The 57,671-nt window shown below is 58.5% G+C and carries 43 protein-coding genes and 5 pseudogenes (1 of these 48 only partly in view); 22 read left to right on the plus strand and 26 right to left on the minus strand.

The genetic code is table 11. The features are described 5' to 3' along the window. From PQR54_RS24320 to PQR54_RS24345, 6 genes are all read right to left on the minus strand, one after another. Positions 1-1,842, minus strand: partial view of an efflux RND transporter permease subunit gene (locus PQR54_RS24320; protein ID WP_408250140.1) — the 5' portion only. Its footprint begins 633 nt before the window's first position; the window shows 1,842 of its 2,475 coding nt (coding positions 1-1,842); its start codon is at positions 1,840-1,842; its stop codon lies beyond the left edge, outside the window. A gap of 72 nt (positions 1,843-1,914) precedes the next feature. Further along, positions 1,915-2,973 (minus strand): WD40/YVTN/BNR-like repeat-containing protein, encoded by a 1,059-nt coding sequence (locus PQR54_RS24325; protein WP_408250142.1) that lies wholly within the window; start codon positions 2,971-2,973, stop codon positions 1,915-1,917. Between the two features lie 66 nt (positions 2,974-3,039). Beyond that, positions 3,040-4,395: a DUF1329 domain-containing protein gene (locus PQR54_RS24330; RefSeq protein ID WP_408250144.1), complete on the minus strand. Its 1,356-nt coding sequence runs from the start codon at positions 4,393-4,395 to the stop codon at positions 3,040-3,042. A gap of 15 nt (positions 4,396-4,410) precedes the next feature. Then, complete coding sequence (locus PQR54_RS24335) at positions 4,411-6,069, minus strand: DUF1302 domain-containing protein (protein ID WP_408250146.1); 1,659 nt, start codon at positions 6,067-6,069, stop codon at positions 4,411-4,413. 468 nt (positions 6,070-6,537) lie between these two features. Beyond that, the gene (locus PQR54_RS24340; RefSeq protein ID WP_408250148.1) at positions 6,538-8,148 is read right to left on the minus strand and encodes a GMC family oxidoreductase; all 1,611 of its coding nucleotides are present in this window, start codon (positions 8,146-8,148) and stop codon (positions 6,538-6,540) included. After that, on the minus strand, positions 8,148-9,662 hold the full coding sequence (locus PQR54_RS24345) for an aldehyde dehydrogenase (RefSeq protein WP_408250150.1): 1,515 nt from the start codon (positions 9,660-9,662) through the stop codon (positions 8,148-8,150). The genes PQR54_RS24340 and PQR54_RS24345 overlap by 1 nt, the downstream gene beginning before the upstream one ends. A 268-nt stretch (positions 9,663-9,930) precedes the next feature. Here PQR54_RS24345 and PQR54_RS24350 point away from each other — a divergent pair, with 268 nt between their 5' ends. Then, positions 9,931-10,086: a hypothetical protein gene (locus tag PQR54_RS24350; RefSeq protein WP_408250152.1), complete on the plus strand. Its 156-nt coding sequence runs from the start codon at positions 9,931-9,933 to the stop codon at positions 10,084-10,086. Positions 10,087-10,246: 160 nt separating this feature from the next. Here the strand turns inward: PQR54_RS24350 and PQR54_RS24355 are convergent. Next, a pseudogene (locus tag PQR54_RS24355) lies at positions 10,247-10,502 on the minus strand (DDE-type integrase/transposase/recombinase); the annotation flags it as partial. Between PQR54_RS24355 and PQR54_RS24360 the strand changes: the two are divergent. Then, on the plus strand, positions 10,486-10,794 hold the full coding sequence (locus PQR54_RS24360; RefSeq protein WP_408250154.1) for an FAD-binding protein: 309 nt from the start codon (positions 10,486-10,488) through the stop codon (positions 10,792-10,794). The pseudogene PQR54_RS24355 and the gene PQR54_RS24360 sit on opposite strands and share 17 nt — an antisense overlap. A gap of 187 nt (positions 10,795-10,981) precedes the next feature. Here the strand turns inward: PQR54_RS24360 and PQR54_RS24365 are convergent, their stop codons facing one another. The 5 genes from PQR54_RS24365 to PQR54_RS24385 all read right to left on the minus strand — a co-directional run bounded on the left by PQR54_RS24365 (position 10,982) and on the right by PQR54_RS24385 (position 17,483). Beyond that, complete coding sequence (locus tag PQR54_RS24365; RefSeq protein ID WP_408250156.1) at positions 10,982-12,106, minus strand: NAD(P)H-dependent flavin oxidoreductase; 1,125 nt, start codon at positions 12,104-12,106, stop codon at positions 10,982-10,984. Between the two features lie 118 nt (positions 12,107-12,224). Beyond that, positions 12,225-14,477, minus strand: a complete 2,253-nt coding sequence (locus tag PQR54_RS24370; protein ID WP_408250158.1) for an acyl-CoA dehydrogenase family protein — start codon at positions 14,475-14,477, stop codon at positions 12,225-12,227. Between the two features lie 727 nt (positions 14,478-15,204). Then, on the minus strand, positions 15,205-15,822 hold the full coding sequence (locus PQR54_RS24375) for a TetR/AcrR family transcriptional regulator (RefSeq protein WP_408250159.1): 618 nt from the start codon (positions 15,820-15,822) through the stop codon (positions 15,205-15,207). A gap of 484 nt (positions 15,823-16,306) precedes the next feature. Next, positions 16,307-16,660: an AMP-binding enzyme gene (locus PQR54_RS24380; RefSeq protein WP_408250161.1), complete on the minus strand. Its 354-nt coding sequence runs from the start codon at positions 16,658-16,660 to the stop codon at positions 16,307-16,309. Positions 16,661-16,670: 10 nt separating this feature from the next. Then, the gene (locus PQR54_RS24385) at positions 16,671-17,483 is read right to left on the minus strand and encodes an IS5 family transposase (RefSeq protein WP_408250072.1); all 813 of its coding nucleotides are present in this window, start codon (positions 17,481-17,483) and stop codon (positions 16,671-16,673) included. A gap of 495 nt (positions 17,484-17,978) precedes the next feature. On the opposite strand from PQR54_RS24385, the gene PQR54_RS24390 reads away from it, so the two are divergent. Continuing rightward, positions 17,979-18,851: an SDR family oxidoreductase gene (locus tag PQR54_RS24390; RefSeq protein WP_408250163.1), complete on the plus strand. Its 873-nt coding sequence runs from the start codon at positions 17,979-17,981 to the stop codon at positions 18,849-18,851. Positions 18,852-19,017: 166 nt separating this feature from the next. Here PQR54_RS24390 and PQR54_RS24395 read toward each other — a convergent pair whose 3' ends face one another. The 3 genes and pseudogenes from PQR54_RS24395 to PQR54_RS24405 form a co-directional block, all read right to left on the minus strand. Next, a complete protein-coding gene (locus PQR54_RS24395) occupies positions 19,018-20,370 on the minus strand; it encodes a spinster family MFS transporter (RefSeq protein WP_408250165.1) in 1,353 nt (450 codons plus the stop codon). Between the two features lie 243 nt (positions 20,371-20,613). Continuing rightward, entirely contained in the window at positions 20,614-21,615 is a 1,002-nt protein-coding gene (locus PQR54_RS24400; RefSeq protein WP_408250530.1) for an aldo/keto reductase, read from the minus strand. Between the two features lie 232 nt (positions 21,616-21,847). Next, positions 21,848-22,360, minus strand: a pseudogene (locus PQR54_RS24405) (2-phospho-L-lactate transferase CofD family protein); the annotation flags it as partial. A gap of 696 nt (positions 22,361-23,056) precedes the next feature. Between PQR54_RS24405 and PQR54_RS24410 the strand changes: the two are divergent. From PQR54_RS24410 to PQR54_RS24420, 3 genes are all read left to right on the plus strand, one after another. Continuing rightward, positions 23,057-24,514 (plus strand): FadR/GntR family transcriptional regulator, encoded by a 1,458-nt coding sequence (locus tag PQR54_RS24410; RefSeq protein WP_408250167.1) that lies wholly within the window; start codon positions 23,057-23,059, stop codon positions 24,512-24,514. A 50-nt stretch (positions 24,515-24,564) separates the two neighbouring features. Beyond that, entirely contained in the window at positions 24,565-24,981 is a 417-nt protein-coding gene (locus PQR54_RS24415) for an ester cyclase (RefSeq protein ID WP_408250169.1), read from the plus strand. Between the two features lie 372 nt (positions 24,982-25,353). Continuing rightward, on the plus strand, positions 25,354-26,523 hold the full coding sequence (locus tag PQR54_RS24420; RefSeq protein ID WP_408250171.1) for a hypothetical protein: 1,170 nt from the start codon (positions 25,354-25,356) through the stop codon (positions 26,521-26,523). A gap of 62 nt (positions 26,524-26,585) precedes the next feature. Here PQR54_RS24420 and PQR54_RS24425 read toward each other — a convergent pair. The 4 genes from PQR54_RS24425 to PQR54_RS24440 all read right to left on the minus strand — a co-directional run bounded on the left by PQR54_RS24425 (position 26,586) and on the right by PQR54_RS24440 (position 30,326). Then, positions 26,586-27,286 (minus strand): IS6 family transposase gene (locus PQR54_RS24425; RefSeq protein ID WP_408250173.1). Its coding sequence is split into 2 segments (ribosomal slippage): positions 26,586-26,740 and positions 26,740-27,286, totalling 702 coding nucleotides; the frame shifts between segments, so codons are not numbered across the junction. Positions 27,287-27,355: 69 nt separating this feature from the next. Further along, positions 27,356-28,291, minus strand: a complete 936-nt coding sequence (locus tag PQR54_RS24430) for an electron transfer flavoprotein subunit alpha/FixB family protein (protein WP_408250532.1) — start codon at positions 28,289-28,291, stop codon at positions 27,356-27,358. A gap of 31 nt (positions 28,292-28,322) precedes the next feature. Further along, positions 28,323-29,072, minus strand: a complete 750-nt coding sequence (locus tag PQR54_RS24435) for an electron transfer flavoprotein subunit beta/FixA family protein (RefSeq protein ID WP_408250175.1) — start codon at positions 29,070-29,072, stop codon at positions 28,323-28,325. A gap of 51 nt (positions 29,073-29,123) precedes the next feature. Beyond that, a complete protein-coding gene (locus PQR54_RS24440; RefSeq protein ID WP_408250177.1) occupies positions 29,124-30,326 on the minus strand; it encodes a CaiB/BaiF CoA transferase family protein in 1,203 nt (400 codons plus the stop codon). A gap of 242 nt (positions 30,327-30,568) precedes the next feature. On the opposite strand from PQR54_RS24440, the gene PQR54_RS24445 reads away from it, so the two are divergent. Further along, the gene (locus PQR54_RS24445; protein ID WP_408250179.1) at positions 30,569-31,744 is read left to right on the plus strand and encodes an IS110 family RNA-guided transposase; all 1,176 of its coding nucleotides are present in this window, start codon (positions 30,569-30,571) and stop codon (positions 31,742-31,744) included. 8 nt (positions 31,745-31,752) lie between these two features. Here PQR54_RS24445 and PQR54_RS24450 read toward each other — a convergent pair whose 3' ends face one another. From PQR54_RS24450 to PQR54_RS24475, 6 genes are all read right to left on the minus strand, one after another. Then, a complete protein-coding gene (locus tag PQR54_RS24450) occupies positions 31,753-33,636 on the minus strand; it encodes an alkyl/aryl-sulfatase (protein ID WP_408250181.1) in 1,884 nt (627 codons plus the stop codon). A gap of 98 nt (positions 33,637-33,734) precedes the next feature. Continuing rightward, a complete protein-coding gene (locus PQR54_RS24455) occupies positions 33,735-34,844 on the minus strand; it encodes an alcohol dehydrogenase (protein WP_408250183.1) in 1,110 nt (369 codons plus the stop codon). Next, positions 34,825-35,013 carry a hypothetical protein gene (locus PQR54_RS24460; RefSeq protein WP_171928465.1) on the minus strand — a complete coding sequence of 63 codons (189 nt, stop codon included), beginning with the start codon at positions 35,011-35,013 and terminating at the stop codon, positions 34,825-34,827. Before PQR54_RS24460 ends, PQR54_RS24455 begins: the two co-directional genes overlap by 20 nt. A gap of 12 nt (positions 35,014-35,025) precedes the next feature. Then, positions 35,026-35,814 (minus strand): flavin reductase family protein, encoded by a 789-nt coding sequence (locus PQR54_RS24465; RefSeq protein WP_171928466.1) that lies wholly within the window; start codon positions 35,812-35,814, stop codon positions 35,026-35,028. Between the two features lie 657 nt (positions 35,815-36,471). Beyond that, positions 36,472-37,662 carry a porin gene (locus PQR54_RS24470; protein WP_171928467.1) on the minus strand — a complete coding sequence of 397 codons (1,191 nt, stop codon included), beginning with the start codon at positions 37,660-37,662 and terminating at the stop codon, positions 36,472-36,474. Between the two features lie 387 nt (positions 37,663-38,049). Next, the gene (locus PQR54_RS24475) at positions 38,050-39,111 is read right to left on the minus strand and encodes an LLM class flavin-dependent oxidoreductase (RefSeq protein WP_408250186.1); all 1,062 of its coding nucleotides are present in this window, start codon (positions 39,109-39,111) and stop codon (positions 38,050-38,052) included. Between the two features lie 525 nt (positions 39,112-39,636). On the opposite strand from PQR54_RS24475, the gene PQR54_RS24480 reads away from it, so the two are divergent. The 14 genes and pseudogenes from PQR54_RS24480 (at position 39,637) to PQR54_RS24540 (ending at position 55,359) form a co-directional block, all read left to right on the plus strand. Then, positions 39,637-41,286 (plus strand): long-chain fatty acid--CoA ligase, encoded by a 1,650-nt coding sequence (locus tag PQR54_RS24480; RefSeq protein ID WP_408250188.1) that lies wholly within the window; start codon positions 39,637-39,639, stop codon positions 41,284-41,286. A 10-nt stretch (positions 41,287-41,296) separates the two neighbouring features. After that, on the plus strand, positions 41,297-42,535 hold the full coding sequence (locus tag PQR54_RS24485) for an SDR family oxidoreductase (RefSeq protein ID WP_408250190.1): 1,239 nt from the start codon (positions 41,297-41,299) through the stop codon (positions 42,533-42,535). After that, positions 42,522-43,334: an SDR family NAD(P)-dependent oxidoreductase gene (locus PQR54_RS24490; RefSeq protein WP_408250192.1), complete on the plus strand. Its 813-nt coding sequence runs from the start codon at positions 42,522-42,524 to the stop codon at positions 43,332-43,334. Before PQR54_RS24485 ends, PQR54_RS24490 begins: the two co-directional genes overlap by 14 nt. Positions 43,335-43,378: 44 nt before the next feature. Further along, entirely contained in the window at positions 43,379-44,152 is a 774-nt protein-coding gene (locus tag PQR54_RS24495; protein ID WP_171928470.1) for an enoyl-CoA hydratase/isomerase family protein, read from the plus strand. A 78-nt stretch (positions 44,153-44,230) separates the two neighbouring features. Then, positions 44,231-45,424 (plus strand): annotated as a pseudogene (locus tag PQR54_RS38935) (acyl-CoA dehydrogenase family protein); the annotation flags it as partial. Between the two features lie 669 nt (positions 45,425-46,093). Then, positions 46,094-46,519 (plus strand): annotated as a pseudogene (locus PQR54_RS38940) (acyl-CoA dehydrogenase family protein); the annotation flags it as partial. A 61-nt stretch (positions 46,520-46,580) separates the two neighbouring features. Further along, a complete protein-coding gene (locus PQR54_RS24505; protein ID WP_408250196.1) occupies positions 46,581-48,665 on the plus strand; it encodes an acetate--CoA ligase family protein in 2,085 nt (694 codons plus the stop codon). A 60-nt stretch (positions 48,666-48,725) separates the two neighbouring features. Next, positions 48,726-49,298: a nuclear transport factor 2 family protein gene (locus PQR54_RS24510; RefSeq protein ID WP_408250198.1), complete on the plus strand. Its 573-nt coding sequence runs from the start codon at positions 48,726-48,728 to the stop codon at positions 49,296-49,298. Between the two features lie 11 nt (positions 49,299-49,309). After that, on the plus strand, positions 49,310-50,191 hold the full coding sequence (locus PQR54_RS24515) for an SMP-30/gluconolactonase/LRE family protein (RefSeq protein WP_408250200.1): 882 nt from the start codon (positions 49,310-49,312) through the stop codon (positions 50,189-50,191). Positions 50,192-50,219: 28 nt separating this feature from the next. Next, positions 50,220-50,972, plus strand: coding sequence for an SDR family NAD(P)-dependent oxidoreductase (locus tag PQR54_RS24520; RefSeq protein WP_408250202.1), 753 nt, complete (start codon positions 50,220-50,222; stop codon positions 50,970-50,972). A gap of 131 nt (positions 50,973-51,103) precedes the next feature. Continuing rightward, positions 51,104-52,465, plus strand: coding sequence for an MFS transporter (locus PQR54_RS24525; protein ID WP_171928475.1), 1,362 nt, complete (start codon positions 51,104-51,106; stop codon positions 52,463-52,465). A gap of 143 nt (positions 52,466-52,608) precedes the next feature. Then, positions 52,609-53,520: a LysR family transcriptional regulator gene (locus tag PQR54_RS24530; RefSeq protein ID WP_408250204.1), complete on the plus strand. Its 912-nt coding sequence runs from the start codon at positions 52,609-52,611 to the stop codon at positions 53,518-53,520. 156 nt (positions 53,521-53,676) lie between these two features. Further along, positions 53,677-54,474: an enoyl-CoA hydratase/isomerase family protein gene (locus PQR54_RS24535; RefSeq protein WP_408250205.1), complete on the plus strand. Its 798-nt coding sequence runs from the start codon at positions 53,677-53,679 to the stop codon at positions 54,472-54,474. A gap of 132 nt (positions 54,475-54,606) precedes the next feature. Continuing rightward, a complete protein-coding gene (locus PQR54_RS24540) occupies positions 54,607-55,359 on the plus strand; it encodes an SDR family NAD(P)-dependent oxidoreductase (RefSeq protein ID WP_408250207.1) in 753 nt (250 codons plus the stop codon). A 153-nt stretch (positions 55,360-55,512) separates the two neighbouring features. Here PQR54_RS24540 and PQR54_RS24545 read toward each other — a convergent pair whose 3' ends face one another. Next, entirely contained in the window at positions 55,513-56,214 is a 702-nt protein-coding gene (locus PQR54_RS24545) for an IS6 family transposase (RefSeq protein ID WP_408250209.1), read from the minus strand. 916 nt (positions 56,215-57,130) lie between these two features. Here PQR54_RS24545 and PQR54_RS24550 point away from each other — a divergent pair. Continuing rightward, a pseudogene (locus PQR54_RS24550) lies at positions 57,131-57,400 on the plus strand (transposase); the annotation flags it as partial. Positions 57,401-57,671 lie beyond the last annotated feature (271 nt).

Consider the following 57,671-nt stretch of genomic DNA (forward strand, 5'->3'; position numbering starts at 1 on the left):
CTTCCTGTCCGCAGTGTCGTGCTGTTGTGCAAACGCCTCAACCTTCTCGACGACACGACTCAGTGTCTCCGCACGATGATCGTCAAGTGACGCGATGACAGGCACCACCGAACAGTCATTGCTGACGAGTTCCGGATAGTTAGCAATCACGTTTTGCATCGCCGGAGCAACGACAAGAGGATTGCGACTGATCGTCATCCACTTCGGATTGCCTTCATTGTTCGAAGCGGAGATGAGTCGCACGAGAGACGACGGCGAGCTAACACTCTGAACACCGGGCGTGTCAGCGAGTTGCACGCCCAAGCGGTCCTCTTCGAGGAGAGACTGAAACGAACGACAGCCTCCGGGCGGCGTCTTCACGATAACGGCAAACTGGTCGCTCGACAGCCTGTAGTGCGAAGTTACATAGGCGTTGTCGATGTTGTAGCGAGAGTTAGGCCTGAGCTCAGGCGCACCCGCATCCAGGTCTCCAATCTTCAAGTGGCGGCTAACCGAGTAACCGCCGACGCCCATGAGCGTTGCAATGAGCACCGCCGCGGTCGCACCGTTGCGCGTAGTAAACACCGCAAGAACGCGCCACAAACCTCGCCCTTGCCGCCCTGCACTTCCACGAACCGACCTAGCCGCCGCCACCTGGCTCACGCCGATGTAGGACAGCGCGACCGGAACCAGTATTAGTTTTGTAAAAATCAGCACGCTTACGCCAATGCTTGTCGTCAGCGCAAGCTCTCGAATAACCGGAATGTCGATCGTCATCAGGACCGCAAAACCCACCACATTGGTCAGCAGTGCAGTGAGACCAGCAAGAAACAGCCGGCGAAACGTGTATCGCGCCGCGACGTATTTATGCACGCCTCGCGCCACGTCCTGCATGATCCCGTTCATCTTCTGCGCGCCGTGGCTCAAACCAATCGCAAAAACCAGAAACGGCACGAGAATTGAATACGGGTCTAATGTGTAACCCAACAAGTGCATAAGGCCCAGCATCCAGACCACGCTCATGAGCGAACACCCAACGAGAATCAGGGTGCTACGCCAGCAGCGTGTGTACGCCAGCATGATCACAGTCGCAATGGCAATGGAGATACCGAAGAACAAAACGACCTGACGGAGCCCGGCGATCAAGTCGCTCGCCAGTTCTGCGAACCCTACGACACGAATTACCGTATTTCTGTCCGCCTGGCTCAGCACCTTCTGCTTCAACTGGTTCGAGAATGCCACGTAGTCCAATGGTTTTCCCGTTTCTGGATCTTTATCCAGCAACGGCACGACAAGCGTACTCGATTTGAAGTCATTGCCCACGAGATTGCCGACCAACCCCGCCAGACCAATATTCTGACGCAGAGCCTCGCGCGAATTCGCCGATCCATCGTAGTGGTCCGGCATAACCGGCCCTGCCTGAAAACCCTGCTCAGTGACCTCAGTCCACCGCACCGACGGTGCCCACAACGACTTCATCCACGAGCGGTCAACGCCGGGAATCAGGAATAGTGCGTCATTGATCTGTTTGAGCTTCTCGATATAGGTCGGGTCAAATATTGTTCCGTTTTTTGTTTCCACCACGACGCGAACAGAATTCCCCAATCCACGCAGCGAGTCCTTGTTGTCAAGATAATTCCTGATATAGGGATGCGACTGAGGAATCATGCTCTCAAAACTTGCATTGGCCGTCAGCTTGGTGGCGCTAATAGAGAGCAAAAAAGACAGCAATACAAATATTGCGACGACCCAAGTTCGGTGATTAAAAATCAGCCTTTCAAAACGGCCGCCACTCTTGAGATCAAAATCTCTCAGGCTCCGTACAACCGGGAATGCGTCACTGTTATCAATCTTGGATTCCATAGTCTTCCCTATCGGAAGTTTCAACATTGCGCGACCGACCGGCGCACTACAAGAACGCGATCTACACGGCTATCACCGCACACCGAATGTGTGTGCCCCGCCCATTCCAACCACTGTCAGACCACCGTCCGGGCCGCCAGCGATTCCTGATAGCACGACGCCTGGCGTCCCTGTGACTGACGCAAACTTCGTCAGGCCCACATCGCTCTCCATCACAGCGCCACCAAGATTAACAAGCGCCACACGCCCGTCAGCAAGCGATGTCGCGCCAGTAACAGTCGCCCCGTCTGTGCCATCCATAGCGGACCAATTGGCACCGCCGTCGCTTGACCTAAACACGTGGCCACGCAAGCCGTAAGCGACGACGCCACTACCGCCGCCAACCACGCCGAAAAGACTTCCGCTGTAGCCCGTCGACCGACGAATGAAGCGATCGGTACCATGCTCCATTACGAACACCGTTCCCTTTTCGGAAGCGATATACAGGTTGCCCTTGTACTCGCCGATTCCAAAAAGGTTCAACGCCTCTGGATTGTCGATTCTGTCACCGAATGGCGCCCAACTCTTGCCAGCATCCGTTGTGTGCATTGACAAACCAAAGGAGCCGACTGCATAGCCGTCAGTCGGACTCACAAAGCGAACCGACAAGAACGGATTGCTCGCGTTATCGGTTTGATGGGCCTTTGCATCATCAAGCAAACTACGAACTCCTGCGTCGCCCGCATCCACTTTCTGCTGAAAATAGGCAACGGCAATTGCGGCCGCCTGAACGCCGTTCAGTTGCTCCGTCCAAGTCAAACCGCCATCGTCGGTGTGAAGGATGATGCCGTCATGACCCACTGCCCAGCCGTCCTTCAGCGTGGGAAAATCGACACCGGTCAAATCGACCGATACGGGAGCATGTGCTTGTCGCCATGACTTGCCGCCGTCGTCTGAGTATGTGATCAAGCCACGCCAGCCTACGGCAATCAGGCGATTGCCTACCGAAGTTATCGCCGTCAACGGTGAGTGTCCCGGATGCGCAGCAGCTTGTGCTGACAACGAAAGCGGATCGACAAATCCCTGCCCAGCATTCGCAGCGACCGTCGATAGCAAAAACCAGAACCCGATAAAAGCAATCAAGACACGCACGGAATCGCCCTCTTTTTGTCAACACCAAGTACGCAGGGCGGACAAAACCGCCCGCCCTGACTTTACTCATCGAACTCCAGAACCTGCCATGGCATCGGGTGTCAATTGGGTCGCGAATGACGTATCGGGAAGATTCTTAAAATAGCCGCTCGGCGTCTCCACCCCACCAATCATGTAATTACCCTTGGAGAAGTCGTAAAAACTAAACGTCAGAGCGGACTGGTCCGGATTCTTCCCATAACGAACGTAGGGAGCCGCGAAGCCTGATCGATAGAGGCTTCCCGATGCGTCGTACGAATCCAGTGCAACGATCGACCACAGATCCTCATCAACATAGTAGAGCCGCTTCTTTATCACGTGGCGCGCACCGGGCTTCAAGGTAGCCTCCACGACCCACACGCGATGCACTTCCCAGCGAACCGCATCCGGCGACAGGAAGTGCGGCTTCAGCATCTGATCGGGCGGTGTGTCGAAGTGCAGTTTGTACGTGTTGTACGGCACGATCATTTCCTTCTTGCCAACGATCTTGTAGTCGAACCTGTCCAACTTTCCGAAGAACATGTTAACTTCGTCGCCGAGAACCGCGCCGCCGTAGGCAGCAGAAGGTGTGTCGTAAGTCAGATCCGGAGCAAGACGCACCCGGCGAAGACCCGGCGTATAGAAATAGATCGGTTGATCTTTGTTCTTGTAGTCGAGCGGCACGTACTCCATCACCTTTTGCCCGACCGAAGACGGCGGTCCAGTAAATGTCGCCACAAATTTGATCGCCCATTCACCGGGTTTCGCAGCCGGATCGTAATACGGGTTGTAGTAGAGAATCCGATTCGTACCGACGTTCGTAGTATTCCCCGCTGAATCAACGAGGTATCCCGAACCGAGCGCTTCGTGGGTCACATTGGTGAACGCCAGTGCGTGGTTCCAGATGATCTCAGCGCCGCGTTTAGGAATGGGGAACGGGATTCCACCCCACGCGTTCTCAACTCGAAGGTTGTCCTCGCTCAGACTCGCAGTACGAGCGAGTTCCTTCGTTTTCCGAAGTACAGCCTCCGGGTACACCATCGTTCGATGCGATGGGTAGACGTCGATACGAAAATCCGGGTAGCGCTTGAGCAGCGTTTGTGCACCATCGGTAAGCTTGTCCGCGTACTCTGCCATATTTTTCTGCGTCACAGAAAAGATTGGCTTTTCGCTAGCAAACGGATCCGGGTAGCGACCGCTGCCCTCGTTATAATTGGCCGGAGCTTTTACCAACTCCCCAGTGTAAGCCGGAACGAGACCATCTTTACTCGCATTCGGATCTGCCCCGAACGCCGTCAAAGTCGTGCCGAGCGCCTTGGCTTCCTCTTCTGAGACACCGGCAAATGCCTGCCCCAGCCCAATCAGCGCTACCGAAACGGCAAGCGCAGTCTTGATCAAACGCATTGTGCATCCCTCCTCTCAAAACGTTGCCTGAAGCGTGAGCAGCACGTAGCCACGATCGTTGTACATATACGGGCCGTTGCCGGCCGTAGTCGCGATCGGATAAGCCGTCGCACTCGTCTGCTTGTAGTGGCTATAGAAGCCACCGTAGTAGAGACCGACCGTGTACTTCTGCCAAATACTGGCCGTTGCGCCAATCTGCCATGTCCAGCTATGCGCCGAGCTGGAACCACTTGTCGCCCCGTTACCGGCAAGACCTGCAGTCACCGTCATGGGAATAGTCAAATCGACGCCTGGAAGTACCTGGAGGTATTGAGGCGCGAAGTTAACCGTCAGTCCGAGCGCGTTTCGCGTGGCACAGCCCGTGCTGAGGCCGCCCCCTGTACACGCAAGCGAACCTACGCCGTTATACAGATCGGGATTCGCCGAAATATGCTGCAAGTGCTGGTAGACAAGTTCAGCCGCCAGCGTGCCGGTACTCCATAACGGGCTTCGTGGCAGAATATACGTCGCGTTGACGAGGCCGTTAATGACATCGCCGATCGGGCCCTGATTCGTCTCGGGATTAATGCCAACGTTTACGAGCGCCGTGTGCGTGCGATAGTTGAGTTCACTACCGACGCTGACGTCACCGATCGACTTACTCAAGCTAACACCGTACAACTTCACGTCGTCGTTGTAGACCAGACGATATCCTGAGCTGGTAATCAACGGGGCTTGATAGGGTGTCGTCTCGGCAAGGCGGCGGAAATAGAGCCCCAACGTGCCGTCTCCCAGCCATTCCGGCTTCCAACGAGCATTCACACCGAAGTTGCCTTGATACGACGGCTTCAACGCCGGCTGGTTTTGCAGGAACGGCTCCAGCGGGTTGCCGGTGAACAGCCGGTTCGGGCCGTTAAACAAAAAGCCGGCCGTTCCAAAATACGTCCCGCCTTCCGGGAAGCGATTGGGCATCCAGTCTAGAAAGTACTGCCCGGCCAAGGAAAGGCTCGGCGTAACCTGCGCGGTCGCCGACAACTGACTAACCGGCAAAAACAATTGATTGATCTTTGCGCCCGGACTCGTGATTGCCTTGTTAAGGTCAATCGGGCCTTGAGAGTACGCGACGCTGTTCGAGGTATTGAAGAGTGCTTCGCCCCAGTACACCGACGTCTGACCCAAGCGCACGCTGATCGGGACCGTACCAGCGTTGAACGTCCCGAATACGAAAGCGTCGAGGAGCTGACCTCCGGGACCACGATAGTATTTTTTGATGTAGCTGGAATACTGGCCGTTATTGTAAGCGGACGGGATACCAACGGAGGTAGGACCAGGTGCGAGTCCAGTTGAAGTGTCGTGGTAGGCATTATCATACCAACCCTCACCACTTAAACGGAACCCATATTTGTCTTTATAGATCAGGTCAAACTCAGAGAGGATGTCGGCACGATTCTGAAACATGTCCCCCTTCCCGAACTTGTTGTCGGACTCGCTAAATTGAGGGTTGTTCAAGATTGCCGGATTCTGTCCCTGCACCCGCCATCCACCATTGTAGGACACCGTATTGTCCCAATGCATTTCGAGATCCGGGTTAGGCGTCTGGATCTCAAAGGCATGTGCCGAGAACGCAGTTAGGGCCAACGAAACCATAACAGCCAACTTTTGCGGTGGAATCGCGGGGTGATGCCTGGTCTGCATGTGATGTCTCCTGTCCTGCTAGCTATTTGTTCTGTTCGAGAAATGTGCCGTCAGCTGCACGCAAATCAAGCTGGCATTGCCGTGACGCTTAAGTCGTAGGGTCAAGAAGGATCGACCTGGTTTAGCTTCTGAATCAGGTGCCAACCAGGTGTTCTCGTCAGAATTGATCCTGCCAACCGGAACATCTACCACTTAGTTAACTACGCTAACGTCGATGCCATTGTACCCGCATGTGTGTGCATTACAAGATTGGGATCCACTGAATCGCTCGAATTTCAGGGAGAACCCATGCCAGGTATTTCCCTGGCGTGCAGGCATTACTTCGCTACTTCGCGGGGGCAAACCTGCGACTTTCGAAATTCAGCTGAGGGACTCAGTAAAGAGTCGCGAAGACGAACAAAAAAGCCAGTGCTGTGTCTAGACTCAAGAGACAGCCAGACACTTCACTGGCAGCAGCGGAAGCTTGCGTTAGTGACCTTCGCGGATGAGGTCTGCCGCTCGCTCAGCAATAGCGACAACGGGTGCATGGGTGTTCGACGAAGTGATGGTCGGCATGATCGAAGCGTCAACGATCCGAAGACGACCAACCCCAAACAACTTCAGCTTGCTGTTGACGACACCGTCTTCCTGTCGCGCAGCCATACGACATGTTCCAACTGGATGGTAGGCAGATGCGCCACTGGAACGCACGTATTCCTCGAGATCGCTGTCGTCGACCATACCGGCGTGCGGTGCGATTTCGCCTCCCCCAAGGTCGCCTAGCATTGAGTGATTCAAGATCGCACGGCAGGACTTCAAACCCTCGATCGTGGCCGCGAGATCGCCCGGGTGTGAAAGGAAATTCGCATGAATCAGTGGAGCGTCGGCGACTCGGGGAGTCGTGATGTGGGTGCTTCCGCGACTCTTCGGCTGACAAACACACGCGCCAAGCATCGCCGCCGCCTGCTTGAGCAATATCACCGTCTTCGTTTCCGGGTCACGGCTGAACCCGAGCGGAGAACCAATGAGCTGAAGCGTAATCGCCTGACCATGGACTTTTGCCGTCATGTGCCCAGTTAGCTGCGTCGGCGTACCGTTGAAATATCCGTTCCGAAACAAAAGGTACCGCGCGAGGTTAAGCCCGGCACGCCAGCCCTGCATTTCTCGATCGAGACTATGCATTTCCGTTATGCTGCGCATGGCATAGACCAGATAGTGATCCTGCAGGTTCTCACCTACCCACGGGCTGTCGCGTACCACCGGAATTCCCAGCTTGCTTAGCCGCACACCATCGCCGATACCGGACCGCTCCAACAAATGCGGCGTCCCAATCGCACCGGCACTAAGAATCACCTCGCGGCTAGCGTTGGCAACTTTTTCAACTCCGTTCCAGAAGTACGTCACACCGCTAGCTTCGCGGTCTTCAGTGAACGCAATTGAGGAAACCAGCGCCTTCGTTTCAACAACAAGGTTCTTGCGCGCCTTGACTGGTTCAAGATACGCCGCAGACGACCCGCAGCGCATGCCATCCTTCATGAAGACTTGCGCGCGTCCAAGGCCCGTTGGGGTCGCTGAGTTGTAGTCATCAGTCCGTCCGACATCTGTTTGCGCAGCAGCGTCCAGAAGACGCTGCGAAAGCGCATGCCAATTGCGGACCGGCTCAACAGAAACAGGGCCACTTCTACCGCGCGAGACCGGACTCGGCGCCGAAAACGATTCGAGCCTTTGAAAGCGCTGCTCCATCGCTGACCATGACCATTCGGGCAGCCCCTCCGCTGCCCAACCGTCGTAGTCGCTTGCCAAGCCGCGCACGTAGAGCATCGCGTTAATCGAACTCGATCCACCGATCACTTTCCCACGCGGATAGTCCAAGGACCTATTGAGCAACCCGGGTTCGGGACCAACGGCGAAGCGCCAGTCGAAACGAGGGTTGTTTAGCAAAAACGGAAAGCCGAATGGCATCCGGACCAACGGCGACGTGGCATCTTCTCCTGCCTCGAGAAGCAGAACTCTCGTGCGTCCGTCCTCGGTCAGACGGTTGGCCAGCACACACCCAGCCGAACCGCCTCCAACAATGACGAAGTCAAAGACCTCCGACATCAGGCGATCTCCGCACTGGATGCCCAATTGCTGAGGTTCGCAGGCACACTGCTCATGTATACAGTCTTCAGCTCCTGGTAGTTGGAAAGCCCCTCCGGGCCGCCATCACGACCGATACCTGACTGCTTGAACCCACCGAACGGCAATGTGCTATCAATGATCCAACCATTGTGCGTAACACTGCCGGTCCTCATCTCGCGAATTATTCGATATGCTCGTTCAGCGTCAGGCGTAAATACCGCACCATGCAAGCCGTAGTTACTATCGTTCGCGAGGCGAATCGCGTCGGCCTCGCCGTCATGTGCGATGAGACATCCCACCGGCCCGAAAATCTCCTCCTGCGCAATCACCATACGATTGTCAACATCGCTGAAGAGAGTCGGCGCTACGTAGTACCCAACATTCAGACCCTCGGGCCGGCGCCCCCCGGTGACGATTCTCGCGCCGTCGTGCTGCCCACGCTCGATGTAAGACATCACCTTTTCGTGTTGACGCCGCATCGCGAGCGGGCCAACGAAAGTCGTCGGGTCGAACGGGTCGCCCACCTTCAATGCCTCGAGCGCGGCCCGGATTGCCTCCTCATACTCTGCCTTACGGCTGCGCGGCACAATAATGCGGGTGAGCGCTGCACACATTTGCCCGGACAGTGCGGTGAAATGCGGCACCAGATTCGGCACGACCGCAGCGGGATCTGCGTCCTCGAGAACGATCGCAGCTGACTTACCGCCGAGTTCCAGGCTGACGCGCGCGAGCCGATCAGAACAAACACCCATCATGTACTTGCCGGCAGCGCTCGATCCAATGAGGCTGACTTTGTCCACCATGGGATTACGGACGAGCCAGTCCCCAACTTCCCTCCCAGCCGGAACGAAATTGAAAACACCCGCCGGAATCCCAGCCTCCTCCATACACTCGGCAAGAATCCAGCTGAACAGCGGGGTCTCAGGCGCCGGCTTGAGTACGACCGAGCACCCTGCCGCGAGTGCAGGCGCGACGATTTTGCACGATAGAGAAACCGGCGCATTCCACGGCGTGATCGCCGCGACCACTCCAACGGGCTCTCTCGTAACGATGCCGACCGCCCCGCCGGCACGCGGGCGAACGTCTTCAAATGCAGCGTTTTCTACGAGCTGCCCGTAGTACTCAAAGATCGCGAAGGGGGACATACCGCCAGGCCCCGTGAGCATCTTCGGCCCACCCATCTCCAACGTCCACGAGTCGCTGAAGACGGAGGCGCGATCCTTCAACAGCTGTGCGAGTTGCCTCAGCTTGGCCCCACGCTCCTGCGGATGCAGCCTCCGCCATACCCCGCCGTCGAATGCGGCACGTGCAGCCGCGACCGCCGCGTCAATCTCTTCCCGCGTAGCCTCCGGAACGCTCGCGACAACTCGTTCAGTCGCCGGGAATACGACATCCAGGCGCGTACTTCCAGATGCGGGAACCCACCTACCGTTGATGTAAAAGGATTCGGGATGGCGGATATCAAACAGCTCTCGATACGACGCGATCGTCATGTACGTGCTCTCCAAGTGTCGATAGCCGGTTATCGAAGGCTATCTTTAGCGTTCCGTTAACGTAGATTACTATGATAGCGATGTATAGACGGCGCGGAATTTTGGTTAACCCTTGGCTGCACGTCGCCGCCGGCGAGATTTTCGAATCTGCGACTTCTTTGCACCTCTCGTCGAGGGTTTTTCCGTATCCTCACAATTGGAAAACGGTATCAACATAGCAAACTAATTACACTATGATTGCTTGAGATTCAAACACCCGGAGGACGACATGCAGCAATTGCCGATTCCAAACAGCATTACAATCGACGAGTCAGGGGCGGACTGCCGAAAGAAAACATGGCTGGACTGGGTCGCGGAGTGGCTGTGGCCCGAGGACGAAACCTGTCGCATGGGTATCTCCTGCGTCTATCTCGCGATGTTTTAAAGCGCTAGCGCTTGAGACTTGATGCAAGCGTTTAGGTAGGCGGGGCACGCCGCAGTGGTACAACCTGGCAGGAAGCTCCGTGACTCGGGGGTTTTTGTGCGACGCGCCAAAAGCTAGTCCGTGGCTTTCGCCATTCAGAGCTGGAATCAGCTGTCCAGCTAAATTGCAGAACGATGCCACGTCGGATGGCCCAGTCCCTGAGTACATCGCTGACATATTCCGGCCCATTGCCGCAACGGATCTTCAACGGCTTGCTGCGCCATTCAATCACATGATCCAGTGACCGGATAACACGCAGAGCTGGACGCGAAGTCCACCTCGATGCACAGGCCTTACCGGTTGAAGTTGTCGGTTACATTGAACAGCCTGATGCTGCGACCATCCGCAAGCTGACCGTGCATGAAATCCGTCGACCAGCACCCCCGTTCAGTGCTCGAGAAGGCGCCATTCTGGGTGGTGAAGATCTATCCTGGCGATATCGGAACGAAAGGCGGTCTGGTGATCAACGAGTTCGGCCAGGTTATGCGCGTAAACGATACACCGCTTGAAGGACTGTACGCTTGCGGCAACTCTACGGCATCTGTCATGGGCAGCACCTACCCTAGCGCAGGTGGTACCGTAGGGCCGGCGATGGTATTTGCCTACATTGCAATGACCCATCTTGCAACAACCAGGAGTCGTGCCGGATCGACATCGATCACAGCGTAGGCATTCGCAAGTAGCGGCGCCCCACGCGGCATGCGACGGGGCGCGGTATGGGAATCAGTTTACGTAACGACGCGCGACCCGCTGCTTCGGTGTCGCTTTCCGTTGTACGTTTCGTCAATCTTCCGGTTAGTCCTTGTGCCAGGCCGCAACCCCTGCTTAACGCGATCGGGCGGCCCTCACCGCAGATCTACTCAACGAACTCCTGAAGGTCGATCATCGCGTCGACAAACTCTTGACGAAAATCTGCTACGACCGCAGCTGCTGATGTCACGTTGTCGATGAGACCAACTCCCTGCCCGACAAAATAGCTAACGAGCGGGCGGGCCGCAGTATTGCCACCCGCCACCGACCTTTCAATTCGCTCGAACGCTGGCTGCGAAACCAAGCCCATTTGCGGCATCGGCAACGCGCCTGGACTATCCTTGCCTTCCCATGCGTCGTGCCACGCCGAACGCAGCTGGCGCGAGGGCTTTCCGGTACGCGCAACTGAGCGAATTGTGTCGCGTGATGTCGCGGCCACCATCTTCTCGCGAAACGCCTCGCTGGTTTCAGCTTCCATTGTGGCGAGCCAAACCGTTCCAGTCCAAGCGCCCGCCGCACCAAGCGCCATACATGCCGCCATCTGCCGCCCGGTCACAATGCCGCCAGCCGCCAAAACGGGGACATCGCTAACACCTTTCAAGGCGCGAACTACCTCTGGAACAAGAACCAGAGTCGAGACCTCGCCGCAATGACCACCTGCCTCTGTCCCCTGCGCCACGATAATGTCCACCCCTGCCTTTACCTGGCGTAAAGCGTGCTCCTTCGCGCCGACGAGTGCTGCTACCGGTACACCGTACTTGCGACCACGTTCAATCATAGACGGCGGAGCGATCCCCAATGCGTTCGCGATGAGGCGAATGGGATGCCGAAACGCGACATCCATTAGCGCCTCGCCATTCGAATGTGCCAGGGTCAGCGCTTTTCCACTGAGAAGATCATCTGGATCAACCTGGATACCGTACTTCGCAAGCAGTTCCGCGGTGAACTTCCGATGTGCAGGCGAGATTTGCTCTTTAAGCTTTTCGGAGTTCACCATATCTGGGTCAATGGCGAGGTGCTCTGGAACCAGAATATCCACGCCGTACGGCTTGCCGTCCACATGCGCATCGATCCAGGCCAACTCGGTCTCGAGCTGTTCAGGTGTAAAGCCGCTTCCGCCAAGTACACCAAAGCCGCCTGCACGACTCACCGCCGCAACAACGTCGCGACAATGACTGAACGCAAACAGAGGGAATTCACAACCAACCATCTCACATACACGATTGTTCATTTCTAACGTCTCCAGTAATAGTTGTGTTTCTGAAATTGAATCCGTGCCGAATCTCGCTCTCGTCGGCGGCCGGCAAACTCAACCTCTGATGAAAGTCTCCCCCTCATATCGAGGCGGACTATCGAGGCAGCTCAAGGCCGCGCTGTGCAATCAAGCTTCGCTGAATCTCAGCCGTGCCACCACCCACAACCATCATGATCGAACGCCGCAGCATTTGCTCCATCCTCCCGTCTGTAATTGCGCCTGGGACACCTTCCCCGAGCGTGACTCCCATGCCGGCGATGTCTAAGGCATTCTCACTGACGCGTTGAAGCAACTCGCCCGTGTAAACTTTGCTCATGGCAGCTTCATACGTCGGCACTTTGCCCTGCTCCACCATCCCGACGCTGTGAGCAAGCAGTTGGCGGGCAACTTCAATTTCCGCCGCGAGAAACGCGAGCTTGTCGCGCACCGCACCGTCTTCTGCGAGCGGTGCGCCGGAGTTCGTTGTCGCGCTCCTTACGTAGTCCAGCAGGCTGTTAAACGTCGCGAGTGCCTGCGCGACCGCACCCCCCATCAAGATTCGCTCGGTTGCCAGCGCCGAAGTGAGAATCTTCCAACCGCCGTTCACCTCCCCCACCAACGCCGAGGCCGGTACACGCACGTTGTCTAGAAATTCCGTACAGAACGTGTGTCCATAGAGCGCCATCGACGGACGCACGGAAATTCCGGGCGTGTCCATCGGAACGATGAACACGCTTATTCCTGCGTGCACCGGACGAGCGTCCGGATCCGTGCGCGCCGCTAACCACATATAGTCCGACTTCTCCGCACCAGTGGTCCAAAGCTTTTGTCCGTTGATTACCCAATCGTCGCCGTCTTTCACTGCGGTGGTCTTCATTGCAGCAAGATCCGACCCGGCGCCCGGTTCGCTATAGCCCAAGCAGAATCGAATCTGGCCCTGCCTCAGCTTCGGCAAATATTCGTTTCGCTGTTCCTCGGTCCCGTATTTCATGAGCGCGAAGGCCTGAATTTCCCCGACTTGGATGACGGGAACACCCAGTCGCTGAAATTCCTCGGTCATCGCCAACTGCTCGAGAGGGGTTCTCTCCTGTCCACCGAATTCGCGAGGCCAACTCGCGGCAATCCATCCCGTATCGGCCAATGCACTGGCGAACTCCGGATAGGATTTGATATAGCCTCGCTCGTGAAACGGGACTACCCGATCGGTGGGACCGCCGTCGCGAATCCAATGCGTCTCAAGCCATTCGCGGACTTCCCTTCGGAACGCGTTGCCAGCTTCCCCTAAGTCGTAAGCCGGCAGTGTCCGGGCGCTGTCCAACAGATACCCAGCAATTTCGTTCCGCGAGAGCCGGGCGCCCCCGAGTCGCGTTTGGTCACAATGAATCCGGCGGAAGTGCCGTGGGAGTTCATGTTCCTCTGCGTAACCAATTGCCGCAAACGTATGGTGAGCCTCAAGTACGACTTGTCTCAAGTTCGGACTAGCGAACGCGTGGCATAGCGCGGTGAAGATACACCAATCCGGATCAGCGTGGTCGAAGCACGACGATGCCTGCGCTAGTGCGTGAGAAACGCCTTCGAGAGAGATCAGACAATTCGCGAGCTTGTGCTGAATGGCCTGGAAGCGTCCGATGGGTTGCCCGAACTGGTGGCGCTCTTTCGCGTACTCCACGGCCAGTTCAAAAGCTCGCCTCGCCGCGCCAAACGAGCGCGCGACGAGCAGCAGCCTGGCCACCCGATGCAAATCTTCGACCTGCCGCAACTCCAGCGGCAAGTGTCGTGCACACACACTTTCAAGCACAACTTCGGCAAGAGCCGGTCTGCCTAGCCCTAGCTGCGGAACAACCTGAACCCCAGGCTGACCAATCCGAACGATACAAAGGATCGGCCCATCAGCGACAACAGCGACATGACTGCAAAATTCAGCACCTTCAACGAAGCGAGCTCGCCCGGTCAGTTTGCCGTCTCGGAGTTCTACTTTCCCGGCGTTTGCATCCCCATCGTAGTTTCCCAATGAGAACGCAACCGCCGCGTCGCCACTGGCGAGGTCTGTGAGCAAATCTTGAAGCGCCAAGGCCGCTGGGCGTTGACTCCCCGCCAGGAGGTTCAGCATAGCCGCGCCGCTCATTGGCGCCGGACAAGCCGTACGACCTAACAGTTCGAAGACGATCAAGACTTCACGCAGACCACCTTCCTCAGGATTCGACCCGAGCCCCGCCAAACCTAGTTCAGCCAACCCTCGCCAGATTCTATGTATTGCCTCTGCGCTTTCGGCATTCTCGACTGCAGCTTCGACCGGCCAGTACTGCTCAAGATATCCTTGAACGCTATTGCGCAGCATGCGCCGTTCTTCTTCCCCCGGTAGCGCCATCACTCCTCCACTCAACTACTCGACGTCTTCAAAAAATGGCTCTTCAACCAGCCCCGAAGCAACAACTTCATCAGCAAAATTGCATTTCACCTTTCTTGTGGCTCGTTGAACCTCGCCGCGCGGCGACTCGTGAATTTCGGCACGCCGAATGAAAGACATTTGTCCATTAATAATTCACTCGTCCAGTCTAAAAAAATACGCGCTGAGATTCAATCAACTTTTCTTAAGTGCAAACCCTGGCACTGCGAAGCTCGCACGCCCGAAACCGACTTGAAGAGCAGTCGGGAAACTTCGTATCGGTGCACGGATGTCACGAGCGTCTACGCACAACCGGTGCCCAGACTTGTAGCAAGACGAACGAATGGCGGGAATAACGGTTTGAGTTCACAGACCGCCCGGAGCCGACGTTCGAGGGAATATGCAATTCGCGGGGATTTCGAAGATTTCCGTAGCGGCCTCGCGCGTGAAGCACGGCGTCGCAGGAAGATCGGAAGCGGCTCGGCGCGCATTCGAACGGCCGCTCTGATGGGTGTGGCCGACAGGTGAGCGGCGGTTTTTGAAGAATCGCAGCCAGCGGCGCTCGACTAGATCGATTGATAGAAAGGCGGGCCACGCGCGTGGCCAGTGCCTATGCTCACGGCGCGGATACCGCCAAGCAGATCCAACATCGCGACAGACGGCCTGGATAACGCAAGTACTGGCCGCCGCAGACTTGCCCGTCGCAGCTCTAGCTAGCCTGTTCGTCGAACAGTTCTCGCTTAAGTATCTCAGCAATGGCCTTCTCGGCGTTCCCCCCCAGGAAACCCTCCTCGGAACGCACGGTAACACTGAGATACCGGTCGAGCATCAAACAGATCATGATGAACTTCGACCTCACGAGCGGACGCCGCTTTGTTGGCACCCTCGCCATTGCTTCGGCCATTACTGTGTCAGCGAGGTGCTCGAGGTAGCCGTGGTATTCGCTAACGAACGCCGGATCCCATGCGAGCGCTTCGGAGACCATCTGCGCCTCAAGCGATCCGGACGGCGAATTCATCCGGTACGACGCGACCCATTTCTCCAGGCTTTGCACAGTCGGATCACGCAATGCCGCCAAAGCTTCGTACGAGGTACGCACCCTCGGCGTGAGCCGCCGACCGATCGCCGCAGCGACCGCGGTTTTGTCCTTGAAGTAAAGGTAGAACGTCGCGCGAGCCGCGCCGGCCGCATTCACGATCTGATCGATCGTGGCGTTGCGAAACCCAACTTCGCTGAAAACCTCGACCGCGGCATCGACCAGGCGCTCACGTGACGCTGCTTTTTGCTGCTCCCGCAGAGACGGTCGCTTGACTTTGACGGCTTCCATGAACCTTGCTCCAACGATTTCTAGGGACGTTGGCGAAATGCTATCAGAAACAGTCTAAATATCTCGCGAATGCCTAATCAATAGTCAAGTGTCCGTTCTCTATTCGACCGTCTACGCACCCACACTAGTCAACGCAGCGTGCCTTCCAGCTTCAATGCCCGTCGAAATCCGTCGCGAGCGACTAGACGATCGAGATAGGCATTGATGCGGCCTGGCATTCGCTCGCTCAGCCCGAGCATCCGCGCCAGATATTCTGGCAATACCGGCGGACTCCGTCATACGAACGTTGCCGTCAATCAGCATTGGTAAATTCCCCAGAGGATGACTTCGAGATGCTCCGTTGCTTTCATACGTGGCGGAAATGGCAGCAGCTTCAGATCACCGGCCATTCCCATCTCCGCCATCGGCCATAGTGGCCGCAAACCACGTGATGCTGCGCAGTGGTACAGAGTCAACATAGTAGTTTTCCGAAAATCTGATTGATTCAAGTTACCGCTTGATCAGGTGTCACCGGGCGCCGCCCCAACTCGACCCGATTCACCTTACCCTGAAATTTGCGATCAATCTCACTCACAAACTCGACGTATCTCGGCCGCGTGTACCCAGCGATGCTGGCTTTGCACCAATCCGCGACATCTTTTGGTGTCACCACTTCGCCGGGCGCGAGCACGACGGACGCCTTCACTGCCTCGCCGTACCCCTGGTCACAAACACCGACCACACAACTCTCGGAAATTGCTGGGTGACTATTGAGCACTGACTCGACTTCCGCGGGAAAACATTTTCTCCATCGGTCTTGATCAGCTCTTTTTTGCGACCGCAAAGCGAAAAAGGCCATCTAGAGCTTGTTAGGCACTTTGAAGTACTGGCACTGCGTGAACGAGCATGAGCATTGCGAAGACCACGAAATGAAGTCCTGCAAGGGTTTCGGGCAGCCGTTCATAATCACGTGCGAGACGGCGGAAACGGTTGAGCCAGCCAAAGCTGCGCTCGACCACCCACCGCCGGGGCAGCAGCACGAAGCCCTTTTTCGCTTCCTCCAGTTTGATTACCTGCAGTTCAATACCTTCATCAAGCGCGGCCTGCGCTGGCTCTTTGCCCGTGTATCCCTGATCGGCAAATGCCACTTTGACCGTGTGCCCAGTTACCTGCTGGATCTGACGCGCAAGCTCCGCTACCTGGGCGCGCTCCTGTTCGTTGGCCGGCGTCACATGTACCGCCAGCAACTGTCCCAAAGTGTCTACCGCAATGTGCACCTTGCTGCCACGCTTGCGCTTATAACCGTCATAGCCCGCACGCGGGCCGCTCTCGCAAGTCGACTGTATCGTGCGACCATCCAGGATGACGGCGCTGGGCTGTCCCTGCCGTCCCTGTGCCACGCGTATTATCGAGCGCAGATCACAGACCATGTTCTCAAAACAGCCTGCCTGTAACCAGCGTTGAGTCTGCTGATAAACCAGTTCCCAAGGTGGGAAATCATTGGGCAGCATCCTCCACGGCGCGCCGGCCCGAGCCATCCAGCGCAATGCATCAAACATGTCACGCAGTTCGTATTTGCGCTGCGGCGCGGTGACGTCCATCAGCGTCAGATAGGGTGCTGCGAAGCTCCATTCTTCGTCGGACACATCGGTCGGATACCCTTTGCGATCTGCTCTTTTCATCCCGCCAGGATACCAGGTCTCCTGCAAAGTGCCTAACACGCTCTAGATCACGCCACATCGAATCACCCGTTCGCAGCCATCCGTTGCTCAACGCCTCCTCGCTCGCTTGCGGCAGATTCAAGTAGCCGATCGTCACACCCGGCCGCTGCAGCCAAAGCTCGCCGTGGCAGCCGTCCGCGACATCAATACCACGCTCGTCGACCACGCGGGCCAACCGGTTCGGCAGCGTCTTTCCACATTTTTCGCGATCGACGCACTGCCGAATGCAGTTCCTGCGATGCCAATAGGTCTCGCCCCGCCGATCCGCAGCCATATGTGATGCGTCATCCATACACTACCCCCATCAACCTATCTTGTGCCGAGCTCGACGACAACATGGCATAGATAACGTCGATAACGTACATACCTATCTAAGATAACAACATAGCGCTGCGTCAGTCACAATCAGAAACGAAAATTCGGCGAACGAGCGTCCATGACTCCATGGATTGCTTATTGAAACAGATAGCCGAAGAAGCAGCGCCCTCCACAAAAAGGAGGTTGGGAGTGCAAGATTTGAACGGAAAGGTCGCCCTTATTTCCGGGGACGCCGGAGGCATTGGCGCTGCAATCGGCCAGCACCTGGTGAACGCTGGAGCGCGCGTCGCTGTCGCTGATCTGGATGCAACACGTGCTCACCAGCTAGCAGAAAGCCTCGGGGATCGTGCAATCGCCCTGCAACTGGATGTGGCCGATGAGGCGAGCTGGTTCCCCGCGCGAAATGCACTCGAAAGCGGGCTCGGGCCGTGCGATATCCTCATCAGCAACGCGGGCGTTTCTTATACTGGTGCGCTTGACGAAATCTCAGCGCAAGCGTGGCGCTGGGTGTATGACGTCAATGTCGTCGGGTCGTTGCATGGTGTGCGCACGTTTTTACCCGGAATGAAAGCGCGAGGGCGCGAAGCGCACGTGGCACTCACAAGCTCGATCACTGCGCTTCATCCATTTCCGGAACAAGGTGCCTACACCACGAGCAAAGCCGCGCGACTTAACTTCGCCTCGGTGCTTAAGCGAGAGCTGGCCAACTACCCGGTGGGCGTATCCGTCATCTGCCCGGGAACCGTTGACACACACATTCGAGAGAACGCGGTGCGCGCTCGTCCCACTGCACTAACCGAAAACTTCCGCACTCCCAGCCTGTCGACGAAGCTGGGCATGTCAGCAGATTTCGTGGGTCGCGCGGTAGTAGAAGCGATTCGACAAAATCGATTCTACGTTTTCACGCACGCCGACTATGCGGCTTCAGTAGCGTCCGATCGTGACCATATGCTCGCCGAGATGAGCCTATCAGCCGATCCCAATTACCGCGAGCCTGTGATGTTCACATAGCCGCTGCCTCGTTGAACTGGCGCCCGGCAGACTGCACGCTCGGATGCACGCGCCGGGCATTGCGTCGAATTTTGCCGGTAGCTATCCGACGTCGAAACATCTCGCATGTGCTGTCGAGCTATCCGTCTCGTGCAAGGGCTCGCATAGCCAACGACCCATAGAAAAACTACTTGGACGCGCAATACTTAACCCGCACTAGGTCGCGCTCCACCGTCGCCCCCGCTACTACCGCCAGCATCACCGCAACGACTTGCAAGGTCAGCACTGTGCCCAAAGAGATGCGCAGCGACTCCCCCGCAAACGAATGAACCATCGCGTCGCTCAATACGCCGACAACGAACGGACCTACACCATACCCGACAAAATTGGAAAGAAAGAACACCACCGAATTGGAAGTCGCCCGCATATGCGAAGGCACCAACGTCAGCAGGAGCGAGTAAGTCGGCCCATACTGCATCGCGTTGAGCGCGCAGGCGATCGAAAGCAGTCCGATCGCCAATCTCGCATCGGAAACGATCAACGCGGTCGCAAAGACCGGCACCGACGCCAGCACGCAGAGTCCAATCAGCATCGTACGAAACCGCGCTTTGCTGCGTCCGACACGATCCGCAAGCATGCCACCAGCCACTGAACCGATGGCGATGGCAGTTCCAAGACCAAAGCCCAAAGACAGCCCTACCGCGTGCGCGTCCATGCCGTGGGAACGAATCAGAAAAGACGCCATCCACGTGATGAAACCGGCCACGGTAAATGAAGTCGATATGTTGGTAGCAACGAGCAAGCGCGCCGAGCGTTGGCTCCAGATCCACCGGAGTACATCTTTCAGCGAGGACCGCATCTCGGCGTTCTGCTCCCTGTCTACGCTATCCAGAGCGCCACGCTGCGGCTCCCGCACCGTCAGCAGAAGTAAAGCTGCGAGGATCAGGCCGGGCACCCCCGCTACCAACAGCGCGGCGCGCCAGCCGTAAACCGGCGCGATCGTTCCCCCGATAAGGAAGCCGCCAAACAGTCCCAACGATGAGCCGAGGAAATAGATCCCTACGGCAGTGGCACGGTTGCGCGGCCCGAAGTAGTCGGCAAGCAATGACATTGCAGCAGGGTTATTGCCTGACTCCGCGCCTCCAACGACGATGCGGGCGAGCAAAAGTTGCCAGAACGAGTGAGCAAGCCCGCTAACCGCGGTAAATAGACTCCACACCACGAGTACCGCGCTTAACAGGTGCTTGCGCGCGATACGGTCGGCTGCGATGCCCAAAGGTACGCATGTGACCGCGTAGGCTAACGCGAAGCTGAGACTGCCCAACAGGCCGAGCTGCTTGTCATCGAGGCCGAACTCATGCCGAATCGGCTCCAGAAGGATCGCGACGACCTGCCGGTCAAGCATCTGGATTCCGTAAATCAGCAGCAGAACCGCCAGCACGTACCATGGATAAAGCGGCCGTTTCACTGCTGCGTCATCCGCGACGCTTGCATCGATTTCCAGCAATTCCGGCGAGATCGTTCGTACATCGTCCTTCATGCAGGCTCCTTGATGACAGAATGCAGTTAAGCTTCAGTCGCTCGGTAGCAGAGGTCGCCGACGCAACGACGAACCCGAGCAGCGCAAAACATAGCGACCAGACCATCTAGGTAATCTACGTAAACTATGTTTGTCTGGCAACGCATTTACCACTGTCACGGTGTTTTCCCCTAGTCGCAAAGTCGCCTCCATGAGCAGGCTGTTCAGTTGATCAACACACCTCCCGAGCCAGCAACGCGGCGTTTATCGATTGAAGATTTCGGCAATCTGGTTCAGCGACTGGTCGTCGAGCGGGTCATCGACTGCCTGGACGAGCATCTCCAGTTCCTCGGGCTTCTGCACCCCCACGGTCGCCGCCGTAACCGCCCGCTGCTGCAGCACAGCCGCAAGCGCGGCGACCGCCATGGGCCGCGCGATCCGCTCCGCCGCCACGTCAAACCGTTCGAGCTGTTCGCGATAGGAGCCAGTCAGGAAACGGGATTGATAGCCCGGGCGTTGCGCGAGCACCGTTCCAGGCACAATGCCGGCGCGATGCACCCCCGAGAGCAGTCCACCTGCCAAGACCGAATACGCTATGACACCAACTTCCGCGTGTTCACACGCGGGTAACACATCAATTTCGGCTGACCGGTCGAGCAACGAGCACGGTACCTGCATGCTCTCGAAGCGAGCGAGGCCGCACTTATCGCTACACCACAACGCCTCGTACAGTTGCCAACTTCTGGCATTCGAACAGCCGATATACCTGACCTTTCCGGAGCGGACCAGATCGTCGAGTGCACGCAAGGTTTCGTCGACAGGAACGCTGGTGTCCCAACGGTGTATCTGGTAGAGATCTATATAGTCGGTTCGCAAGCGCCGTAGGCTACCCTCGACGGCGGCGATGATGTGATGGCGTGACAAACCCTGTTCCTGCGGGGCAATGCCCCGTGTCCAACGCTCAGCGTGGTCGAGGCGGCAGGCCTGAGCAATCGCGTGGTCAGCGGGTCCGTCGCCGACGCGAAACCCTACCTTGGTGCAGAACACCAACTGCTCGCGGCGCGCGCCCGCTATCCGGCCGATCATCTCTTCCGCACGACCGCCAGCATAGATGTCGCCAGTGTCGACAGTGTGGACGCCGAGGTCCCAAGCTCGGTGCATCACTGCGCGTGCCTGCTCTTCGTCCATTAACTCTCCGAACATTGTCGAGCCCAACACAAGGCGGGAGAGAACGAGACCCGAGCGCCCAAGCTGGCGATATTGCATGACTGGATTCCCTCTTCCGTTCGGACTGCTGGTTATGCCGCCTTCGACGGCGTATTGCAACGTACGCGTACGGGCGGCTGAGCGTCGCGATACACAATTGGGCGAGCCGGACCTTGTCCTCGTGCGACTTCATCAACGCGGGTGCCACCACAACCTTCATCCCGAGAGACATGACCTGCTCTGAATAATGTTCATCGACTTCGTCTTGTACGAACACGTCGATCAGGTCCCGGTGGAGTTTGGCAACTTCCACCGCGGTCGGCTCGATTCCCATCTCTACAAGAATCTTTCGGGTCGGACCTTTGACCGCATTGCCACCGATAATCGGGGAAACGGCCAGCGCTGGCACGCACTGGCGCCGCAGAGCGTCTCTCAGTGAGTCGATCGCGGGGATCGGCCCTATACTGAGTACCGGGTTCGATGGACAGATCACAATCCCATCGAGCTCTGCCCCAGTTAGCGCAGCGAGGGCATCCGGACTGGCCGCCGCACCCTCGCCCCCATAGTGCAGACGAGTGACGACAGGGGCGCAACGATGTTTGACGAAGTACTCCTGAAACGAAAGCATTCCAAGCTCGCATTCCACGGTCGTGGGGACTGGCGAGTGGAACATCGGCGGGATCGAACAACGCGCGCCGAGCCTGACACCCAACTCACGCGTGACCTCACTCAGGGTTAAGCCTTCGGAGATCATCTTCGCGCGCAGCAGGTGCAGCGCAATGTCTTTGCACCCATTTGGAAACATCCCGTTTCACCTGATTCCTCGAGTTCGTGCTGGACAGCGAATCCCTCATCGGCACGGCCCCATCCCAGTCCGGCATGCATACACCCCGCTAACGTGTACAGAACCGTGTCGAGGTCGGGGCACATCTGTAGTCCGTACAGCTCGAAGTCGTCGCCGGTATTCACCACGAAGATCGGGGAGACGTCGCAGGAGGCCAATCCGACGGCTCAACGCCAATTCCCCAGCGAAATCTTCGCGATGCGCGCCCAACGGGGCTGACAACCGTGGCTTCGCCATCGCCAGGCGCTTGACCGGGACGACAGCCCAGACTCGGGGCTCGGCCGATTTATGAGACGTTATACGTCTCAACCTCGCTAAGTTGTTTAATTATCATACTTCCATGACTTGACGAAAAAAATGCGTGTGATCTAGGGACTTATACTGACAAGAACTTGGCAGGGCGGCAGCGGCCAACAGAGGATCGCCGCAGCGGACGATCAACCACGCCTTCGCGACGGGGCCGAAATATCCGCAAAAAAATAAGCTGCTACTGCTCGAATGAGCGAAACAAAGCTGGACTTGTGAACAGCGTCTGGGCGGCACGAGTCGGGAGACAGCCGGCAGAACGGTGATGGACTTGGTCCACGCCCTCAATTATCATACTCACATGACCTCGATCCGAGACGTTCCGGTGAGATGACGACTACAAAGAGTCCGATGTCAGGTTCGCACGTGAACCCACGTTTTATGACCGATGCCTCCAGCCCACTTCAGTCTGACTCGCCGTCTCCAGCCGACACGGATTCGCGTCGGGAGAAACTGGCTGACCGACTCGCCGCGCAGATTCAGGACCAGATAGTCGGTGGTGGTTTGACAGAAGGCAGTTCGCTCGGCAGCGAAGCGGAACTCACCGACCAGCTCGGAGTAAGCCGGTGGACCGTGCGCGAAGCGCTCAATATTCTCGAAAATGAAGGCACGATATTGATCCGACGCGGTCGATACGGCGGAATTTTCATCGCCGCTCCGAGTGCCGACTCCATAGGAATGTCGATCCGCTCTTATCTCGAGTTCGTCCGGGTCACGGTCGATGAAATAGTTGAAGCCCGCCGGATTCTTGACGAAGCGACCCTCCAACTCGCTCTCGAGCGAGTCACCCCGGCGGACATTGTTGCGCTGCGCCAGCAGCAGAACCTCGAGTCGGAAACCGAGGGGCTGAAAGCCGGTTTCGTCCAGTACGAGACGTTGCTGGCGGTCTCGCGTAGTCCGGTGTTGCAAACGTTCGTGCGCGCCGTTGGACAGCTCGGCATGAGCGCTATCCTCCGATCGACGCTCAGCGACGCGCAACTCTCGGATACGATGCGCGTCGTCCGCCTCAAACGACGGGAACAGATCGAAGCGGTGATTGCCAACCGGATCGGCCGCGCATTGTCGATTGAAGACACGATTCTCGACGCCACTTCCACGCTGCTCGAATCGGCATGCCCGTCCCACGATGCCGAAACGGCGGCAGCGCGTCTCCGCGCTCTTCATCTGCTGGACAATGCCCGGCGCTTCAAGCGTCCGGAGTTGCTGATGCAGGAAATTACCTCCGACATCGTTGCGCGCGGATGGCCCGTCGGCGAACACCTGGGAAGCGAGGCGGAGCTTCTGGCTCGCTACAATGTCAGTCGCTCGGCCTTCCGAGAGGCGGTACGGTCACTCGAACAGATCGGCGTCGTCGAAATGAGGACCGGTCGGCGAAGCGGACTGAAGAGCGGCTCACCGAATCCCGACAAAGTGGTCAGCGGCACCGTTCGTCAATTCTCGCGGTTGGGTATCGCAGCGGCCAGCTTCCAGGAGGCGCTCAGCGCAATCGGCGCGCCAGCCGCTGCGCTCGCAGCTCAGCAGTCCGCGATTGAAAGCGATTTGCGCGAGCTCGCTCGCGGCCCGATTGGGCCATTCTTCAGTGCGATCGGCTCGATGTCCGGCAACCGCATCCTGGCCCTCTTCATGCAGATACTTGCGGTTAATGAGGCCGGGTCGAACGACGACGCCCCGGGACGCAAAGCCAAACCAAACGGGCATCCGGCGCAAGAATACGACGTCGCATTGGCTATTGCCAATTCGATCTGCGCTGGCGACGCAAGCCTCGCGCACCGGAATTTCCTGGCGCTTCAGGCGTTTAGGGCCCGTTGACTTAACGCACCTCGTTGCGCCAACCAAAAATCAAGCGGAGACAGGACACCATGAGCATCGACGAAATCAGGGAGCGCAGAGAGCAGCTCGTGCGCCACCATATGCGAGTGGAAAACGACGGCGACGCCGACGCAGTCGTACAAACGTTCCATCGTCCGCACTACGATCTCGTCGCGCCATCGGTAGTGTTCGACGGTGCCGACGCAGTTCGCCGGCGAGTTCAGATGCTGGCCGAGGCAATGCCTGATGCACGCGTCGAGGCCACTCACATCCATCATAGCGACAGCGCCGTGATCGTCGAAACCACCACGACGGGCACACACACCGGCAACTTAATGGACATCGCGCCGAACGGCCGCCCGTTCGAGATCCGTGGCGTCGCAATCTTCCTGTTCGAAGAAGACAGATTGGTCGGTGAGCGCGTGTATTACGATCGCCAGACGTTACTCGATCAGATCAAAGAATAGCGCCCTCGGCAATCGCGAGCTTCGCTGCGATGAAGCCGGCCCGCTGCCCGTGAGTTCGATGAACGATTCTCTAGCGTCCATTTTACGGTGGCATCCGCCTGTACGATCGAGTATTGGATAGCGGGCCGATCGACCCGCTTGTCGCCTGTCGCGCCCAATCGCATCCACACCTTCCTCCCCCCGAAATCGGCAGCACGCTTGCAATGACGTCACCAACGGCTTAACCTTACCAACGTTGACTACGTTATCTATGTGGCGCAGACAACGAGGCCCTCGCGTCGCGCGGCCAAGCGGCATTAGCGAGCAGGCGAGCCATAGTCGTGGAAGAGGCGATCATTGACGTCATCCACTCTGCAGGAGGAGACAAACCCGATGGGCACCACCAAAATGATGGATCCGAGCAAGCTGAAAGAAATGTGCAAGATGCGCGTTGAGGTCTTGCATCCTGACTATGAAATCGTCGAGATCGTAGCGGGAGGGGAGTATCTGTACGATCCCCAGGTTTTCTGGGATTGGAATCCCGACTCGGTCTGGGGACAACCGGACGGATCGATTCTGATTTCCGATATTGGCGGGCAGCAACAAGCGGGTTGGGATCCCGCCATGGGCCATGGAGCAATCTATCGCCTGCATGCGGACAACAAGGTTGAAACGATTCTTGCACCCGGAGTCGGACGGCAGGCAGGCATATTTCGACCGATCATTGCACCGCACGGATGGGGCGAATGGGCCGGCCATATCTTTTTCTGCAGCCAGATCATTCCCGGACGTCGCGGCGCCATCGTCGACCATATGGTCTATCGCATCGGACCTGGCGACACGAAGCCTCATGGCGTGGGCATCCCTCCGCGCAGCGGTCGCCATGGCGGCGGAATTTCCGGCGCGTTGCTACCCGGAGTATTCGGCCGTGCAGGCACTCCCGAGGAAGGACTTTTCCTCTTCTTCTCGATGCACAACACCACGATTTATGCGATGCGGCCTGACTTGTCGATCGAACCGTGGATCGTGCTCGACGGCGCAGATGGCAACCCCGGACCAGTGATGCCGTATCGGCTTTACTATGCCGATTCGAATATCGTCGGTGAAGATAACGTTCTCGTGATCGATGGTAAGTGGGGAGCATCATTTGGCGGAGAGGCGACGCACGCTTACACCTCTGGCCAGTTCAGAGTTGTCGGCCGAAACGTTCTACCCGAGGCGATCCGCTCGCTTGCAGGTGGTCCGACGCTGCGCGCACCAAAAGGCTTTGGTCCGTTGGCTGGCCAGTACTTCCGGCCCGAAAATCATGGATTCATCTCTTCCGTTCACTGGACCGCCGCCGAGCGTGAAGCATTACCCTACTCCGCGGAGATCGTGCGACGCGATTCCGATGGCAACGAGCACGTCTTCGCGACCAATCTGCAGGCGGGGCAGAATTTGATCGGGTTCACCGCCGATCGAATGATTATCACCAACCTGCGCCACAGTTACTCTTCCGGGGATTTCCACGAGCCGGATGGATCGATTTACGCAATTCAGTACAAGGGCGCCAAATCGCTATAGATCGATAGGGTTTTGTCGCAGTAAGGCGGGATGGACGAGCAAACGCAATTGTTATGTATTGCTTATGAAATGAGCGAGTGGAACTGCTGCGCGGGGGAAAGTGGGATTTTGCCAAAGTCCTTCATCTGCCCTTTCTTGATCATGTGCATCACTTCGATGCCGCTCAGAATGACACGCGCGCAGTGGAAGTCCTTGAACCCGAGCATCGGCCGATGATACGTTTGATGGCCCGATGGTCCTGCTCAACCACGTTGTTCAGATACTTTACCTGACGGACCTTGATGGGCGTGTCGCGCTCGGCGTTCACCGCGTGCAGCGCGGCCAGATTGGCTCCGCCTTTGTCGATCGTCACCGTCTCTGGTGCGCCGTTTTGCTGGATCGATTTTTCGAAATACTGCTGGGCAGCAGCCTTGTTCCGCCCGGCTCGCAGAAGAAAATCGACCGTGTTGCCTTCCTTGTCGACGGCTCGGTAGAGGTACTTCCATTCACCGCGGACCTTCACATAGGTTTCGTCCATCCTCCAGCTCTTGCCGACCGCTCGCTTGCACCGGCGGAAGGCCTTCTCAAGCGCGGGCAGAAGCTTGATGGCCCAGCGCTGCACCGTGGAATGATCGACCGCAATCCCGCGCTCGGCCATCATTTCCTCGAGATGACGCAAGCTAAGCGGATAGGCAACGTACCAGCGCACGCAGGTCAGCATTACCTCCAGCGGATAGTGTAACCGTTTAAGCACCCGTGCCACACCCGGATCCAGCGCCTTCATTCCTCACCCACGCGACCGTTTCGATCCAGTCAGATTAACAGAACGCCATACTGCGACAAAACCGTTTAGCTACTTCAGTGCATCGCGAAGTTCCGGCACCAGCGTGAACAGATCGCCAACAAGGCCATAATCAGCGACGCTGAAAATCGGCGCTTCCGGGTCCTTGTTGATGGCGACGATCACCTTGCTGTCCTTCATACCCGCCAGATGCTGGATCGCGCCGGAGATGCCGACCGCTACATACAGTTGCGGCGCGACGATCTTGCCGGTCTGGCCGACCTGATAGTCGTTAGGCACGAAGCCCGCGTCCACTGCTGCACGCGATGCACCCAGCGCCGCGTTCAGCTTGTCGGCCAGCGGTTCGAGAACCTTGGTGTAGTTCTCGCCGTTGCCCAGGCCGCGCCCGCCCGAAACGATGATCGTTGCCGACGTCAGTTCCGGACGATCCAGCTTCGTCACTTCACGGCTGACGAACTGCGAGATGCCCGCGTCCGCGGCTGCTTCGATCTTCTCCACCGTCGCGCTGCCGCCTTCGGCCGCAACTGCGTCGAAGCCCGTCGTGCGTACGGTAACGACCTTGATCGGATCGGCCGACTGCACCGTCGCGATAGCGTTGCCCGCATAGATCGGGCGCTCGAACGTGTCCGGGGAATCGACCGCCGTGATATCGCTGATCTGCGCGACGTCGAGCTTCGCTGCGATACGCGGCGCGATGTTCTTGCCGTGGGCGGTGGCCGGCGCGAAGATGTGCGAGTAGTCCTTAGCAATGTTCAGCACCGTTGCTTCGACGTTTTCCGCGAGCTTTTCGGCGAGTTGCGGCGCGTCGGCCAGCAACACTTTGGAAACACCGGCGATCTTCGCCGCCGCATCCGCTGCAGCCTGCGCAGTCTGACCTGCGACCAGCACATGAATATCGCCGCCGACTTTCTGCGCGGCTGCGATCGTATTCAGCGTTGCGCCCTTGATCGACGTATTGTCGTGTTCTGCTATTACAAGATTCACCAGATTCGTCATTTCATTCGTCTCCGTGCGCTGCTCACAGCTCCTTGGCTTCGGTCTTCAGCTTCTCGACCAGCGTCTTCACATCCGGCACCTCCACACCGGCGGAGCGCTTGGGCGGCTCGACAACCTTCAGCGTTTTCAGACGCGGCGCGACATCGACGCCGAGGTCTTCAGGCGTGATCGTTTCGAGCGGCTTTTTCTTCGCCTTCATGATGTTCGGCAGCGTCACATAGCGCGGCTCGTTCAGGCGCAGGTCGGTGGTGACCACTGCGGGCAGCGTGAGCGACAGCGTTTCCGCACCGCCGTCCACTTCGCGCGAAACCGTCGCCTTGCCGTCGGCCACGACCACCTTCGACGCGAACGTTGCCTGCGGCAGGTTAGCCAGTGCGGCAAGCATCTGACCGGTCTGGTTCGAATCGTCGTCGATGGCCTGCTTGCCGAGAATCACCAGTTGCGGCTGCTCCTTGTCGACCAGCGCCTTGAGCAGCTTGGCGACCGCGAGCGGCTGCAGTTCTTCCGCCGACTCGATCAGGATCGCGCGGTCCGCCCCGATCGCCAGCGCCGTGCGCAGCGTTTCCTGCCATTGCGCGACGCCAGCCGACACGGCGATCACTTCCGTCGCCACACCGGCTTCTTTCAGACGCACGGCTTCTTCAACCGCGATTTCGTCGAACGGATTCATCGACGTCTTCACGTTCGCAATGTCGATGCCCGTGCCGTCCGACTTGACTCGGACCTTCACGTTGTAATCGACCACTCGCTTTACTGCGACAAGAATCTTCATCTGGTTTTCTCATGCGGGGGTAAGTGGCGCTGCTTGGGCGTACCGGCGAATTTACGCCGGTTTGTCGGCCGACTCAGCGAGCGCAAGCGGCACCGCGCCAGTACCGGTCAATGTGGCAAGGCGCACGTCGTCGTAACCGAGCGAGCGCAGAATTTCCAAAGTGTGCTCTGCAAACTTTGGCGGAGGCCGCCGATACGACGGTGGAGACCGTGACAGCGTGACTGGCGCAGCAGTTCCTGTGTACTCGCCAATGCGTACGGTCATTCCGCGATGTTCCGTGTGCGGGTGGCACGCGGCGCCAGCCGTATCAGATACGACACCGCACGGCACGCCTTCGGCCATCAATTGCCCGGCGAGGCTCGCTCCGTCCAGGCCCGCGAGAGCTGCCTCGATCGCCTCGCGCAGCGCATCACGATGAGCCAGGCGAAGTGCGTTGTTCGTGAAGCGCGGATCTGTGGCTAGTGCCTCTGCACCGATAACGCGTGCAAAGGTCCTGAACTGCGCGTCGTTGCCGACAGCAAGAAACAACGGCGCGCTCGCGGTGGCAAATAAATCGTATGGACAGATGCTTGGATGGGCGTTGCCCGTGCGCGGCGATGAGCGGCCAGTCAAGTGGTAGTTCGGCAGATGCGGATGCATGAGCGACAGCCCCGAGTCATACAGCGTGGCCTCTACGAGTTGTCCCTCGCCGGAGCGGGTACGCTCCGCGAGCGCCAGCAAGATCGCGATCGCCGCATTCATACCGGTGACGATGTCTATTACCGGTACACCCATGCGCAACGGTCCGCCGCCCGCTTCACCATTGACCGACATGAGTCCCGACATGGCCTGTGCGACCGCATCATAGCCAGGCAGACCACCAAGCGGTCCCGTGGAGCCGAAGCCCGAGATGCGGCAGTAGATAAGTCGGGGGAACCGCTGCGCAAGGTCGGCGTAGCCGAGCCCCCACTTCTCCATGGTGCCGGCGCGAAAGTTCTCGACCAGGACATCCGCGTCGGCGAGCAGATCGAGCAACACCGTGCGCGCAGCCGACTGCCCGAGATCGAGCGCCATCCCCTGTTTATTGCGGTTTGTACCAAGGAAATACGCCGCTGTCTCCCCGTCAAACGGCGGCCCCCAGCCACGAGTCTCGTCGCCTCGCGGCGGTTCGATCTTGACGACTTGTGCGCCGTGATCCGCAAGCATCTGTGTGCAAAAGGGCCCACCGAGCACGCGCGAGAGGTCCACCACGCGGATTGTGTCCAGCGCGCTCATGCTGCCCTACCTTTGTAAGTGCTGTTTCGACAGTGCCTGACAGAAGCATTCCGTTGCGCAAGAATGTGAGTCAGGCGGCGAGAGGGGATGGTTTTCATGCTAGCTGCCGTCCATGGCTCCGGAGGCGTATCCCCCCTCTTCACCATCCCTTTTTGACCACTGATTAGGCGCTGCGAATGATCGCTATGTAGGGCAGGGTTGGCATAAAAGGGTCGCCTGTAATTCGTGGAAGGAGAACCACCATGACCAACGTTGGTATTGACGTTGCCAAGGAGGTGCATTGGGTTTGCGCGGTAGATACGCAGGGTGTTCTGTTGCTCAATCACAAGCTCTTGAATACCCCGGCTGACCTGCAGGCTTTGGTCGATGAACTGCGAAGGCTGCCGGCTCCGATACGCGTCGGCATCGACATCCTGGGCGGAATCGCCTCGTTGATTCAGGCAGTCATTCTGGAAGCCGGATTTGAGTTGCTGCACATTCCTGGTGTGGCCGTGAACCGTGCCCGCGAAGGAACTGCGGGTGGCGAAGCCAAGAGCGATCCCCGTGATGCGCGAGTTATTGCCGATCTCATCCGTACTCGACGGGATTTGCGCAAGGTAACGGCGGATAGCGAAATCGATATCGAGCTTCGGTTGCTGGTTTCCCGGCGTCGTGACCTGACGGAAGAACAGACTCGCAGGCTGGCCCGCATGCATGACCTGCTTGCAAGCATCTTTCCAGAGCTCGAGCATTGTCTGGATTTGCGCAGAAAAACGGATCTCTCCCTGCTGCGCTGTTGGGGCACGCCGGAGGAATTTCGTGCTGTTTCCAACGACCAGATTTTTGCTGAGCTGAAAGCGGGAAAAGTCCAGGCGTTTGCACGCAAGCTCATGGCACAGGTACGAGTCTGTGCCGAGAAGCAGACGATTGCATTGCCCGGCGAGCGATTGACAGCGAGCCTCATCAGGGAACTGGCTGATGAGGCGCTTCGCAATCGCCAGCGGGAAGCAGAACTGGACCGCGACATTGAAGCAAGGCTGACTACCCACCCTGACGCCGCCCTCATTCGCAGCCTGCCCGGCATGGGGGCGCTGTTGACGGCAGAATTCATCGCCGTGGCAGGCCCAACGGTCCGCTTCAGATCGCCTGATGCATTGGCTTCGGCCGCTGGCCTGGCTCCCGTCCTGAAGCAATCGGGCAAATCCAGCTGGCTCAAACGACCTCAAAAGGGCGACAAGCGTCTCAAGCGGATCTTCTATCAGTCCGCATTCGCATCGATGCGCTGTCCCGAGAGCGCCGCGCTCTACGCACGCAAACGCAAAGAGGGCAAGCGACATCATCAGATCATCATTGCTCTGGCCAGACGACGCGTGAATGTGCTGTGGGCCATCCTCCACAACAGGACACCCTATGCCCCTAAACCGCTGCCGGTTGCTTGACAAAATCATTAGGCCGCCTCCCGCTGTTGGCCACAAGCCGATGCCGGCTCGACTACAGCGAACGCCGGATCGAATTCGTCTAACAGGCTAAAAAATGTTCGCGCTGCCTCGGAATCCCCTTCCACCGTCAGCCAGCCGCGGTCCATCGCCTTTTTGAAGTCGCCACCATTCGCAAAGATTTGTGTCAGGCCAGCACGCTCGGTCAGCACGCGTGCCTGGGCAGCGTCGCCATGACTGCCGGCGCGGTGAGTGAGCGCACCGTGGCTGAGCACGAGACGGTGCGAGCGATTCTCGTCGCGCATCGTCCAATCCAGCCGCAGTGTCAGCGCGGCCGCCTCGCGCCCCTTGACGCGAATCGCCAGGAAATCAAGCAGCAGTGACACGGGCAATTGAGCGATCATGCCAGGACTGACCGTGTTGCCGGCCACCGCTTGGCTCGGACTCCCATGTCGCAATTCGCGCGACGCCAGCAGATAGGCATTACGCCAGGTAGCCGATTCGGCCTGGTAGCCGAGTTGTTCGAGCGCATCCGCGCCTAGCTGTCGCGCAGGCTCGCACAACGGATCGGCAAATACCGCGTGATTCATCAGCTGAGCGACCCAACGAAATTCTCCGCGGGCGTAATCCGCGCGGGCTCGCTCGATCACTGCCGTGATGCCGCCCATGTAGTCGATATACTTGGTACCGGCCGCAGTGGGTGCAAGCGGATGCAGGGTCGAGGGATTGCCGTCGTAGGGTCCCATATAGAACGCATAGATGGCCTGAACGTTATGCACAACCGCGCCGTAGTAGCCACGCGTATGCCACTTGCGGGACAGCCCTTCAGGAAACATCAACTTTTCCGCGATGTCGCGAGGGCCCAAGCCGTGGCTCATCCAGCGCAGCGTCTGGTCGTGCAGATAGCGATACAGATCTCGTTGCTCGACGAGGAACGTGTTGATGCGCTCTTGTCCCCAGATCGGCCAGTGATGCTGTGCGTAGACGACATCGACGCGACCTGCATAGGCGTCGATCGATTCGTCGAGATACCGTGCCCACGCGAGTGCATCGCGTACCTTGGCGCCGCGCAGCGGGCAAAGATTGTGCATCGTATGGCACGCGTTCTCCGCCATGTTCAGTGCCCGCAACGACGGAAAGAAAAAATTCATTTCCGATGGTGCTTCGGCGCCCGGGGTCAACTGGAACTCAATCTCGAGTCCGTCGATTACCATCGACTCGCCTGTCCGCGCGATCGTTCGTGTCGGCGCAATCAGCCCCGATGTGCCACGGCCCACCGCCTTGCCGAGACCGCTGTCGACATGGGCAAATATGCCCGCATCAAGTGACGTACCGAACTGGAATTCCGAGCGGCGACGCATTGGAACGCCAGCCAGCACGGCTTCCGAGACCGCTTCTTCGAGAAATCCCTCGGGTGCGATAACTTGCACTGCGCCGGCCGCCACGTCCGCACTATCGATCACGCCGCGCACGCCGCCAAAATGATCGCGGTGGCTGTGACTGTAGAAAACCGCGAGGACTGTCCGCTCGCCGCGGTGCGCAGTGTACAGCGCCAGCGCAGCACGCGCCGACTCCTCGAAGGTCAGCGGGTCGATCACGATCAGCCCATGATCGGTCTCGACGAACGTGATGTTTGCCAGATCGAAACCGCGCACCTGATATATCCGGTCGGTCACCTTGAACAGGCCGTGAATATGATTCAGACGCGCGAGCCGCCACAGGCTCGGATTCACCGAATCGGGCGCGGCTTCGTCCTCAAGAAAACCGTACCGCGTCTGGTCCCAGATCGCTTCACCATTGCTGTTGTAGATCACCGGGGGCTCAAGCGTTCCGACAAATCCATGCCGGGCATCGTCGAAGTCAGCTGTATCGTCGAAGTCCAGCGTGTCGCGCACAGTCGCGTTATGGACGATCGTCGCCGGATGCGCCTCTTTCGGTTTGATTATCGTGTCGCTGTCAGCCGCCACGGTCGCGGTGTCCCGTGCAATCGTGGTCATGCGACCTCCGCGTTCGTGAAATCGATCACGGTCCGGCCGATCACACGGCCAGCATCGAGCGCGCTTAGCGCCGTATTGATCTCGCGGGCGTCGCAGGTCTGTATTGGAAGCCGGGCGAGCTTGCCCGCCTTCGCCAGCTCGACCGTGGCTTCGAGATCGGCGATGGAGCCAACGAACGAACCGACGATCGAAAGCGAACGTTGCGCGATCGGCGGGATCGGTATTGTGGCTTGGCCGCCGTGCAAGCCGCAAAGCACATAGGTGCCGCCTTTGCGCAGCGCCGTGTAGGCCAGTTCGAGCGTGGAAGGAAGGCCGACAAAATCCAGCGCGCCGCCAAGCATGTTGCCCGCGAGCTTCATGAGCGCCTGGGCCGCCTCTGCGCTGTCCGTGCGCGCCGCCTGCGTGGCGCCGAGTGAACGCGCGGCCTCCAGTTTCTCTTCTGAGAGGTCGCAAGCAATAATGCGTTCGATACCGCGCGCACGAAGGATCGAGATTGCGGTTAGGCCGACGCCGCCGCAGCCGATTACAGCAACGTGATCATCGGCTTCGAGCGTCGGTAGCTTGCTGACAGCGGCATAAGACGTAACACCAGAGCAGGCCAACGTTGCAGCAAAAGCGTCGTCGATGCCGTCGACATTGACCAGGTAGCGCGCGTCGGGCACCACAAGGTGCGTGGCGAACCCGCCCGGCAGGCCGATTCCCAGGTTGCGCTGCCTGGCGCATAATTCGGTGCGCCCCTTGTCACATGCCCAACAGGCACCACAAGCGATCCAGGGGAACGCCAGACAGCGTGCGCCCGGGGCCAACTCGGTCACGGCGTCGCCCACCGCCTCCACAATTCCGAGTGGCTCATGTCCCAGTGTCAGCGGCGGGACGAGGCCTCGCTCGCTGAGCGGCGCGCGGCGGCCGCCGCCCAGATCGAAGTAGCCATGCCACAAGTGGAGGTCGGTGTGACACAGGCCCGAGTGCGTGACGCGAAGCACGACCTCGCGGCCTTTCGGCACGGGTGTCTCACGCAGGCGAGCCTGCAACGGCCTGCCGTGCTCCGTGACTTCGTAACTCAACATTTTTGTCTCCTTGGTATGTTCATGAATCGGTGTCGCCATGCGGCCGGAATTCCACCGATCCCATACCGTTGTCGCCAAAATAGCGGACCAGGTCGATCCCGTAATCTGCCGTATTCCTCAATGCAGGCGTGGATACCGGCCATGAATTGAAACCGGTCGGAATCTGACATTGTCGTAGCGCGCTGATCGTCCAATCGTGTGCCAGCATCTGGATCTCCACTTACTGCACCAGAGCGCGCATTCCGGCATTGAAGTTCACCATCGGCGAGCCCGACGCGCCGGTGGTCGTCTTGCGGATCTTGCCCACGAACATCTCATGCGTGCCCAGAGTCGTTGTATGGATGACATGGCATTCGACATTGGCCAGCGCGTCGGCCAGGATTGGGAGGCCGTCTAGCCCCGAATCCCACTGCCCTTCGGCGAAGCGCGAACAGCCCTGCGGCTTCTTCAGGAAATTCGTCGCCACGCCCTCATGCGTGTGCCCCAGGATATTCGCGACGAATTTCGCATGGGTTTTCAACGGTTCAAGCATGGAGGAATCGCGGTGCACGAAAAAGCCCACCAGCGGCGGTTCAGCCGAAATTGCAGTCAGGCTGGACACCACCATACCGCTCGGATTGGCGACGTCGCCCGTCGTTATCGCGGACACGCCAGCCGCCAGCATGCGCATGGCCGCCTTGAAATCTTCGACCGAACTACTGTCCGCGCGCTCATTGCGCACAATGTGCGCGCGAATCAGACCAGCTTCGCTAACCCAGTTGAATTTCCGGGCGAAACCTACCATGGCGTCAAATCCAGCCTCCCAATCCGCATCCCCCGCTTTGCCCGACAGAAATCGAATGACTTGAGGATTGACCCAGATATGTTCATCATCGGCACGCTGACCGACTCGCGCAATAGCTCGATCCAACGAAGCGCTCGGTTGCTCGTCGACCAATATCTCGAATTGCTTGAAATGTGACGGTGCGATCAGCGTGATCGCACCACTGTTGGTCATATGCAAACGCATTGCAGGTCTCCGTATTGCCTGATTTCAATTAGTCCAAACGCCACTCTCATTTCGTTCCAAGTTAGTGCCTTCATTGCTTCGCGGACTCAGCGCGCAATCAAAAAACGATGGAAAACCGGGAGTCATCCTGAACATATCCAATCCCGGGTAAGCAATCGTCAGCAAGACCGACGACGGGAGTACGATTGGTTGTTGAATTGATTCTAAGACGTTCAACAGACCCGGCTCAATTCAAAAAACTCGCTTTCTGTATTGATGATTTGACATCAATACTGCTTGGCTTTCGACGCGACGTTCGCCGTTCTTGCATTCGCGTCCGCGGAGCGCAGAGAAACCGCCTGCGCCGGATACGTGCCGGTGGACAGCTTGACCGTCGGGATCACCCAGTTCAGGCAGTGGCTGTACGGGAGTGCATAGAAGACGAGGCGGAATTTCCCGCGAGGCGATCGCAAAGTTCTAATTGGCAATCTCGAACGCGCCCGATGTCGCCATGCCGGCGTTGCGTGGCTTCGCGAACACGTTCCCCCGTATCTCCGTGCACAACTGCGAACAAACATGACTGAAGTCTTCGCCAGATATTCGGTCAAGAGCATCCATCGATAGCAATCGTCCGCCCGTCGATACTTCCTGCGCCATCACACGATATGAGCACGTGCCTCAAAAGTTTTGACGAATGCCAATTCGTGCCACAACCTGTTTGGCTGTCGCGCTATCTACTATGTTGTCGATGTCGGCGACTGCTAGACCTCCTCGCGAATTCACGCCGCTCGCGTCCTGATAACCCACCGCAGCGTATAGCCCCGTACGTTTCGACAGGCTGTACCAGGCGAGTGCGTAGAACTGGTTCGAGTGCTGATTGCCGACCTTCGTGCCATCCGCTTTCGTCACGCCAGCCGACGTCTGATAGTTCCAGCCCACCGACGTATAGAAGGCGGGCGTCCACTTGTATTGCGCGCCCAGATCAAACGTATTGAATTTGACCGCAGCACCGTTGAAGCCCGTCATATTGCCAAACTCAGCATTCGACCACGAACCGGCGAACGTCCACGCGCCCTTCGTGTATTGCGCGGCAATCATCTCGATCTGGTAGGAACGCGCGCTCACATAACCAGCGTCCAGTTGGTGGCTCAGCAGCGTCCCTGAGCCATTCGACGTGAACCAGCCGGTGCCACTCGTAGGTCCGGTAGGATTCTTGAAGAACTCGTAGGCCGCCCCGACTTTCAGGCCCACTCCCGTATCATATTGAGTACCGAAGTTATATTGCAGGCCATTGGTGACGTCACCCGCGACGCCGCCGAGAGCAAGTCCACCGCCGAACGTCAGGCCCTTGATATTTGGGCTTAGATAGCGAATCGAATTGTTTTGCCGCAGATTGATTGCGGCGTTGTCAAGATCGCCCGCGTGCATGGAAGCGCCATTCGAAGTCAGCGAGCCTGAGGTCAGCAGCAGTGTGAAATTGTAGACAGAATCGTACTGGCGACCCAACGTCACCTGCCCGAACTTCGCGCTCCGCAGACCGACGAAGATCTGTCGTCCCCACATCAGTCCGCCTTGACCCAAACTGCCGGCCGGAAGATTAACGCCCGATTCCATCGTGAAGATCGTGTGGAGGCCGCCACCGAGATCTTCGTCACCGCGGAAACCCAATCGCGAACCGGCCGTCCCTGAAAGAGAGTCCATTGCGACTTTGGAGCCGGCCGGCGTGACGGTCCCGTTCCCATTGCTCGTGCCAGTATTATTCGTGTACGTGATTGCCTCGTCGAGAATGCCGTATATCAGGACTGAACTTTGTGCATGTGCTGCGACGGTGAACATCGCCAATGCAGCGCCCGCGAAAGTCTTCTTCATTGCGGTGTCTCCAATATTTTTTATTGATCGCGTGATCAGACACAATCGGTGTCCGTCCGCGAAAATGAAAAGAAATCAAAAAAACGAATTCATTTCAGTCCCCGCACAGCAGCGCTGCAGGGCCACGCACCTACTCGCCGCATCTCATTCTCATAGTGATTATTTGCGGAGCTTCTTCACTTGCTGCGTGAGAGCAAGAATGGTCAAGCGCTTAGCGCGTGGGAAGGTCGCGAGGCAAACCTGCGTCGTTACCCTGCCAACATCGCGTTGGGGTTCCGTCCAATTTCCCAATGGCCGGCTTGCTGGAATAGCGGCAGTGCAATCGGCGTAAGCCCATTACTGTCCGTCATCTGCGGACGCATTCGCCTCCGCCTTTCTATTCGGTCCTTAGGCTGCAAGCTTGCTGTTGCGAGCCAGTTCCTTGCGCACTGCCGGAATGATCCTGTCGCCCCAGAGCTCGATCTGCCGGAGCATCGTTTTCTGGTCACAATCACCGAGCTGCGTTTGCAGAGCGATATGGTTCGGCTTCAGGATCTCGATTTCGGCGAGAAGCTTGTCAATCACCTGGTTCACGGAGCCGACCGGCAAGTTCTGACGCAACTGATCGAGCGTCATATCAGCGGCGCAGGGAGTCTCCTTCATCAGGTATCCGTCGTCTACGTCCATGCGACGGTCCTTCAGCGCTTCCGAGATACGGCGCGCCCAGCGTGCCGAGTCCAGGTATGCGCCGACCTCGGCTTTACTGTCCGATGCAAAGCCGCACCGCAAGAACCCGATCTTGGTCTGGCCGAGATCCTTGCCCAGCTGCGCGGCCAGACCTTCCAGCCTGTCGCGCAGAGCGCGCAGCGCGTCGTTGCCGCCATGCAGGACCGTTGTGAACAAGTTGACGTTCTCGCTGAATGCGCGGCCCAGCGTTGACGGGTTCATCGACGTGATCCAGAGCGGTATCTTCTTCTGCACTGTACGGACCGCAACCGAGGTGGGCAGAATGTCGAAGTGCTTGCCTTTGTACTCGAAGACCTTATCGTTGAGACCTTTGTTGAGGATGTCCCATACCTCATGGAAGATCTCGCCGCTGTTGGCGAGGTTGCAGCCGAACCGCTCAAATTCGAACTGCTGGTAGCCTGAACCGATGCCCAGTTCGAGGCGCCCATCGGACAGCGTATCTGCAAGACCGACCTCGGTCAGCAAGCGTGCCGGATGGTAGAGCGGAAGAATGCAAACCGCAGACCCCAGGCGGATTTTCGTCGTCTTGGCCGCTGCGTGAGCAATCGTCATCAACGGAGACGGCGACAGCGAGTAATTGTTGAAATGGTGCTCGGCGTACCACGCAGCATCGAAGCCTGCCTGTTCGGCTACGACCGTTTGCTCGATGGTATTGTGGATGACGCTCTGTGAGGTTTGAGCGTAGCTGCGCTGCTGCGCAAGTAGAAATACGCCGAATTCCATGATGGCATCTCCGTTGTAGTGGTTAATGGCTTACTGGCTGGCGCTAAGCTGAAGCGGATTATGAGCAGCCCGTGACCCATCGCACAACCCACATAATTTCTCGTTCTGTATTGCGAATTCGACATTAATACTCGCCCAATAGCGAGCATTCCGTGTAGTACATTAGCTTCAGCTATTTGAGGCTATTTCAGTGCTCGGACCAGTAGTAACCCTGTGACAATCCTGAAGCGCTTGCCGCGCGCAATGCGTTCTTGAAGGTCTGCGGGCGTCATCCGATGCGACTGGCCAGACGGAATGTGGATGAAGACCGTCTGCGCGACGAATCGACAATGTGCGGACTCAGGTATTCGGCCGCATTGGCATGCGTCGCTCCGTTGCCGCCGGGTTGCTTCGGTCCGTAACGGCGGCCATCGTGCCGTTCGAGTCGCGTGAAAGCCCTTGCGCGAACCTGCCTCAAAGCTCTGTTTGTTGCTTCGGCAAACAGGTTCATGGAGTGAGACGTTAGATCGATAAAACAGGACGACAATGAACGGACTGATGCAAGAACGGCAGCTCCTGATCTCCGATCTGATCGAGCATGCGGCCAACTACCATGGCGATCAGGAAATCGTGTCCAACCTTGGCGATGGCGATATCCATCGCTACACGTGGCGGGCAGCGCGCAGCCGCTCGAAGCAGGTCGCGAATCTGATCCATTCTCTGGGTGTGAGCGCCGGTCAACGTGTCGCGACGCTGGCCTGGAATACACACCGGCACCTTGAACTGTATTACGGGGTGTGCGGCACCGGCGCAGTCCTGACCACTGTGAACCCGCGCCTATTCGCCGACCAGGTCGCGTACATCCTGAATCACTCCGAGAGCACTCATGTGCTCTTCGATGTGGGCCTCTCCGGACTTGCGGAGAAAATTGCACCGCAGTGCCCGAATGTCAAAAGCTTCATCGCGCTGTGCGAAGTCGGTCAGATGCCCGACTTGGACCTTCCTGGGCTCGCCTGCTACGAATCCCTGATCGCAGCATGTCGCGACGTCTATACATGGCCCCGACTCGACGAAAACAGCGCCTCGTCCATGTGCTTTACCTCGGGCACGACGGGCAATCCCAAAGGTGTTGTGTACAGCCACCGATCCACGGTACTGCATGCCATGTCCACCTGCATGGCCGACTGCTTCGCTATTAGCGCTCGCGACAGCATCCTTCTAGTCGTTCCTATGTTTCATGTGAATGGATGGGGCATCCCGCATTCGTCCGCGATGGCCGGCGCCAAGCTCGTTCTTCCGGGCACGCAACTGTCCGGGGAAAGCGTCTACGCGATGCTCCGCGACGAGAAGTGCTCGGTGTCTTGCGGCGTACCTACCGTCTGGATGTCGCTGCTCGACTATGCGCAGAACGTGGATCCCGAACAGCGCCGCCGCGACATCGTCATGACGCGGGCGCTCTCGGGAGGATCGGCAGCGCCGCGCCGAGTCATCGAGCAGCTCGAGCAGTATTTCGGCGCCTATCTGTGTCAAGCGTGGGGAATGACCGAAACCAGTCCCGTCGTGACCGTTAACGTGCCCCTTGCCAAGCACTCGCATTTGACAGTCGATGAACGCGTTGGTCTCCAGATGCTTGCCGGTCGTCCGCTGCCCGGCACTGAAATCGCGGTGTTCGACCACGAGGGAAATCCGCTTGCGCGCGATGGCCGAACCACCGGACAACTGAAGGTGCGCGGCGCGTGGGTATCCCGCGCGTACTACAAGCACGAGCATGACGGATGGGACTCGGACGGCTGGTTCTCGACCGGCGATATGGGGACGATGAACGCCGACGGATTTCTCAAGATTACGGACCGCGTAAAAGACGTGATCAAGTCGGGAGGCGAATGGATTTCGTCGCTGGACCTGGAAAGCGCGGCCCTCAGCCATCCCGCGATTGCCGAGGCCGCAGTTATTGGTCTGCATCACTCGCACTGGCAGGAGCGTCCACTGCTCGTCGCGGTGAAACAACAGGGCATGGAAGTGACGGCCCAAGACATTCTGGATCACATGCGCCGCCACGTTGCCAAGTGGTGGCTTCCGGACGACGTGGTGTTCGTGGATGCCCTCCCCCATACCGCGACGGGAAAGCTGTACAAGGTCGCGCTGCGCAAACAGTTCGAGTACTTCCGGTTCTCGACGGATATTGGCAACGCCTGAGGTTAGACCTATGCAATCCGAGAAAACAGTTCTTATCACCGGATCCGCGTCAGGTATCGGCTATGCGAGCGCCATGCGCTTCGCCAGCGATGGATGGCGCTGCGTGCTGGTTGACTACCAGGCCGGAGCGTTGCAGCATTTGCTCGCAAAAATGCCGCAGGCGAAGCAGCCGCACCTGATTCGTGTCGTCAACCTTATGGAGCGGCCGGAAATCGCGACACTCGCCGCGGATATGCCGTATCTCGATGCCCTGATCAACAACGCGGGCATGTCGGACAGCACGCAATTGCCGCTCACAGCTATGACGCAAGAGCAGTTGTCGCCGCTAGTCCGTCTGAATCTCGATGCACCCCGGCTGATATTCCAGACGCTCGAAAACAGGCTCAAACCGCACGCGCGCGTCGTCAATGTCGCGTCCGGCGCCGGGCTGCATGCCATCCCGTTGCGCGGCGCGTACTCCCCCACAAAAGCGGGTGTCATCGCGCTCACAAAGGCGCTGGCCCTTGCACGTCCGGATCTGGGTGTGACAGCCCTTTGCCCAGGTTTTGTTCGCACGGAGATCGTCCGCCGCCTGATCGACTCGGGTCGACTAGATCCGGTTCGCGCAGCGGGGAAAACGCCCCTCGGTCGTATTGCAGAGCCAGCTGAACTTGCCGAAGCGCTGTTCTTCCTTGGCAGCGAAGGCGCTCGCCCTTTGTCCGGCTCTGCTGTGTCCGTGGACGGTGCATCTTCGGTCTACGGCGGATCTGTCCAGTGCCCCCCGGCCGCGTATGACGTTCTGCCCATGGACACCGAAACGTACATCGAGGTCGTGGGGGTTGCCTCAGGCGCCGGGCAGAACTGGATGTCGCTACAGACGGGTAACCGCGATGCCGGATACACCGCGGTGATCGACGCCTCCGTACTGGACGCGCCGTATTGCCAGTGCCTGAACGCGGCGCATGAAGCGGCGGCGCGATTCGCCCGCGCCCATACGCGCAACGCCAGCCTCACGCTTTTGCTACCCACACAATCCATGGACTGGAGCACTTGCGGTGACGAGGCGGCGGCGCGCATGTTCGTAGCGACACAGGCTTGTGAATGGGGCTCAAGCGGCCTGCGCATCAACTCCCTCGAGGTCCACGCCCATACGTCGGTCGATGAGGTGCGGCCCATCACCCGCTACATGGCCAGCGCGGCGGCACAATTTCTGACCGGCCAGTCGTGGGTCGTCGCTTCCTACGAGGGGCAGAGCCGTGAGTCAATTTGAAAATGCCATGTCGTGGCTGGGCCTGGCTGGACGCACTTGCGTTGTAACGGGCGGTGCCGGCGGCATCGGATCGGAAACGGCCATGCAAATGGCGGCGGCGGGCGCGAAAGTCGCCGTTGTCGATCGAACCGAAGCACTCGGTGCTGATGTCGTCAACGATATCCAGCGGGCGGGCGGCACCGCAATCGCCATCGGCTGTGACGTATCCGACGTCGCGTCCGTGACGCTCGCTGCCAGAACGGTAATCCGCGCGCTCGGCCCCGCACGAGTTCTGGTCAACAACGCAGGTATCGGCGGGGGTGGCCGTACCGCCGTGCTGGATGCATCGGTCGACGAATGGAACCGTCTGCTGTCTATCAATCTGACCGGGGCATTTCTTTGCGCCCAGGCATTTGGCGCTCAGATGCGCGACGCGGGAACAGGCGGAGCCATGGTGCACGTCGCGTCGATCGGCGGCGACATCGCAATACCGAACGGTATTTCATACAGCGCCAGCAAGGCGGGCGTCCTCATGCTCTCCCGGCAACTTTGCCTGGAACTCGCGCCATTCGGCATTCGCAGCAATTGCGTCAGCCCCGGACTCGTCCGCACTCTAATGAGTGAGGCCTATTACCGGGACGAAGGCCGCCTTCAGGCACGCAACAAAGCTGTACCCCGCGGTCGGATTGCAACCTCAAAGGACATGGCGGAAGCGATTCTGTTCCTGTCCAGCGACCGGTCCGACTATGTCAATGGTGAAGATCTTCTGATCGACGGCGGTTTGAGCCAGGTTGTCATGGCGAACATTCCGCGAATCTGATTGGCTATCCAAGCACCACTCGAATTAATAGAGGAAGTCACAAAATGGAATTCAACACCCTGCTGGTCGAGATCAACAACAAGATCGCGGTTGTTACGCTGAACCGTCCGGAAAAGCGCAACGCCCAAAATTCGGAGATGCGCAATGAAATCATCGACTGTTTCGACGTGCTCGGCGCGCGTGACGACGTGTCGGTCATCGTCGTGACGGGTGCCGGTTCCGCGTTTTCGGCCGGCGCCGATCTCACCGACCGCAAGGATCTCTCGCAGCCCGGTGCGTTTCCGAAACATCACCGTATCGTCCGCGAATCGGCCTATGCGATCCGCGAATGCCCGAAGCCCATCATTGCCGCGATCAACGGCGCAGCCATGGGCGCCGGCTTTGGCATCGTCATGAACTCGGACATCTGGGTGGCATCAGAAGAGGCTTACGTCTCAATGCCTGAAATCAACGTCGGCCTCGCCGGAGGCGTCTCGTTTCTGAATCGCATTTTCAGCCAGTCGCGGGCCCGCCGCATGTTCTATACGGGCATGAAAGTCACGGGACGTGAACTGTATCGACTGGGCCTCGTGGAAGCGTGCACGACAAAAGAAGAACTGCTGCCGTTCGCGATGGAAATTGCCAAGGAAATAGCGTCGAAATCGCCTATCGCGTTGCGCCTTGCGAAAGAAGCGGCGCGTCTGACCGAGAACATGCCGCTGCGCGAAGCGTATCGCTACGAGCAAGGCAACACCGAATTTCTGTCTAAAACGGAAGACTCGAAGGAAGCACAGCGCGCGTTCATCGAGAAGCGTGCCCCCGTGTATGTAGGCCGCTGATCAATTACAGAACCTGAAAAATACGTGGCGACGCCTCTGTCAGCTATAGCCGCCCTATTAGATTAAACCGAGTCAATCATGAGCGAAGTCGATCAGGTGAAGGATGAAGCGTTTTATGCAGCGTTTCGCAAAAAAATCGCTGAATACATTGAAGCCAATGTGCCCGCTGACGTGCGCGCTGCTACGCGCGCGAACAGGAAACTGGGCCGCGATCTGCTGAGCCGATACACGGCCGCGATGGCCAAAGGTGGACTCGGCTATTCGGCGCCGGGTTGGACCAAAGAGTTCGGCGGCCCGGGTTGGGACGTGATGCAACGCCTGATCTTCGAAGAAGTGACGGCGGCAATGGACTGTCCGCAACTGTATCACCACGGTATTGGCCACATCGGCCCCGTCATCCAGGCATTCGGCACTGACGAGCAGAAAGCGCGCTTCCTACCTCCGATTATCGACGGTACGGAATGGTGGTGCCAAGGCTATTCGGAACCCGGCGCGGGCTCTGACCTCGCCTCGCTCAAAACCTCCGCGGTTCTGGATGGAGCCGGCGAGCATTACATCGTCAACGGCCAGAAGATCTGGACGTCGCACGCCCAGGAAGCGGACATCATGTACACGCTAGTGCGGACGAGCAACGAAGGCAAGCGCCAGGAAGGTATCACGCTGCTCCTGATTCCGATGAACACGCCGGGCATTGAAGTTCGCCCGATTCGTACGATCGACCAGTGGCACCACGTCAACGAGGTGTTCCTGAAGGACGTCAAGGTTCCGGTATCCAATCGCATCGGTGCCGAAGGCCAAGGCTGGTCATACGGCAAGTTTCTGCTCGACCGCGAGCGCCTTAGCCCGGCACTCATGCCGCGCCTGCTCCGTCATGTCCAGCAGGTGACCCAGCTGGTTCAGGACAAGATCAAAGAAAAAGGTGCTTCACCGTCGCTACTGAAGGCGCTCGACCGCTTGCTCGAAGTGGAAGCCGGCGCATACGGGACACGTGAAATCCTGCTGTCGGCGATCAGGGAGGACATGGCAGGCACACTACAGTCGTCCAAGTCGTCAGCACTGAAGATGGCGTGTTCAAAACAGAGTCAGGAAGTGACATCGATTGCAATGGACGTGCTCGGACCTGAGTATGCCGCGCGCCTACAGCCGCTAACAACGTCGGACGACGAACTGAACCTCGAACGCAACTTTGTCCATACGTACCTGTTCTACCGCTCGCGCACGCTGGCGGGCGGTTCGACGGAAGTCCAGAAAAACATCATCGCCAAGACGATCATGGAGCCGGGCTATACCGTGGCCAATATTCTCTGTGGCGACATGTTTGACTCGTCGGCACGTTTGGCCGCTGCTTCCGAAGCGCTGGCGGGCAATGCCGTAGAAGGAAACGCCTCAGGCAAGTGGCAGCAAGCCCTCGAACTGGGCTGGCAGTCGGTTCTGGTTTCAGAAGAGAACGGCGGCATCGGTGGGACGCTCGCCGATCTCGCCTCAATTGTCGAAGCGGCGTCGCGTTATCCGAACGTCGCTCCACTGGTCGAGCGTTGTGCCGTGGCCCCGGTTCTCCTCGAAGCAGCGGCTGCCGCACCGACGGTATCTCCGGTGCTCGAAAAACTGCTGACCGGCGAAGCCTCCGTGTCGCCGGTTCTGCAATCGTACCGGGGCACTCCGCTCCAGGCTGCCACGGTCAGTCTCGAAGGAAACGTGCTTCGCGGTTCCGTACGCGGTTCCAACGAAAGCGAGCCGGCAACGCACGTCGCCTTCAATGCGTCCACCACGGAAGGTCAGGCATTGGTGCTCATCGAGCGCGCGCGGCTGGCTGAACGCGCCCGGTTCTTCGGCGGGATCGACGGTACGGTGACCGCAGACTATGACGTTGACGGCCTCGAGCTTAACGAAGACGAGATTGTTCTGGCCGGTCCCGCCGTCAACGTCGCGGTTAGCCAGGCTCTGCAGATCGGGGCACTGTTGACATGCGTTCAGATCGTGGGTGCGGTCGGTGCGCAGGTCGAACAGACGATCCAGTACCTCAACGATCGCGTGCAGTTCGGCAAACCGCTGGCTGTTCACCAGGCGCTCCGGCACAACGTCGTCGACTGCTATGTGGCCTACGAGGGGATCAAGGGGCAAGTCGCTCGCCTGATCGAAAGCTTCAACGGCAGTGACGACTGCGCGATTGACCGCCTGGTCATACTGACCAAGATGTTCTGCGCAGGCGTCGCCAGGGAAGTTGGCCATGCAGTGATTCAGATGCACGGCGGCATGGGTATGACGGTCGAGATGCCCGCGACTCAACTCTGCATGCAGTCACGCACTGCAGCGGAACGGTTTGGCAACCGTAGCCAGTGTCTCGACTGGCTCGTCGCACAAACCTGAATACCGCCCTGCTTCAGGCTCCCTGGATCGCCCGGGGAATCATCGACCTCACTCGCATACCATGACATCGTCTACTCTTAGCGCACTGTTTGACGCAAAATCGGTGGCCATCATCGGCGCCTCGTCGGATCCGGACCGCATCGGCGGTCGCGTACTGCGATTCCTTCGCGAATCCGGCTATGAAGGAGCACTGTTCCCGATCAACCGCAGCGGCTCGGAAATTCAGGGGCTGCCTGCCTACCCGTCTGTTCTCGACGTGCCCGGTGTTCCCGATCAAGCGATCATCGTGGTTCCGACCGGGAGCGTGGAATCCGCATTGCACGATGCGATCCAGAAGGGTGTCAAATCCGTGGTCGTGCTGACCGCGGGCTTCGCCGAAATCGACGCCCAAGGGCGAGCCGCTCAGGAGCGGATGGCGGCCATGTGCAAAGCCGCCGGCGTGCGCATGATCGGCCCGAATTCGCTTGGTCTGCTAAACGTCGAATCCCGCCTGTTCTCGACATTCTCGGTCGTGCTTTACGGCGTCCGCCCAAAGGCTGGCAACATCGCGCTGGCCACGCAGTCGGGCGCCTTCGGCTCCGCTCTTTACGGCGCAGCAACGCTGCGCGGCATGGGCTTCAGCAAGATTGTGGCTACCGGCAACGAAGCAGACGTGGACGTCGCGGAAGCCATTGACTATCTGGCCGGCGATCCCAGCACCCGGGTCATCATGGCCGCTCTTGAATCGGCGAGGGACGGTCAGAAACTGCGGCGTGCACTTCTAAAAGCTGCCAAAGCGCAAAAGCCCGTCATCATCATGAAGGTCGGCCGCTCGGAACTCGGGGCGGCTGCTGCAGCAACCCACACGGGTTCCCTCGCGGGTAACGACGCTGCCTATGACGCCGTTTTTTCGGAGTGCGGTGCATATCGCGCGCAGTCGCAAGAACAGATGCTGGACATTGCGTACCTCATCTCGACCACGGGTCATCTGCCCATCAACAACGAACTGGCTGTTCTCACGTCATCGGGAGGCATCGGCGTGATGGTCGCGGACGCATGCGGCGATTCAGGGCTCACTATGCCTGCACTGCCCGAAGCCGCCAGGACGGCCATGCTCGAACTGCTTCCTTTTGCGGTCGCAGCCAACCCGCTCGACGTTACGGCTCAAATTACATCGGTCAAGAATGGCACGGTTCGAGCGCTGGATCTCATGCTCTCGAACAGCGGCTACGGTACGACGCTGGCGTATCTGGCATCGGCGGGCCTGGCACCCGCGTCATTCAAGATGAATTATGCACAGCCGCTTGCCGAACTGAAGGCACGGCATCCCGGGCGCGACGTCGTCATCGTCACGCTCTCCGTGCCCGAGGTGGACCGCGAGCTTGAGGAGATCGGCATTCCGGTATTCAACGACGCGACGCGTGCCACGCTCGCACTCGGCGCCGCGGCAACGATCCGCGCACGTTGGGCCGACCTGTATGAGCCAGTTGAAGCAACGCGGCAGGCTCATGCACTAGGCGACGTGAGCACGGAAGCGCTGGCGAAGGAAGCACTGGCCGACGCTGGCCTGCCGGTGCCGCGAGACGTTCTGACCGTGGACGTCGAGGCGGCGGTTGCCGCCGCCGATGCAATGGGGTACCCCGTGGTGCTAAAGATCGTGAGCCCGCAGATCGTGCACAAGACGGAGGTTGCTGGCGTAGCCCTTAACGTCAGGAACGCGGACGGCGTGCGAGCGGCCCACCGGCAGATCATGGACAGCGTTCGCGCCCGTGCACCCGCAGCGCAGATCGACGGCATTCTTGTGTGTCCGATGATCGTCGGCGGCACAGAAATGATCCTCGGGATGAACAACGATGCCACCTTCGGTCCGATGATTCTCGTGGGTGCCGGCGGTGTCAATACCGAGTTGTACAAGGACGTGTCCCTGGTCTCTGCCCCGCTCACGCATGCGCGCGCACGTAAGGCGCTCGACAAGGTAAAGGCGACGGCACTCCTGAAGGGCTGGCGTGGCGCTGCGCCCCAAGACATCGACGCCCTGGTCAAGGCCATGGTCAAACTCTCTGACTTCGCGATGAGCCACCCGGACATCGTAAGCGTCGACGTCAATCCGCTGGTTGTACGTGAGACCGGCGCCGCCGTACTAGACGCCGTCATCTTCAAGCAATAGCGGAAAGACAGACAGCGCCGGTGCGTCCATCGGTGTTTTATCTTCCAGCCAGGCAACCATATGGACAACAACGAAGTGTCGAATCAGGCAGTGCAGGATCTGCTCGACCGCGAAGCCATTCGCGAATGTCTTTACCGCTATTGCAGAGGCGTGGATCGGCGTGACGAGGCGGCGTTGCGCGCCACCTACTGGACAGACGCAACGGACCGCCACGGCCCTTACCAGGGCTCGGCAACCGGATTCTGCGATTGGCTGCTGGGAGCGCTGAGACCCCCAAGTCGCGGCGTTCACCTGGTCGGCAACATCATGATCGAGTTGCACGGCGACCAGGCATTGACGGAGAGCTATTTCCACGCCGTTCAGGAAGACCGCAAGGTCGTGCCGGGCACGGTCACTGAAGTCTCGCTCTACGGCCGCTATATCGACCGTTTCGAAAAGCGATGCGGCGAATGGAAGGTTGCGGCCCGTACAGTGGTCTACGACTGGTCGCGTAGCACGCCGGTGACCGATTCCACCGAAACCGGCATGTTCGGAACGGCGCGTCGCCCGCTCGGTGCCCACTCCCCTCACGACACGCTCTACGAAGTCCGTGCCGAAATTCTGGCGCACAACGCTACGCAACGAGGCGATTGACGTAAAGCATCATGACAAACCACAACATCAGCATTTGCGGAGAATCCCGTGACGCGCTGGGCGAGAGCCCCCTGTGGGACGACCGCAAGCAGATTCTGTATTGGATCGATTCCAACGCGCGTCTCGTGAAAGCCCGCGACATGGAAGCAAATACGCTTCGCGAATGGAAAATGCCGTCGCAGATCGGCGCTATTGCATTGTGCGAGAGCGGTCGTCTACTTGTCGCACTTGTGAGCAGCTTTGTTTTCCTGGATACTGACAGCGGCGAGCTGACGAACTTCGTCGATGTGACGCACCCGGCTTCCAATATCCGCCTGAACGATGGGCGGGTTGATCGCGAAGGCCGTCTCGTTCTCGGTTCGATGGCGCTCGGCCGCCGTGAACCCGCGGGCGAACTGTATCAACTGGATGGCGAAGGCAACCTGAAGGTTCTGGATACGGGTATTTGCATCACGAACTCGACATGCTTTTCTCCCGATGGCCAGTATCTCTACTTCTCCGATAGCTTGAGTTGCCAGTTGCGCCGTTACGCCTACCACTCTTCGGCCGGTACGCTGAGCGAGCGGACGCTATTCGTGGATACGACATCGCTCAAATCAGGCCCGGACGGGGCGACTATCGACGCCGACGGCAATCTCTGGACGGCGCTGGTCATCTCGGGACAACTGGCTCGCTTCACACCCGACGGCCGGCTGGATCGGATCATCGACCTGCCTACTGTCTACCCGACCTGCCCGTCTATCGGGGGGCCGGCTCTCGACACGATCTTCGTGACCAGCATCAGCAACAGCGGGAATGCGCTCAAGAGCCAGAACCCGAATGCCGGGGCCGTCGTAGCCATCACCGGTACAGGTGTGCGCGGCCTGCCGGAGTGCCGCTTCAAAGATCAGTAAACCAATCGGACGACGTTCAGGAGCAGAAATGGCGAAGCAACTGGAAGGCAAAGTCGCGCTTGTGACGGGCGGCGCCCAAGGTATCGGTCGCGGCATTGTCGATAAATTTGTCCGCGAGGGTGCCGTCGTCGGCATTCTGGATCGCGATGTCGGCGGGGCTCAGGCCGCAGCCGAGGAAATCGACGCACAGGGTGGAGTCGCCCATGCCTTCGGCGGCAACGTCGCCGAGCGCGACACTATTTTTAAGGCCGCCGCAGGCCTCGTCGAAGTTGCCGGTTGCTTCGACATCATCGTGAGCAACGCAATGTGGGTTCGCTATGCTCCGGTTCTGGACATCACTGAGAAAGACGTGTCCATGATGACCGGCACGGGTTTCAGTTCTGTCGTGTGGGGCATTCAGGCGGCGGCACAATACATGAAAGACGGCGGCTCAGTCGTCAATATCGCATCGTCGTCGGCCTTCATCGGGTTGCCCAGGGCGCTCGTTTACTGCGGCGTGAAGGCTGGCGTTCTCGGGCTGATGCGCGCTGCCGCGGCGGAGCTAGGCCCACGTGGCATTCGCGTGAATTCAGTCGCCCCGGGATACACGGAGACTGAAGGCGTGGCCAAGAACGTATCCGAAGAGACGCGCAAGGTTCGTCAGGCCAAGACGCCGATGCCGCGTCTCGGCCTGCCGGACGACATCGCGAATGCCGCGTGCTTCCTGGCCTCGGACGAAAGCGCGTTCGTCAACGGTGAATGCATTCGCGTGGATGGCGGGTCCGCCATTTCTTATCTGTGAAGCGCGCAAAGGGTCTGGCGTGATGTAAAGCGTGATGTAAGAACCGAAAAGGACGGCAGGGCGGCATGGACATGCAAGATATGACCACAGTGCCCATTAGGTCCGTTGACAACATAACAGGAGACAGCAGCATGAAGACGATCGACGTGAAGTCGTTTATCGATCAACGACCACTCAAACCTTTCCACGCAATTCTTTTTATGTTGATGTTTCTGACCATCGTTCTCGATGGTCTGGACACCTCGGCGATGGGCCTGATCGCACCTACTCTGATGAAGCAATGGGGCGTTACCAAATCGGATCTAGCGCCGGTACTCAGTGCCGCGCTGGTCGGTATCGGCATCGGCGCAATTTTCGGAGCGCCACTCGCCGATCGCATCGGTCGTCGTGTCATTCTGGTGACCTCGGTCGCCTTTTTCGGTGTATTTTCAATCGCTGCAGGTTGTTCGACGAACGTGACCGAACTGATGTGGTCGCGTTTGCTGACCGGCGTTGGACTTGGCGCTGCCATCCCGCTGTGCGCGACGCTCGTGAACGAGTTTCTTCCGTCGCGCATGCGCTCGCGTGCCGTGAACTTCATGCTGTTCGGTTTCGCAGTCGGCGGCGGCATCACCGGCCCGCTGGCCAAATCGGTCATTCCGACACATGGGTGGGAAGGCTATCTGATCGTCGGCGGCATCGCACCTATCGTCGTTGCAGTGCTGCTCGCATTTTTTCTTCCGGAGTCGGTTCGATACCTGGCGACGGCGGGCAAGGGGCAAGACAAAATTGTGAAGGCATTGAAGCGCATAGACCCTACAGCCGATTTCACCGACACGACCTTCGTCGCCGAGGTGGCGGCTACGGTTCAGAAGCGCAAATTTCCGGTCTCGGAACTGTTTTCCGCCAGGCTGCGATGGCCAACGATGCTGCTTTGGGTTGCCTACATCTGTTCCACGATCACACTGTATGTGCTGAGCATGTGGCTCCCGACGATTCTTCAAGGAGATGGCCGCACGCTCGCCCAGACGGCAAACACGATGATGTGGTTCAACTGGTGCTCGGGTGCCGCCATCCTGCTGGCCGGCGTTCTGATGGACAAGTTCGGCCCAGTCCGCGTTATCTCCGCGTACTTTGCGATCTCCATGTCGATGGCGCTCCTTGTCTCGATCAGCGGTGCGCACGGTGATGCATTGCTCACGCTGCTCGTCATAGCGGCAATGACCAATAACGGCGCTTGCTCCTCGATGTCCACGCTCGCGACGCAAATGTACCCGACCAGCAGCCGCGCCACAGGCGCAGCCTGGGTGCTTGGCGTGGGCCGCTTTGGCGGCATTGCCGGCACCTTCCTGGGTCCTGTTATGATTGGCTTGGGCTGGCCGCTGACGACCATCGTTGCGTGGATTGCACTCCCGGCAGTTATCGCTTCGGTTTCAATCTTCTGCATCGGCTTCCGCATCCCTGCATTGCGGCGTGGCTATGTCGGCCTGCCCTCAGGTGAAGCCGTCCACTAACGGTTGAGCGACTACGATTGCAATTCGGCGAAGCCGCTACCAATGTGTAGCGGCTTTTGTTCTTTCCGATCGGGGCAACCCGTTTTTACTAGCCCTGTTCATATCAATAGGGAAAGTGAGACTTCGTGGACAGACTTCGTGCAATGGAATTTTTCCTTTCCATTTCCAGGAACAAAAGCTTTTCGGAGACTGCCCGCCAGTTTGGCATCGCCCCCGCGTCTGTTTCGAGAATGGTTCTCGACCTCGAAAATGATCTGAAGGTAAAGCTGTTCACCCGCACTACCCGCCTGGTCACGCTCACCGAAGCGGGAATAGAGTACGCAAAGCACGTCGAAGGCATTCTGCGAAGCATTGACGATGCCCACCGGAGTATCTCGTCGATCACCTCAGCACCCTTGGGCACGCTGCGAGTGCATTCAAGAGTCATGTTCGGCCTCGGCGTATTGCCTTCACTGATTGCCGAGTTCTCCAAGCTGTACCCGAGCATTCAGATCGAACTGACGCTAAGCGAAGCGCCATCGGATCTGAACAAGGATCCGGTCGATATTGATTTTCGGATTGCTCCACCGGTCGAATCCGGGATCAAACGCCGAATTATGTTTCGAAGTGACCGCTACCTGGTCGTCTCCCCAGGTTACTTCATTGGTCGAAGCTCCATCATGGCGCCGGAACAACTGAAGAGCCATCAATGCATCGCGTATTCCATGCCGGGATCGAGCTATTCGTGGCGATTCCGAAAAGACGGCGCCGAAACGGAAATTCACTTTCAGCCTCGCCACATCACCAACAATGGCATTGCTCTGCTGGAATTCGCGCGCATGGGCGAAGGTATCGTCCTATTGGATGACTACACCGTTCACAAGGATCTCATCAGTGGCAAACTAGCGCGGCTACTCCCCGACTATCAGGTGACCAATTCCAGCTTTGAAGATGGCATGTACGCGACGATCATCGACTCACCCGCCATCCCGACCAAGGTCCGCCTCTTCCTGGATTTCGTGGCCTCCCGCGTGTCCGGCCCGGAGCTCAGATTTTCCGCCTACGGGTCGCCATGAAATGAGTTATGCGATCCGCGGGGCACATGATAACGCCCCGTGTCGTGCAAATTACGTTATTTCCGGCAAATCAGAACCCGATTTTGATTGAAAATCGTCCGCCCTGGAGGCATTACAATTTTCGTCAACCAGACAAAAATCCCTTCAGGAGACGACATGACCATGAGCGAAGCATCCAGGGCAGAGATTTGCTCTGTCACCCTGGCAGTCACGGACGGCGTGGGTTTGGTTACGCTGAATCGCCCGGAGGTCAAAAACGCGCTGTCGCGGGCCATGCGTCGCCGTCTCATTGCAGTATTCGACGAAATCAGCGCTCGCAACGACATTCGCTGTACGGTGCTGACCGGTGCCGGCGACACGTTCTGTTCGGGCGCGGACCTGCGTGACCGCCCTGATCCCGATGTCCCGGGAGACTTCCTCGACCACAATCGCTGGACCCGAGAGACGGGCAATGCGATTAAGGAATGCGTGAAGCCTGTGATAGCAGCGGTTAATGGCGCGGCGTTGGGCGCGGGCCTGGGTCTGATGGCCGCTTGCGACATCATGTACGCGAGCGATAACGCCGTATTCGCGATGCCGGAAATCAACGTTGGTCTGGCCGGTGGAGCGTCGATGCTGCGCACCCTGTTCGGTCGCTCGACCGTCCGTCGCATGTTCTTCACCGGCGACAAACTGACGGCTCAAGATCTCCTCCGGCGCAATGTATTGGAAGACGTGCTGCCTGCGGACACGCTTCTGCCTTACGTCATGGAACTTGCGCGCCGCATCGCCAGGAAGTCGCCCATCGCGCTCATCGAGGCGAAGAAGGCTGCGAATTTCACCGATCAGATGCCTCAGCGCGAAGCTTACCGTCACGAGCAGGACATCACGATGATGCTTTCCAGGACGGAAGACGCCAAAGAAGCGCGCATGGCGTTTCTGGAAAAGCGTGAACCGGTATTCAAGGGCCGTTAGGACACGCCCTGGTCGCACCGACATTAGTTAAGCATTCCCGATATTCGGGATTCTTGACTGGTTGCAATCCACTTCATAGTCCTCGACAGCCGCTATAAAGCCCACCTTGAAAAATTATCGACGGAGACAGCAATGCAACAGGATTTGGTCGGACGTTACGCCCTTGTGACCGGCGCTGGCGCGGGGATCGGCAAGGCGACGGCCCTTCGACTCGCGGCCCGCGGCGCTGTTGTTGGCGTCAATGATCTGAAGGAGGAGCTGGTCAACGATACTGTGGCCGCACTGATCGATGCCGGCGGCCAGGCCATCCCGGTCGTGAAAAATGTGAGCACCCGCGAGGGCATTACTGACGCAGTGAACGAAGTCCATGCCAAGGGTGGTCGCTTCGACATTCTGGTCAACAATGCGGCATGGGTGCGCTACCAGTCGGTTCCGGACATCGCGCCCGAAACCATGGATCGAATGCTCGATATCGGCTTCAAGGCTGTGGTATGGGGTATTCAGGCCGCAGCTGCGGCAATGACCGAAGGCGGTGCAATCGTCAATGTCGCATCGACGGCAGCGCTGCGCTCGGCCAGCCAATCCATTGTTTACTCGGGCATTAAGTCTGGGATCCTCGGCATCACGCGTGCAGCAGCGGCAGAACTCGGTACGCGCAAAATCCGCGTCAACGCTGTTTGCCCATCTGCAGTGCGGACCGAGGGAACAGAGCGCAACCGGAACGAAGAGCGCGACGCGAGGCGCGTGGCCACGACGCCACTGGGCCGTTTGGGCAACGTAGATGACATCGCCAAGGCGATCGTGTATCTGGCTTCGGACGACGCCGGCTTCATCACCGCGCAATGGCTTGCCGTCGACGGGGGTATTACCTTTACGAATATTTAATGCTTCAGTCTTTCGCGTCCGAAGCGGCGGTTTCCATTAGCGATGGGGTCGGCATGGGTTAGGCCTCTCGTCGCTAAACGATTGAAGAGGACGGTATCGGGTTTTGTCGCAGTAAGACGGGATGGACGAGCAAACGCAATTGTTATGTATTGCTTATGAAATGAGCGAGTGGAACTGCTGCGCGGGGGAAAGTGGGATTTTGCCAAAGTCCTTCATCTGCCCTTTCTTGATCATGTGCATCACTTCGATGCCGCTCAGAATGACACGCGCGCAGTGGAAGTCCTTGAACCCGAGCATCGGCCGGATGATACGTTTGATGGCCCGATGGTCCTGCTCAACCACGTTGTTCAGATACTTTACCTGACGGACCTTGATGGGCGTGTCGCGCTCGGCGTTCACCGCGTGCAGCGCGGCCAGATTGGCTCCGCCTTTGTCGATCGTCACCGTCTCTGGTGCGCCGTTTTGCTGGATCGATTTTTCGAAATACTGCTGGGCAGCAGCCTTGTTCCGCCCGGCTCGCAGAAGAAAATCGACCGTGTTGCCTTCCTTGTCGACGGCTCGGTAGAGGTACTTCCATTCACCGCGGACCTTCACATAGGTTTCGTCCATCCTCCAGCTCTTGCCGACCGCTCGCTTGCACCGGCGGAAGGCCTTCTCAAGCGCGGGCAGAAGCTTGATGGCCCAGCGCTGCACCGTGGAATGATCGACCGCAATCCCGCGCTCGGCCATCATTTCCTCGAGATGACGCAAGCTAAGCGGATAGGCAACGTACCAGCGCACGCAGGTCAGCATTACCTCCAGCGGATAGTGTAACCGTTTAAGCACCCGTGCCACACCCGGATCCAGCGCCTTCATTCCTCACCCACGCGACCGTTTCGATCCAGTCAGATTAACAGAACGCCATACTGCGACAAAACCCATACGTTGCGTAAAGGAAGGGGGACGGCACCTATTGTCGACAGCGCTCGTCGGCCACAGACACCGGCTGCGGGCGGAAGCGTTGCCTGGTGCTGACGGTCACAGTCGACGCATTTCAGCCGTGCGACTGAGTACGTTTTCGAACGGACTATCGAACTGTCAGTAAGAAGGAGAATTAACGGAACAGGACGGTCAGGCCCGAGGCGCACCAGTGACGGAAGGCTGTTGCCCGACCATAGTTGACCTGGTATCCGACCGCGACGACTGCCCGGTGACTCAACAAGCACTTGCAACGGTCGGACGACCTGACGTCTTTTGCAGGCTCAATGTCGCCGGTCGCGCCCGCTTGCCGGAGTAACTTGGCTGCCTGTTCGAGACTCATGCCGAACAGATGGGCAACCTGACGGAATTCGAACCAGGCTGTGTTCTCGTCGAGCGTTCCATCGATTTTCCTGCTGCTCGACGCGCAAACATACTGTACGGACCTCATCGTGCACATTCCTCCTAACATGAATCGTCATTCCATAGAAGTCGGACACGTTTGGCTAGAAGGATCGCGACTTGTAAGTGGGATGCGGTGGCCCAATGTTCGCTAGTCGCAAAAAAATCGTTGGACCGCGTCTCTGCGGTACGTGCCTCGATGGGTTGCCATCGCTCACCAAACGCCGTCACGCGGCCAATTGCCCCGACGTCGCCGACGCCACGGTGGTTTCGGAATTGTAGTAACCGCCTTGACTGCCGGCGTCTTTTTCGCAGCGACCTTCTTAGAGGCGGTTTCAAAAAGACGTGAAGGGGCTGTTAACTTCGTGAACGTGCTGTTAACCTTGGCTGTCGTGACGACGAGATCAAGGGGATGGACAAGCCAATCATTGACGACGAATTGTGGAAACGAATCGAACCCTTACTGCCACAACCAAAGGCTCGACGCGAGAAGTACCCAGGTCGCAAACCGGTACCCGATCGCGCAGCATTGCGCGGCATTGTGTTTGTGCTACGCACAGGGCTGCGATGGCGCGATCTACCGGCCGAAATGGGTTGCGGCTCCGGCGTGACCTGTTGGCGCCGCTTACGCGACTGGCAAGAAGCAGGCGTGTGGGATCGATTGCACGAGCTGTCATGCGCGCACGCGATCTGCCTCAGGACGCGTACCGGTTTGGTAAAACGCTGCTACGGTTGCTTTGTGCTCACCGGCTTGGCGGCTGGTCTCCAACATTTGTTGAAGATCGCTAAATCTGCTGGCGGTGCCCATAGAGGCGCTAATGGTGTCCATTAATTCTGCTAGCGGGGCTTTTCCAGCGGTACACGAACACTTTGGCCGGAACGACTAACTAGGAGCAGCATGACACTGCGGTCGTCGCCCTCCAAACACGTATTTGATTAGGAATCCTACATAC

This window comes from Paraburkholderia phytofirmans, assembly GCF_046028095.1.
GTDB lineage: Bacteria > Pseudomonadota > Gammaproteobacteria > Burkholderiales > Burkholderiaceae > Paraburkholderia > Paraburkholderia phytofirmans_A.

Excerpts from the sequence above, each read along its gene's own strand:
- PQR54_RS24330 (WP_408250144.1), bottom strand. The coding sequence starts at position 4,395 with ATGCGTTTGATCAAGACTGCGCTTGCCGTTTCGGTAGCGCTGATTGGG.
- PQR54_RS24335 (WP_408250146.1), bottom strand. The coding sequence starts at position 6,069 with ATGCAGACCAGGCATCACCCCGCGATTCCACCGCAAAAGTTGGCTGTT.
- PQR54_RS24340 (WP_408250148.1), bottom strand. The coding sequence starts at position 8,148 with ATGTCGGAGGTCTTTGACTTCGTCATTGTTGGAGGCGGTTCGGCTGGG.
- PQR54_RS24345 (WP_408250150.1), bottom strand. The coding sequence starts at position 9,662 with ATGACGATCGCGTCGTATCGAGAGCTGTTTGATATCCGCCATCCCGAA.
- PQR54_RS24350 (WP_408250152.1), top strand. The coding sequence starts at position 9,931 with ATGCAGCAATTGCCGATTCCAAACAGCATTACAATCGACGAGTCAGGG.
- PQR54_RS24360 (WP_408250154.1), top strand. The coding sequence starts at position 10,486 with ATGAAATCCGTCGACCAGCACCCCCGTTCAGTGCTCGAGAAGGCGCCA.
- PQR54_RS24365 (WP_408250156.1), bottom strand. The coding sequence starts at position 12,106 with ATGAACAATCGTGTATGTGAGATGGTTGGTTGTGAATTCCCTCTGTTT.
- PQR54_RS24370 (WP_408250158.1), bottom strand. The coding sequence starts at position 14,477 with ATGGCGCTACCGGGGGAAGAAGAACGGCGCATGCTGCGCAATAGCGTT.
- PQR54_RS24375 (WP_408250159.1), bottom strand. The coding sequence starts at position 15,822 with ATGGAAGCCGTCAAAGTCAAGCGACCGTCTCTGCGGGAGCAGCAAAAA.
- PQR54_RS24380 (WP_408250161.1), bottom strand. The coding sequence starts at position 16,660 with ATGGCCTTTTTCGCTTTGCGGTCGCAAAAAAGAGCTGATCAAGACCGA.
- PQR54_RS24385 (WP_408250072.1), bottom strand. The coding sequence starts at position 17,483 with ATGAAAAGAGCAGATCGCAAAGGGTATCCGACCGATGTGTCCGACGAA.
- PQR54_RS24395 (WP_408250165.1), bottom strand. The coding sequence starts at position 20,370 with ATGAAGGACGATGTACGAACGATCTCGCCGGAATTGCTGGAAATCGAT.
- PQR54_RS24400 (WP_408250530.1), bottom strand. The coding sequence starts at position 21,615 with ATGCAATATCGCCAGCTTGGGCGCTCGGGTCTCGTTCTCTCCCGCCTT.
- PQR54_RS24410 (WP_408250167.1), top strand. The coding sequence starts at position 23,057 with ATGTCAGGTTCGCACGTGAACCCACGTTTTATGACCGATGCCTCCAGC.
- PQR54_RS24415 (WP_408250169.1), top strand. The coding sequence starts at position 24,565 with ATGAGCATCGACGAAATCAGGGAGCGCAGAGAGCAGCTCGTGCGCCAC.
- PQR54_RS24420 (WP_408250171.1), top strand. The coding sequence starts at position 25,354 with ATGGGCACCACCAAAATGATGGATCCGAGCAAGCTGAAAGAAATGTGC.
- PQR54_RS24435 (WP_408250175.1), bottom strand. The coding sequence starts at position 29,072 with ATGAAGATTCTTGTCGCAGTAAAGCGAGTGGTCGATTACAACGTGAAG.
- PQR54_RS24440 (WP_408250177.1), bottom strand. The coding sequence starts at position 30,326 with ATGAGCGCGCTGGACACAATCCGCGTGGTGGACCTCTCGCGCGTGCTC.
- PQR54_RS24445 (WP_408250179.1), top strand. The coding sequence starts at position 30,569 with ATGACCAACGTTGGTATTGACGTTGCCAAGGAGGTGCATTGGGTTTGC.
- PQR54_RS24455 (WP_408250183.1), bottom strand. The coding sequence starts at position 34,844 with ATGGCGACACCGATTCATGAACATACCAAGGAGACAAAAATGTTGAGT.
- PQR54_RS24460 (WP_171928465.1), bottom strand. The coding sequence starts at position 35,013 with ATGCTGGCACACGATTGGACGATCAGCGCGCTACGACAATGTCAGATT.
- PQR54_RS24465 (WP_171928466.1), bottom strand. The coding sequence starts at position 35,814 with ATGCGTTTGCATATGACCAACAGTGGTGCGATCACGCTGATCGCACCG.
- PQR54_RS24470 (WP_171928467.1), bottom strand. The coding sequence starts at position 37,662 with ATGAAGAAGACTTTCGCGGGCGCTGCATTGGCGATGTTCACCGTCGCA.
- PQR54_RS24475 (WP_408250186.1), bottom strand. The coding sequence starts at position 39,111 with ATGGAATTCGGCGTATTTCTACTTGCGCAGCAGCGCAGCTACGCTCAA.
- PQR54_RS24480 (WP_408250188.1), top strand. The coding sequence starts at position 39,637 with ATGAACGGACTGATGCAAGAACGGCAGCTCCTGATCTCCGATCTGATC.
- PQR54_RS24485 (WP_408250190.1), top strand. The coding sequence starts at position 41,297 with ATGCAATCCGAGAAAACAGTTCTTATCACCGGATCCGCGTCAGGTATC.
- PQR54_RS24495 (WP_171928470.1), top strand. The coding sequence starts at position 43,379 with ATGGAATTCAACACCCTGCTGGTCGAGATCAACAACAAGATCGCGGTT.
- PQR54_RS24505 (WP_408250196.1), top strand. The coding sequence starts at position 46,581 with ATGACATCGTCTACTCTTAGCGCACTGTTTGACGCAAAATCGGTGGCC.
- PQR54_RS24510 (WP_408250198.1), top strand. The coding sequence starts at position 48,726 with ATGGACAACAACGAAGTGTCGAATCAGGCAGTGCAGGATCTGCTCGAC.
- PQR54_RS24515 (WP_408250200.1), top strand. The coding sequence starts at position 49,310 with ATGACAAACCACAACATCAGCATTTGCGGAGAATCCCGTGACGCGCTG.
- PQR54_RS24520 (WP_408250202.1), top strand. The coding sequence starts at position 50,220 with ATGGCGAAGCAACTGGAAGGCAAAGTCGCGCTTGTGACGGGCGGCGCC.
- PQR54_RS24525 (WP_171928475.1), top strand. The coding sequence starts at position 51,104 with ATGAAGACGATCGACGTGAAGTCGTTTATCGATCAACGACCACTCAAA.
- PQR54_RS24530 (WP_408250204.1), top strand. The coding sequence starts at position 52,609 with ATGGAATTTTTCCTTTCCATTTCCAGGAACAAAAGCTTTTCGGAGACT.
- PQR54_RS24535 (WP_408250205.1), top strand. The coding sequence starts at position 53,677 with ATGACCATGAGCGAAGCATCCAGGGCAGAGATTTGCTCTGTCACCCTG.
- PQR54_RS24540 (WP_408250207.1), top strand. The coding sequence starts at position 54,607 with ATGCAACAGGATTTGGTCGGACGTTACGCCCTTGTGACCGGCGCTGGC.
- PQR54_RS24545 (WP_408250209.1), bottom strand. The coding sequence starts at position 56,214 with ATGAAGGCGCTGGATCCGGGTGTGGCACGGGTGCTTAAACGGTTACAC.